Here is a 57,671-nt window from a genome sequence, read left to right as displayed (position 1 = left end):
GAGTCCGGCGTCCCGTCACGACGTGAGCGGTGACGGGTCTGCGGGGCTACGGGGGCGCGGGGGCCGGTCGCACGGTTCCCGCGCCCCTCGCGCGTCGAGGCACCCTCAGCTGAGCGGAGGACCTGGTTCCGGGTTGGGGACCGGTTCCGGTCCCGGGGGGATCGGCGACGGACCGGGCTCGGGCACCGGGCCGGGGGCCGGGGGCGCCGGTGTCGGGGGCGCCGGCGGTGTCGGGGTGGGGGGTGGCGGCGGGGCCGGCGGAGGCTCCGGGGCGGGTACCGGGCCAGGAGGTGGCTCCGGGTGCTGCGGATCGGGGCCCTGCGGATCGGGGCCGGGCGTGGGGCCCGGCTGCACCGGGTCGGGGTACGGGTCGGTCATGGTGTCCTCCAGCCAGTGGTCGGCAGTGGCTTTGGACTACTCCCCCGGCTACCCGCCCGGCGCGCGCACAGTCACCCGGCGGCACGGACCGTCACCGTCCGCTTGGCGCAACGAGGGGCACGTGGGTCGTCCGACGGCGTCGGGCGGGCAGAGGAGCACGGGCACCCAGCTGGCGGCGGGCCCTGCCACGCGCGGGGCTGTCCGGTCGCCGAAGGCCGACGGCACCGTCCCGCCGACGCGATGTTCCGCCAGGGCCGGGGGACGCCGTGGGAAGGCGCACGCGGTGCGTCAGAAGCGGCCCGGGTGGGCCGCCAGCCAGTCCTTCGCCGCGCGCAGCAGGGCGGGGTCGGCGACCGGCGCCTCCTCCGGGTGACGCGCGGCCCACTTCATGACGTACGGGCACAGCGGGGCGACGGCGCTGCCCTCACGGGCGGCGACGCGGTACAGCGCACGGGCCAGGGACCCGGCGATGCCCTTCCCCTCGTGCGCGGGCTCCACGATCGTGTGCACCGGGACCAGCGCCGACGCCGGTGACTCCAGCGTGAAGTACTCGATGCGGCCCACGACCTCACCGCCGTCTCCGAGGGCCTCCAACCGCCCGTCGGCCCGGTCGTCACGGATCTCGATGTCGGTCATGGGCGCGCTCCTCGTCGGCTGGTCAGGCCCGTACGGCCTGTGGGCTGCGCTCCTGGTCGGAGCCCGGCACCGGCTCCGAGGGGTCGGCCCCCAACGACACGATCCGGTTGTCCGCGTCCACATGCACGACCTGGGGCCGCAACGCCCGCGCCTCGGCGTCGGTGACCTGAGCGTAGCTGATGATGATCACCAGGTCGCCGGGGTGCACGAGATGGGCCGCGGCCCCGTTGATCCCGACCACACCGGAGCCACGCTCACCCTCGATGACGTACGTCTCCAGCCGGGCCCCGTTGGTGATGTCCACGATGTGCACCAGCTCACCGGGCAACAGATCGGCGGCGTCGAGCAGATCGGCGTCGATCGTCACGGATCCCACGTAGTGCAGGTCGGCCTGGGTGACGGTGGCGCGGTGGATCTTGGACTTGAACATGGTGCGCAGCATGTTGAACTCCTGGAAGACGGCTCCCTGCCAGCTTTCTGCAGGTCAAGGGCGATATCACCCTACAACTGGCACGCACCTGAGTCGAAGATTGTGAGGAACATCGCTTCACTTCGGTGAGCCGGCTCCCTGCCTGGGCTTCCGTACGAACCAGGCTGTTGTGGCTCGTCGAACTGAACCGCCCCGGGTTCGGTAGAGATCTCAGTTAGTGGTTGTGACCTGGCGTTTCGTGGCTGTCAGGTAGTAGCTGGTCTCGTATTCGACGGGTGGGACGTGGCCTATCTCACCGTGCAGGCGTCGGTGGCAGTACCAGTCGACCCACTCGGCGGTGGCCAGTTCGACCTGGGAGAGGGTCTTCCAGGGGCGCTGCGGCTTGATCAACTCGGTTTTGATCAGGCCGATCGTGCTCTCCATCAGGGCGTTGTCGTAGGCGTCGCCGACGGAACCGATCGAGGCCGCGATGCCGGCCGTGTCCAGGTGCTCGGCCAGCTTGAAACTGGTGTACTGGCTGCCCGCATCGCTGTGACGTATCAACTCGCCCCGGACGTAGGGGAGTTCATCGCGATCGCGCTGCCACAGCGCCATCTCCAGAGCGTCCAGGACGAGCCGGGTCTCCTTTGATGTCGCGGCGGACCAGCCGACGATCCGGCGGGAGAAGGTGTCCACGACGAAGGCGACGTAGACCACTGCGGACCAGGTTCGCCACGTGCGTGAAATCCGCAACCCAGCAGCGGTTCGGCGCGCTGGCGACGAAGTCGCGCTCGACGCGGTCGGGCGCCCGCTCGACTTGCTGGTCGGGGATCGTGGTGATGACCTCCTTGCCACGGACGGCGCCGGTGATGCCCATCTCGCGCATCAGCCGTTCGACGGTGCAGCGGGCCACCGTGCGGCCCCGCCGGTTCAGCTCCCGCCAGATCTTCCGAGCCCCGTAGACACGGTAGTTGTCGGTGTGGACCTGCCGGATCAGCTCCTTGAGTTCCGTGTCCCGCACGGTACGGGCGGACGGAGCGGCCAGGCGTTTCTTGTGGGCGTAATAGGTGGAAGGGGCGATCTTGCAGTCGTGCTCGGTGAGCGACCTGCAGATCGGCTCGACCCCGCCGAAGCGGTCCCGGTGCTCGTCGATGAACGCTACGAGCGCGTGTGTGGCCGGTCGAGCTCGGCCGCGAAGAAACTCGCCGCTGCCTTGAGGATCTCGTTGGCCCGCTTCAGCTCGGCGTTCCCCTTCTTCAGCGCCTTGAGCTGGGCAGACTCCTCCGTCGTCGTCCCCGGACGCGTCCCCGCGTCGGCCTCGTGCTGCTTCACCCAGTTCCGCGGCGTCTCCCGCGAGCCGATGCCGAGCTTGTCGGCCACCGCCTGCAGAGCGGCCGTCTCGTTCGGGCAATCGTCGCGGACCTCGGCGACCATGCGCACCGCACGGCGGCGCAGCTCAAGCTGGTAACGGGAGGGTCGTGCCATGACTCGATGCTTTCACGAAATCGAGTCTCCATCCGAGCCGGGGCGGTTCAAGGATTACGCCTGGGCTTTCGCAACGCGCCGGTGCCTGTTCGGGCAATTGTCCGGGAGAGCCCAGCGACTCATGCTGGCCGGATGCTGACTTGCCTGATGAACCATTAAAGGTGCGGGAGACCACTCTGCACACGGACAACGTGCGTCCACGCACCGACCTGTCGGGCACCGACATCGCTCTAGTCCGTGGGAAACGGTCCCCTTTGGTAATCGCCCGGTCGGCGCTCGACCGCCCGGAAACCGGCTCGCTGCCTGCCGCCCGCCCGAGGCCCTCGGCAGCGTGGAACTCGCGAGCGAGGCGGGGTCGAGGCGCTGACACCGACCGCCCGGGCCGAAGTCCAGCTCACGCGCCCCTGCGCACTTGCGTGCGCCGCTCCTCCCTTCCGTACGGTCCAGCCGATGGCTGAACCGCCCACGCACACCGTGAAGGAGAGCCGTTGAAGCCGACCGAGGAAGTGCTCCAGGACCTGACCCGGCCCTCGAACGTCTCCGTCCACTCCGACGACGCGCTCGTCGGGAAGGTGAAGGCCGCCATCACGGCGGACGACGAGAAGCGGAAGGAGAACGAGGACGAGCCGCTCCGCCGGAAGCCCGCCCTCGTCCCGATCCTGCCGACAGAGCTGCCCCGGCAGTTCGAAGTGACCCTCTGGGACGTGCTCCACACCCTCGCCCGGGCCACTGCCCTGTCGTGGCGCGGTGCGGGCCGGGGACTGGCGGAGCACTGGGGCGCACTCAAGTACACCCAGGCCCTGGCCGGCGGTCGTGACTCCTTCCTCGGCCTCACCGACGAACATCGACCTCACACTCCTCGCCGGTGTCCGGATCGATGACGAGGAACCGGCCGCTGAGCGGATCAGTCTGGACGTGCGTGGTCCGGCATCCGCGCGCGGAGGCCGGCTGTGAGTGAGGCGACGATCTCCTGCATCGGAGCGGGGTTCTCGGTGGCGACGTCGAGGTCACGACTGAAGCGTTCGACCAGGCCGTGAGCCTGCACGGCGTATCCGCCGGTGAGGACCAGAGGGTAGGGGGAGCCGAGGTCGAGGATGTCGGCGAGGAGACGCTCGTGGAGCGGAGTGAGCTTCATGCGGCGGTCGTGTCGGCCGGAGCGGTGCGGAGCAGCTCGGGGAAGGCGTCCTCCCAGACCTCGCGGATGTAGGGGCTGATCAAGCGCCGCAGCACGGGCCACTGATCGGCGAGCAGCCGGTGGTGCAGGAGGGTCACCAGGTCCTGGCGCAGTCCTTCGGCGAGGACGGTCCGGTAGAGCGTCATGCGGGACTTCGGACGGTCCAGGCTGTAGCTCGTCCGCCCGGACCAGACGATGTGGAGCGGCAGGTCCACGTTGCCCTCGATGGGGCCGGCCAGCTCCTGCAAGCGCTCGGGCAGTCGGCTGCGATAGCGGTCCCGCAGCACCTCGGCGCGGGGCGCGGTGGTCGTCGTGTCCATGCATCCAGCATCACTGCTGGGAGGCGGCGGCACGGCGGATTCGGGGTCCCCTGTGGTACGTACATCGGGCGGGCGCCCGCCCTTCCCTCGGACGTCTCACCCAGTGGGCGCTTAGAACTCCTAACGAAATGATCTTCGAGGTGGTTGGATCACTCCGGAACCGATGATCTGGGGGTGCGGGGTGGCTCGTCCGAAGCCGTGGGAAGTCGACGACGAGCTGTGGGCAGTGATCGAGCCGCTGCTGCCCAAGGTTGAGCGCCGGACCCTGCACCCTGGGCGCAAGCGGCATCCGGACCGGCTGGTGTTCCAGGGCATCCTGTTCGTGCTGCACACCGGGATCTCTTGGGAACACCTGCCGCAGGAACTCGGCTTCGGGTCGGGCATGACCTGCTGGCGGCGCCTGGCCGAGTGGACCGAGGCCGGCGTGCGGTCCCGGCTGCACTAGGTCCTCCTCGCCAAGCTCCGCAGCGCGGACGCCTTTGACTTCTCCCGGGCGGCCGTCGACGGCTCCCACATCCGCGCGTTAAAGGGGGCTCCAAGACCGGACGAAGCCCTGTCGACCGGGGCAGGACGGGCAGCAAGCACCACCTGATCACCGACGCCACCGAGATCCCGCTCGCCGCCACCCTGACCGGCGGCAACCGCAACGACGTCACCCAGATGATCCCGCTGCTCCAGGCCGTGCCGCCAGTGCGGGGCAAGCGCGGCCGGCCCCGGCGCCGCCCGGACGTGGTCCTCGCGGACCGTGGCTACGACCACGACAAGTACCGCCGTCTTGTCTGGGACCTCGGCGTGAAGCCACTGATCGCCCGCCGTGGCACCGAACACGGCTCCGGTCTGGGCACTCAACGCTGGGTCGTGGAGCGCGCGTTCGCCCATCTGCACTGGTTCCGCCGCCTGCGGATCCGTTGGGAGATACGAGATGACATCCACGAAGCCTTCCTCACCCTGGGATGCGCACTCATCTGCTGGCGACGCCTGAACTCACTGCCAGTAGCCCCTTGACCGAGGCGTCGTCACCACCTCGTTCGGCCACGTCTGCCGGACCCGTCCGAGCTGCTCACGCAGTTCGTCCACCCAGTTGTCCCCCGGATCCAGGACAACGCGGACCGAAACCCCGGACTCGCCACCGTCGTCCACCGTGACGACGGGACGGGGCACCGAGAATTGCCTGTCGATCTCAATCCGGATCTCGGCGTCGCTCATGGCCGTCCAGCGGATGCCCTGCCTGTCGGAGAGCTCGTTCAGGGCCGTTGACCAGTCGTCCATGACTTCCGGTGACAAGCACAGCCCAAGGCGCCCGCCGACGAAGGCGCTCGTGATGACGAGCTCGGCATCAAGGTAGTCGTTGTACGGCGTGTCCCCGGGCCTGTTCCGCCCCAGAATGCGTACCCGGACGCTGCTGTCCGGGTCGATCAGGCAGATCAGGTCCACCCCCTCCTCATCCACGCGCCCTCCCGAACCCCAACGTCTTCCCGATCATCATGCCCGAGTCGCGAACTGGCCCCGGTCGGTATTTCGTCAGGAGTTTTCAGCGCATCATCGCCTACCCGTGCAGGCCCCCAGATGGCGTGGCAACCGGCTGCCCTACAGACCCGGGAGCAGCCCCGCTCGCGGGCGCGGGTGATCATGACGCAGGAGGTTACGCGGAGGGCCGCCGCAGTGGAGTCGGCTGTGGCTTCGGTCTCGGTGTCAGAAATGACGACCTTGCCGCGGGAGCCAGGCACCTGTGCCCAGGTCCTCCGTCATGGCGGCCATCGGTCAGCAAGCAGGGACGCTCCGCGACCGATGCTGACCGTTTGCTGACCTGGAGGCAGCGATCAGGGCGCTGACCTGCCACAATACCCAAACGCTAGATCTTGGACTTGAACATGGTGCGCAGCATGTTGAACTCCTGGAAGTCGGCTCCCTGCCTGCTTTGTGCAGGTCAAGGGCGCTCTCGACTTTACACGGGCACACGAAGCCGATGATTGTGAGGAACATCGCTTTCAACGGGGAGAGGGCTCCCTGCCTGGGCTTCCCTGACGCTGCGGCTTGAGGGCACACACGGGTGTGGCCCCCGAGCACCTCGTCACACACTCCGTTCCGGGATCGCCGGAAGAACCTTCTCGGCGATGTCGAGGAGAGCGCTGTCGTCCGGGAGGGCTCCGGATGCGCTCCACACGGTGATGTCGTAGTAGCCGCCCAGGTCCTTGCCGTCGAGGGCCACGGTCAGCGTTCTGGCCTGTGGGCCTCGCTCGACGGGTCCGCCGGATCCGCCGCTCCCGAGATCGATCTCGATCTTCATGGTGTGATCCGAGAAGAGGACCGCGGGTCGGCCGAGGACCGAGAGCGTCCTGATGTCCGTCTCCTCCCCGAACGCCATCAGTTTCACGTACTGGGCGACCGACAGCTCGTTGTACGTGGCCGAGACGTTCACGGTGTAGGTGTCGAACTGGACCTCAGCCTCCGGCTGGGCGACCTTCCCGTCGGTCAGGGGAGCGGTGTTGCTGGTGCCGGAGGCCACCGCCGCGGTCTCCGTGGGCGTTCCGAGGAGTTGGGCCAGGTCGGGCCTGTTGAGCGCCTTGCACAGCTCGCCGCCGGTGACAGCCCGGGCCGTGTGTTCGTAGGCGCTCGGCAGCTCCTCGTCCTCCCCGCTCGAACATGAGGCGGCCGGGGGCGCGTTGTCGATGTCGGAAGGTAGGAGATGCGGTCCGAGCCACAGTGCGGCCCCGAGTGCCGCGACCACGGCCACGGCGGCGACTGCCTGGCCCCACGCGTTGGGCTCCTTCTCGGTAGCGGCCGGAGTCGGCCGCTGCCCCGCCGGAGCCTGGGACTGGGACTGGGACTGGGGCTGGGGCTGGGGCTGGGGCTGGGCGGCAACGTCGGACACCGCCCTGCCCGCGGAGGCCGCCGTGCTCGGGTTCCGGCGCGCACGCAGGGCCCGGACGACCATGTGGACGCGCACCGCGGTGAAGACAAGGAACGCCACGCCGATCGCGGCTGCCGCCCCTTCCTCGTCGCGCAGGGCCAGATACATGATGCGTACGCCGAAAACAGACCCGACCACGATGAGCAAGGGCTCCCGGATCCAGAAGGGCAGGAGACGGAGGAAGAAACCGAGCATCTGGCGATCACACCAGGGCAAGATCGCGCCGGCTGTGATGGAAGCCATAATTCCGGCTCAGGACCCAACCGTGACCGCAGAGAAGGCATGGCTGCCCCCGAGCCCCGGCGGGCCGGGGCTCTCCCTTCACCGGCGCACCTCGGCTACCGCCTCGACCGCTGCGAGAACCTCACGCGAGGAGGAGCCACTCGACAGGCTCGGCGCCCAGCGCGGGTCCGGGGCTCACCAGCGGGTGAGAGCGGCGAACGCGGGCCGACAGAAGGTGGCGGCCATCGCGAGTCCGGCCGGCGCCTCGATGAGCGTGTTGCGCGCGTACTGGTACGCCGGCGTGCCCTCCTCCAGCTCTCCGAGCCGACGGAACCCGGCTGAGGAAGACCGGGACGGCGGGGGCCGGGGCCACGATCAGCAGGCTGATGACGCCGAGCACCGTGCCGGCGGTCGTCACGGCGCGGGGGCCGCGACGGCCGAGGAGGCGGCCGACACGGATTCCGGCAAGGGCGGAGACGCGAGAGCCTGGGAGAACACCGCGGTGGCCGCCCCGGTCGGCCAACCGGTCGCGGCGGTGATCTGGGGGGTGAGGACGGGGGAAGGCTCTGCCCGCCCTCCCGCCACGCAAATCCTGACCTGGGGCCTCGTCCACGCACTCTGCGGAGGGCCGCGACCCGTCGTCCCCTGTTCCGGTCGCAGCCCCGCCGTCGCGGGTGTCCAGGCCGGTCATGAACCGCAGCAGCCGCCCGCCGGGGCCTGCTGGGCAGGCGTCCCGAGCGTGGCGGGGGCGCCGAGCTGGACGAGCGGCGCGGTGGGCGCGCAGCAGCCGCCGCCGTCGGCCTGCTGGGCGTCGGGAGCGTCGAACAGGCCGGCGCCGCCGCAGACTCCGGTCTCGGGAAGGGTGAGTTCGACGCGGTCGGCTGACTCGAGGTCGCCCGCGAGCGCGGCGGCGACGGAGCGGACCTGCTCGTAGCCGGTCATCGCCAGGAAGGTCGGGGCGCGACCGTAGGACTTCATGCCGACCAGGTACACCCCGGGTTCGGGGTGGGAGAGCTCGCGGTGGCCGTGGGGGTGGACGGTGCCGCAGGAGTGCTGGTTCGGGTCGATCAGCGGAGCCAGTTCGGCCGGCGCCTGGAGGCGCTCGTCGAGGCCCAGACGCAGCTCGCCCAGGAAGGAGAGGTCGGGGCGGAAGCCCGTCAGGACGATCACCTCGTCGACAGGGGCCAGGCGGCGCCCGTCCTCGCCGACCAGGGTCAGGCGGCCGTCGTCCGCCCGCTCGATCGCCTCGGTGCGGAAGCCGGTGACCGCGTCGGCGTGGCCCTCGTCGACGGCGGCCTTCGCCGTCAGGCCCAGCGCGCCGCGCGCCGGAAGCTGGTCGGCTTGCCCGCCACCGAAGGTGGAGCCGGAGATGCCCCGGCGCAGGATCCACACCCCCTTCGTTCCCGCGCCGTCGTCGGACTTGGCCAGGTCGGCCAGGTAGGCGAGGGCGGTGAAGGCCGAGGCTCCGGAGCCGATCACGGCAGTGCGCTTGCCCGCGTACCGGGCCCGGACGGCGGGGTCCTTCAGGTCCGGGACACGGTAGGTGATCCGATTCGCGGCGGCCTTCTCACCGAGCGCGGGCAGGCCGCTGCCGCCGGCCGGGGACGGTGTGGCCCAGGTACCGGAGGCGTCGATGACGGCATGGGCGAGGACGCGCTCGTCACGGCCCTCGGCATCGGTGATGTGAACGACGAACGGCTGCTGCTCGCGGTCGGCGTCCACGAGCCGGTCCCGGCCCGCCCGGGAGACACCGGTGACGGTGACGCCGGTACGTACCCGCTCGCCGAGGACGTCGGCGAGCGGCCGCAGGTAGAGGTCCGCCCAGTCGCCGCCGGAGGGGTAGGCGGCCGGGTCGGGTCGGGTCCAGCCGGTGGGAGCGAGGAGCTTCTCGGCGGCCGGGTCGACGACTTCGCCCCAGGTGGAGAACAGCCGCACGTGGCTCCACTCGCGCACCGCGAAGGCGGCGGCCGGTCCCGCTTCCAGGACCAGTGGCTCGATGCCGCGCTCGACGAGGTGGGCGGCAGCGGCCAGGCCCGTGGGGCCGGCTCCGATGACGACGACGGGGAGCTGCTGGGTGCTCATGGTGCTCGGGCTCCTTGAGAGGTGGAGGAGGCTCAGCGCGCGTGGGTGAGGGCGATCGGCTGGTTGTGCCGGCGGAACCGGCCGCTCGGGCAGGGCGCCACTGGCCTGGGCGCGGCTGTCGCAGAAACCGACGCCGGCCGGATGGCGGGCGGTGCGGCGTTCCAGGGTCACCGCAAGCACGGTGTGGACGGCGGTAGCCACGACGACTCCTTGTTTCGATATCTGTCGATGACTGCCGACACCTCGGAGCTTGCCAGCTGTTTCGACGAACGTCAACATAGACGCATATCGAAATTCGGGGGGTCTTCGGACCGGGGCGACACCAGGGTCTCCCGTCAGGTCGCCGCACGCGGTCGACCACCGCGGCCCCGAGCCCTTCACCGGCCGACGTGTCGGCGTCGTGGGCGGCGCCAACCCCGCTGTGCGGGTCGCCGCCGCACTCGCGCGCGGTCGCCGTGAGGGCGGTGGCCGTCCGCCGGCCGATCAGCTCGACGCGACAGGGCCCGCCAGGCCGCGTCTGGCAAGTACTGCGTGAGTGAGAGGGCTCTGTTGTGTCGGATGTGCGCTGGACCCGTCGCGTGAGGGCGGGCGTGCGCCGCTTTCGACGCGAGGCGGCCGGTCTAGAAGACGTGCACCATCGGCACGATGCTGAGGGCAACTCCCAGCAGGCCCGCCATGTCGTAGTGCTTCCAGAACGGTTTGCGGGAAGCGAGTGCCGTCTCCGCGCGCCCAGGGGACATCGGGTCGTAGAGGACTGCGACGGTGGCCCCCTCTCGGGTGCCGGCGGGGACGTGGCCTTCATCTGCACTGTGTGTCCGCTTGACGCCGTCTGGCGTCGTATAGCTCAGAAGGAACCGCGGGCCGCCCTTCCCACGCCAATCACGATCGATGCACCGAGCGGCGACCTCGACGCCCCAGGAACGAAGCGTCAGCCGCCGCCACATCTGCCAGACCACTGTGAGCAGCAGGAAGACTGCAACACTGTCGCAAGCGATCATGTCCTGCACCCTCAAGGCTCCCCCATTTCCGCGGCGGCACTGATGAGCATTCAGCCAGCCGTCGAGGCCCTCCGGTGCTGCGTTACCGGCTCGCGAAGCCAGAGGACGAGTGGGGCGAGGCCCGACCGGGCAGCGAGGAGTGTTCCGCCGGGGAGAAGAGACGCAGCGAGTCCCACATGTGCTGCCAGGCCCCGCCCGGCGCGGACGCGGCATCGAGGATCGTGAAGTCCAGTCCCCGGCAGACGCAGGTGGCGGCCGGCGGCCAGCCCCGCTTGGCCGGCGCCGACCACCACCACGTCCACGTGCCGCGTCATGAACCCGGCCGGTCGGCCGTGAACCTTCGCCGCCAGGCCAGCGACACGTACACCAGCGCCACGAGGACCGGGACCTCGATGAGCGGGCCGACCACGCCCGAGAGAGCCTGGCCGGAGGTGACACCGAAGGTCGCGATGGCGACCGCGATGGCCAGCTCGAAGTTGTTGCCGGCGGCCGTGAAGGCGAGAGTGGCGGTGCGGTCGTAGGCGAGACCGATCGCCTTGCCGAGCGCGAAGGTGCCGAACCACATCACCGCGAAGTACACGAGCAGCGGCAGGGCGATACGGGCCACGTCCAGCGGCTGCGAGGTGATGGTTCTGCCCTGCAGGGCGAAGAGGACGACGATCGTGAACAGCAGCCCGTACAGCGCCCACGGTCCGATCTTCGGCAGGAACTTCTGCTCGTAGTTCTCGCGGCCCGTCTTTCGTTCGCCGATCCGGCGGGTCAGGAAGCCGGCCAGCAGCGGGACGCCCAGGAAGATCACCACGTTCAGGGCGATCTTCCACATGGAGATGTCCAGGTGCTCGCCGTCGCCGAGGCCCAGCCAGCCGGGCAGCAGGTCGAGGTAGAACCAGCCGAGCAGGCCGAACGCCAGGACCTGGAAGACCGAGTTCAGCGCGACAAGGACGGCGGCTGCCTCGCGGTCCCCGCAGGCGAGGTCGTTCCAGATGATCACCATGGCGATGCAGCGGGCCAGGCCGACGATGATCAGGCCGGTGCGGTACTCGGGCAGGTCCGGCAGGAAGATCCATGCCAGGGCGAACATCACCGCGGGGCCGAGGATCCAGTTGATGACCAAGGAGGGGATCATCAGCTTGCGGTCGCCGGTGACGGCGTCGAGCTTGTCGTAGCGGACCTTGGCCAGGACCGGGTACATCATGATCAGCAGGCCGAGGGCGATCGGCAGGGAGATCCCGCCGATCTCCACCTTCGCCAGCGCGTCGTCCAGTCCGGGGATCAGCCGCCCGAGCCCGAGGCCGACTGCCATGGCGATGAGGATCCACACGGCGAGGTAGCGGTCGAGTGTGGAGAGCTTGGCGACGACGGATGCTTCCTGGTTCGTCGCGGGCGCCTCGGTGCGGGTCACGGGCAGGCCCTCTTGTTGTGGGCGGCAGCACGGGCCTGCTCGGCGAGGTCGGCGAACTGCCCGGCGAGCTGGGCGACGACGTCGGGGCGCAGCTTGTAGTAGGTGAAGCGTCCGCACGGTTCGGTCTCGACGACCCCCGCCTCGCGCAGAACTCTCAGGTGGTTGGAGAGGTTGGTCTGCCTGGCACCGGTCTCCTCGACGAGGTGGGTGGTGCACAGCGTCTCGCGGGCGAGCAAGGTCACGATCCGGAGCCTGAGCGGGTCGGCCAGCACCCGGAGCAGGTCAGTGTCGACTGACGTCATCATGGGCTGATAATGTCACATCAGCCGAAGGTGATACCAGCCTGGACTGACCTATTAGCACGCCGAACGGGTCCCTCGACGGCGCCCAGACCGCGCCCCGACCGCGGTCACCCGCCACATCCGCAGCGGCATCGACCGCCGCACCACCGACTTGCCCGCCGGCCGGCCGGGCATCCGAGCCCCCGCGCCGCCTGCCCCTCCCCTCGACAAGGAAGAACACATGCCCTCCGCCCCGCTCGCCTCCGTGCTGTTCGTCTGCGTGCACAACGCCGGCCGCTCGCAGATGGCCGCCGGTTTCCTCTCCCACCTCGCGGGCGACCGCGTCGAGGTCCGCTCCGCCGGCTCCCTCCCCGGCGACCAGGTGAACCCCGCGGCGGTCGAGGCGATGAAGGAAGTCGGCATCGACATCTCCGCCGCCGAGCCGAAGGTCCTCACCACCGAGGCCGTCCAGGCGTCGGACTACGTGATCACGATGGGGTGCGGCGACGCCTGCCCGGTCTTCCCCGGCAAGAAGTACCTCGACTGGGCTCTCGAGGACCCCGCCGGCAAGGGCGTCGCGTCCGTACGCCCCATCCGCGACGAGATCAGGACCCGCGTCGAGGCCCTGATCGCCGAGATCGACGCCGAGCCGCATGCGGGGACCCCGTGAGACACGGCCGCGGGGCGGCTCCGCGGTTGGCCGGACGCGGAGCCGCCCCAGCAGCGGGGACGGCCCGCCCCGGTGCGGTTCGTCAGCCGGCGTTCGCCGGGTGGGAGAGGTTGGAGCCGGTCCTCGGGTCGAACACATGGGCCTTGCTCATGTCGACCCGCATCTCCAGCGGCCGGCCCTCCCGCGCACGCGTGGCGGCGTCCAGGCGGGCGACGACCTGCTGGACGTCGCCGGCCCCGGTGTCCCTGAGACCCGAGTCGGTCGCGAGCTCCTCCAGTTCGGCGCTCCGCGCGGGGCCGCCCTCCTGGGTGAAGTAGACGTACACGTCGGAGCCCAGGGACTCCAGCACGTCGATGGTGGCGGTGATGACCGGGCCGTGGGCGTCGTGCGCCAGGGCCGCGTCCTCGAAGGCCTCGGGACGCAGGCCGACGATGACCTCGCGGGGTGCGTTCTGCCGCTCCAGTGCCTGCCTGGTCCGGTCGTCCAGAGGGAGTTCCCCTAGGGCGGAGCGCAGGGTGCTCCCCTCGAAGGTCGCGTTGAGGAAGTTCATCGCCGGGGAGCCGATGAAGCCGGCGACGAAGAGGTTGCGCGGGAGGTCGTAGAGCTGTGCGGGCGTTCCCACCTGCTGGACGACTCCCAGCCTCATGACGACGACGCGGTCGCCGAGGGTCATCGCCTCGGTCTGGTCGTGGGTGACGTACACGGTGGTGGTCCCCAGGCGCCGTTGCAGGCGGGCGATCTGGGTGCGCATCTGGACGCGGAGCTTGGCGTCCAGGTTGGACAGCGGCTCGTCCATCAGGAACGCCTTCGGGTCGCGGACGATCGCCCGCCCCATCGCCACGCGCTGCCGCTGGCCGCCGGACAGGGCGGCCGGCCTGCGGTCGAGGAACTCGCTCAGGTCCAGGACCCGCGCGGCCTCCTCGACCTTGCGGTTGATGGTCGCCTTGTCCACCTTGGCCAGCCGCAGCGGGAAGCCCATGTTCTCTCGGACGCTCAGGTGCGGGTACAGGGCGTAGCTCTGGAACACCATCGCCACGTCGCGGTCCTTCGGCGGAAGGTCGTTCACCACCCGGTCGCCGATTCTCAGGGTGCCGTCGGTGATGTCCTCCAGGCCCGCGATCATGTTCAGGGTGGTGGACTTGCCGCATCCGGACGGACCGACCAGGATCACGAACTCGCCGTCGGCGATGTCGAGGTCCACGTCCTGCACGGCGAGGGATCCGTCGGGAAAACGCTTGGTGACTCCCGAGAGGACGATCTCGGCCATGGGTGGTGCCTCCTTGTCTTCACAGCTTCCGGTTCAGGGGTGCGCCATCGGGGGTGGCGGGTCCACGGCGGGCCCGCCGCCCGGGGGCCGGTCACCCCTTGACCGCCCCGGAGGTCAGTCCGGCGACGATCCGCCGCTGGAAGAACAGGACGAAGATGATGATCGGAACGGTGATCACCACGGCGGCCGCGGCGATCGACCCCGTGGGTTGCTCGAACTGCGAACTGCCGGTGAAGAACGCGATCGCGGCCGGCACGGTCCGGGCGCGGTTGGTGGAGGTCAGCGAGATCGCGAAGAGGAAGTCGTTCCAGCAGAAGATGAACACCAGGATGGCCGTGGTGAACACGCCTGGCGCCGCCAGCGGGGCGATGACCAGCCGGAACGCCTGCGCCGGGGTGGCCCCGTCGACCTTGGCGGCCTTCTCCAGGTCCCAGGGGATCTCCCGGAAGAACGCCGACAGGGTGTAGATGGCCAGCGGCAGCGAGAAGGTCATGTAGGGGATGATCAGGCCGATCCAGGTGTCGAAGATCCCCAGGATGCGCTCGATGTTGAACAGCGGCGAGACCAGGGAGATCGGCGGGAACATGGCGATCAGCAGCGACATGCCGATGAGGAGCCCCTTGCCGGGGAACCTGAGCCTGGCGACCGCGTAGGCGGCCATGGTGCCCAGCACGACGGCGATCGTCGTGGAGATCAGGGCGATACCGATCGAGTTGATCAGCGCGCGGGTGAACTCGCTGGTCTGGAAGATGCCCCGGTAGTTCTCCCAGGTCCACTGCCTGGGGATGTAGTACCCGTCGGTGAGCGTGCTCGGGTCCTTGAAGGAAAGGGCGATGATCCACCACACCGGGAACAGGGCGTACAGCACCACCGCGACGTTCAGGACGCCCCATCGGACGGCGTGCGTCCTTCCGACGGCTGCCATCAGCGCTTCACCTCCGCGCCGGGTGCCGCCGCACCGAACAGTTTGACGAACGCGAACGCGATGATCGCGACGCAGATGAAGATCAGCACCGAGATCGTCGATCCGATGCCCAGGTTCAGGGCGGTGAACAGGTTGTCGTAGCCGAGGATCGACACGGACCCGGTGCCGTGCGCGCCCGAGGTGAGGATGTAGATGTTGTCGAAGATCCGGAACGCGTCGAGCGTACGGAAGAGCAGTGCCACCAGGATCGCCGGTTTCATCAGGGGCAGCATCACCTTGGTGAAGCGCTGCCAGGGGGAGGCGCCGTCCACCATGGCCGCCCGCAGGGTCTCCTCGGGCACCAGGGCGAGGCCCGCGAGGAGCAGCAGCGCCATGAACGGCGTGGTCTTCCACACCTCGGCGAGGACGATCAGCCACAGGGCGGGCCACTGCTCGGTCAGCGGGGCGCTGCCGCTGGGCAGCAGCCCGGCGAGATAGCCGAGTTGGGGGGTCCAGGCGTACTGCCAGGAGTATGCGGCGACCACCGTGACGATTCCGTACGGGATGAGCACCGAGGTGCGGACGGCGCCGCGCCAGAAGATCGTCCGGTGCATGACGAGGGCGAGCCCCATACCGAGGACCAGTTCGACGGCGACGGAGACGCCCGTGATGAACACCGTCACCCAGAAGGCGTCCCACCAGTACGGGGAGGACAGCACGATGCCGTAGTTGCTCAGCCCGACGAACTCCGCCTGCCCCGGGAAGCGCAGGTCGTAGCGCTGGAGGGAGAGGTAGACGGCGTACCCGATGGGGTAGGCGGTCACCGCGAGCATGACGATCACGGCCGGGGCGCAGAGCAGCCAGCCGAGCCGCCGCTCCTGCCGGGCGCCCTCCGACAGGGCCTTGCGGTCCTCCCCCTGCTGCTGCTCGGCGGGCGGTGGGCCCGCTTCCGACGGGGCTTGCGTGCTCATCTCGGACCACCTCGGTGCGGGCGTGGCGCACGAGGGTTCCGGCCGGCGGCGGATCGGGGACGGTGGCGGTTCACGGGATCACACCCTTGGATTGCAGGGCATCGTCGATCTGGCTGCTGATGGTGGCGACCGTGCTCTTCGGTTTGATCGCGGAGGGTGGGGAGAGCGCGTGGGAGATCACGATCGACACGTTCTGGTAGGCCGGGGTGATCGGGCGGACACTCGCCGACTGCAGGGCGTCGAGCACCTCTTGGGCGAACGGGTACTCCTTGACGAACGACGCTTCGTCGTACAGGGCCCGCAAGGTCGGCGGCAGACCGCCCTCCAGTGCCGCGGTGAGCTGGTTCTGCCGGTCGCGCAGGCACAGGGCTGCTTCGAAGGACAGGTCGGGGTGGCGCGAGTAGGCGCTGACCGCCAGGTCGATGCCGCCGATGGTGGGCCGTGACGGCCGGTCGGCGTCGACGCGGGGGTAGGGGGCCCAGGCGAAGTTCTTGAACAGCTGCGGGTTGTTCGCCTTCATCGACGGATAGACGAACGGGTAGTTGAGTTCGAACGCCGCCACGCCCGACTCCATGGCCAGCCGGTTCTGGTCCTCCATCTGGTTGGACAGGGAGGGGTCGGCGGCCGGGGAGTTCGCCATGTCGCGCATGACGGAGGCGGCCCGTACGGCGGGCGGGCCGAGGGAGGGCTCGGTGGCGCTCGGGTTGAGGATGGATCCGCCCGCGCTGCTGACCATCGTGTTGAACCAGACGGTGAGCCCCTCGTACTGGGCGCCCTGGATCTCCACGTAGTGGGGCTTGCCCTGCTGGGCCAGCCGGCGGGCCGTGTCCAGCATCTCCGCCCAGGTCCTGGGCGGAGTGGGCACCAGGTCCTTGCGGTACCACAGCAGCTGCGTGTTGGTGTTGTACGGGACGGCGTAGAGCTTGCCCTCCCAGGTCGCCGTCTGGAGGGGGACGCGCAAGGTGCCCTCGGTGGCCTGCTGCTTGTTGCGGCCCGTCCACTCGCGGATCCAGCGTGCCTCGGCGAACTCGGCGGGCCAGGTGACGTCGAGGCCGAGGACGTCCATCGAGTCGTCCTCGGCGGCGAGCCGGCGGACGAGTTGCTGGCGCTGGCCGTCGGCGGCGCGCGGAAGCTTGTGGTAGACGATCCGGTAGCGCCCGCCGGACTGCTGACCGCACCGGTCGGCCGCCTTCTGCAGGGCGCCGGAGTCGTCGGGGAAGTTGTACCAGTTGACGGTGACCGGGCCGGAGCCCTCACCGCCGCCGCACGCGGCGAGCGGGGACGCCAGCAGCGGCAGTGCGGCAAGAGCCCTGAGCCACCGCTGCCGCGCGGTACGCACGTTCCTGCCCGGAGCCCGCTGGATTCCACACCCGCGCACGCGGCGACACCTCGAATCCGGGTTGGTGGCACGGGACTGGGCCCGGCGCGCTTCTCTTCCGCGACCACGCTAAGCCCCCAGAACGCCACATGACGTCACAAGAGCCAGAAATAGCCCATATCGCCCAATAGAATGCGACACTCGTGTTCGTCCGCTCCGGCGGCCCTCGCCCCGCGCTCTGGCCGGCCGCGACGAGGGGACGACGGGGCGGGCGGGCACGCCGGGGGCGCGCGCCGCACGGTTTCGCGCCTCCTGCGGGCGGGCTCTGCCCTCACGCACGCGGGTACGCCCGCCGCGAGGAGGGGCGGGCTTCGCTCCACAGTCGGCGGGCGGGCGGCTCGAAGAGCGGGGAGAAGGCGACTCGAAGAGCGGGAAGAACGTCGCTCCGCCCCGGCGAGCGGGCTCCCCGGCCACCACGGGCGGCCCGCACGAACCGCCCGCCCAGCGCATCGCCCCGAGGGCTCGCGCCCGTGGACGCCGGTCCGGCCGCCCCGGGGGCGACCGGATACAGTGCCCGCAACGGCAGACCGGCCGGGGAGGGGAGAACGTGACCGCCACCAGCAACACCCGGACCGCCGAGGGTGAGGCGCGGACGCCGCGGCGCAGCAGGCTGCTCCGCCTGCTGCGCTACCTCCCCCTGATCGCCCCCGTCCTGCTGTGGGCCACGCCGTGCTGGGTGCTCCTGTACGGCGGCCAGCACTGGCCGCTGCCCGTCACACTGACCGGCACCCTCCTGTTCGTCGTCGGCCTCGTCGGTATGCCGCTGGCGATGGCGCGCGGCCACGGCCGGCGCCAGCGGGACCGGGCGGCGATCGTCGGTGGCACCCTGCTGGGCACCAGCTGGGTCCTGTTCACCTGGTCCGTTCTGCTCGGCGTGCTCGTGCGGCTCGTCCTGACCGCGGCCGGCGTCGGCGAGAGCCAGGACCGGGCCCGCATCGTCACCTGGGCCGTACTCGGTACCACCGCCGTGCTGCTCGCCTGGGGGTACGCCGAGGCCCGCCGCGTGCCACGCGTGCGCCGACTCGACGTGCCGCTCCCCCGGCTGGGTGCCGGGCTCGACGGCACCCGCGTCGTCCTCATCACCGACACCCACTACGGCCCGATCGACCGGGCCCGCTGGTCGGCACGGGTGTGCGAGACGGTGAACACCCTGGAGGCCGACCTGGTCTGCCACACCGGGGACATCGCGGACGGCACGGCCGAACGCCGACGGGCCCAGGCGGCACCGCTCGGTACCGTGCGGGCCACCCGGGCCCGTGTGTACGTCACCGGCAACCACGAGTACTACAGCGAGGCCCAGGGCTGGGTCGACCTGATGGACGAGCTGGGCTGGGAGCCGCTGCGCAACCGCCACCTGCTGCTGGAACGCGGAGGCGACACCCTCGTGGTCGCCGGCGTGGACGACGTCACCGCCGAGTCCTCCGGACTGGCCGGCCACCGCGCCCACCTCGCCGGAGCCCTGAACGGCGCCGACCCCGACCTGCCCGTCCTGCTCCTGGCGCACCAGCCCAAGTTCGTCGACCGGGCGGCGGCCGCCGGCATCGACCTCCAGCTCTCCGGCCACACCCACGGCGGCCAGATCTGGCCCTTCCACCACCTCGTCCGCATCGACCAGCCGGCCCTGGCCGGCCTCAGCCACCACGGCACCCGCACCCTCCTCTACACGAGCCGCGGCACCGGCTTCTGGGGCCCGCCGTTCCGTGTCTTCGCCCCCAGCGAGATCACCCTGCTCGTGCTCCGCAGCCCGCATCCGCCCACCTCGCCGTAGCAGGGGCCACCGCTGAGGAGCAGCCGGTCGGTGCGGCAGGGCGGATACGGGGCTCGGGTTCACCTGGCGCATGTGCGGTTCGGGCGTCGCCCGCCCCTCGGACCTCGCACCGGCGGGCCCTCGGCGTGTCATGGCCGGCCCGTGGGCCCCGTACAGGTGGCGCGGCAGCTCATGAGCAGCCGCTCGCGGGTGCGGTGGTGCGGCCCGGATCAGCCGGGCCGCACGCCCGCCGTTCAGAAGGCGGAGTTGGCGAACCAGTGGGTCAGCAGGTGCTCGTCGCCCTCGTGGGCCAGGGGCTCGGCGCGGTGAGGAAGGCGGCCGTAGACGAGCAGGAGCAGATCGGCCGCGGTGCCCCGGACGGTCGCGTCAGCGGTGTCCGCGGTCGCGTCGGCCGAATCCAGGCCGAAGCCGTCGGGCCGCAGGCGAACGAGCCAGGTGTCGTCGCCGTCGGTCGTGCTGAAGCGGATGGTCCTGTCGGGGCCGCGCAGCTCGGCCACCTTGGGAGCGAAGAAGGTGGCGAAGGGCAGGTTGACGAGGAACTCGTCGATCCCGTCGACGGCGAGGGAACGGTCGATGGCGGGCCGCAGGCCGAGGGCGAGTTCGGCGTCGGCCCGGTGCAGCAGCGTCTCGAAGAGCATGCGGCGGGCCCAGAATCGGGCGTGCTGGTCCACGCCCCACGCCCACATCGGCAGGTCAGGGTCGGTGGCCGCGAAGGCCTCGGCGGCCACGAGCGCGCTCTCGGCCAGCCAGTCGGCGTATCCGTCCTCCCCCTGGGGAAGCCGCAGGTCCACCTCACGCGTGCGCGGGGGTTCCTGGATGCGCGTGCGCAGCAGCACCGAGAACCAGCGCTGGACACTGCCCGTGTGCTTCACCAGGTCGGCCAGGGTCCAGCCGGGGCAGTGGGGCACCGCGGTGGCCAGGTCGGCGTCCCTGACCGTGGCGACGAGCCGTGCGGTCTGAGCCGCGACCGCCGCGCGGTGATCCACCGGCGGGACGGCGGAGGCGTGGTGGGTGGGGTCGGAGGTGTTCATCGTGACATGCCTTTCCGCGAAGGGTGCGAGGTCAGCCGGACGGCTGGTCGAGGACGGCCCGGGAACGGCCACGGCCGGGCAGCTCACCTGAGAGCGTGAGCCGCCCGGCACCATGGGGCACGTCGTCGGGATGTACGACGCTCAGACGCCGGCGGGCCTGCCCGGACCGGGCACGTTGCGGAACCGGAACGGCTCCGGGTCGCGACCGGGCTGGATGAACCAGCACTCCCCCGTGCCCTCCCCGGTGGCGATCCGCAGCACCGTGTCCGCCACGAGTTCGGCCGGGATGACCGGCAGCCCCTGCTCGGAGAGCATGCCGCGCAGGTGGTCGATGATGCGCGACTCGGCGAACCCCGGGCAGACCGCGTTGAAACGCACGTTGTCCGGGGCGAGGGCCGGGCCCAGGGAGCGGGCGAGGCCCACGACCGCGTGCTTGTTGGCCGCGTACAGGGGATCGAGCGGCACCGCCGCCAGACCGGCCAGGGAGGCGGTCGCCACGATCGAGCCTCCGCCGCGTGCCCGCAGGGCGGGCAGCACCGCGTGCGTACCGAAGACCACGCCGTCCAGATTGGCGCCCATCGCCCGCCGGTAGCGTGCCGGGTCGAAGTCGTCGCCGATGCCGCATCCGGTGGCCACGCCGGCGTTGAGGAACGCGATGTCGACACCGCCGTAGCGTTCCTGGGCGAAGTCCACCAGCGCGCGGTTGGCGTCGAGGTCGGAGACGTCGCAGGCACGGAAGTGGCCGTCGATCGTCTCGGCCACCTCGCGGCCGCCCTGCGCATCGAGGTCCGCGACCACGACCCGCGCCCCCGCCTTCGCCAGCGCCAGCGCCGTGGCCCGGCCCAGCCCGCTGGCGCCGCCGGTGACGATCGCCACCTTGCCGCGGAGCCCGGCCCCGCCGCCGACGGCCGTCACGCCAGCTCCAGGACGAGCTTGCCGACGTTCTCACCGCGGAAGAGCATCTGCAGCGTCTCGGGGAAGTCGTCCACCGTGCCCCGCACCACGTGCTCCTTGACCTTGACGCGGCCGGCGCCGATCCAGCCGGAGATCTCCTTCGCGGCCTCCGCGTAGCGCTTGGCGTAGTCGAAGACGACGAAGCCCTCCATGCGGGCGCGGCGCACCAGCAGCGAGAGATAGTTGGCGGGTCCCTTGACCGGGGAGGCGTTGTTGTACTGGCTGATCGCGCCGCAGACCACGACGCGCGCGTGCATGGCCAGCCGGGTCAGGGCGGCGTCGAGGATGTCGCCGCCCACGTTGTCGAAGTAGACGTCGATGCCGTCGGGAGCGTGCTGCCGCAGCGCCTTCCTGACATCCTCGGCACGGTAGTCGACCGCCGCGTCGAAGCCCAGTTCACCGGTGAGCAGGGCGCACTTCTCCGGCCCGCCGGCGATGCCGACGACCCGGCAGCCCCTGGCCTTCGCGATCTGACCCGCGATGCTGCCGACCGCTCCGGCCGCCCCCGACACCACGACCGTCTCACCGTCGCGCAGTGCCCCGACGTCCAGCAGGCCGAAGTAGGCGGTCATGCCGGGCATGCCCAGCGCGCCGAGATAGGTCGAGGGCGGAGCGAGGGAGGTGTCGATCTTCATCGCGCCCCGACCGTCGGAGACCACGTACTCCTGGACACCGAAGGTGCCGACCACGTGGTCGCCCGGCTGGAAGTCGGGGTGGTCGGATGCCGTGACCTCGACGACCGATCCGGCGCGCATGACCTCACCGATGCCCACCGGGGGCAGGTAGGAGGGACGGTCGTCCAGCCAGCCCCGCATGGCCGGGTCCAGGGAGATGACGCGGGTCCGGCCCGCGAAGTGGCCCGGGCCCGGTTCGTCCACGGGCCCCTCGGTGTGCTCCCAGTCCTCGGGTTTCACCTGGCCCACGGGGCGGGCTGCCAGACGGATCTGGCGGTTGGTGGCAGACATGGCGCCTCCTGTCGTCGCGGCTCCCTGCGACCATACCGACCAGTAGGTACGTCAGTTGTGGTGATATTCGCCACAGACCGCTCCGGCCGCCGCACGCCTATGGTTCGGAGGCCCTCGGACCGCCGGCCACCCCCGCCGTCCGAATGCGGTCTCGAGTTCGAAACGTGACGCTCGACTGGCTTACCAGGCATTCCAACCGGTCGGTATCGTGCGCCGCCACGTTCCCCCAAGCCCCCACGGTCCCCGCAGCATCGGAAGGCCTCGCGATGACATATCCCGAAGACGGGTGGTACCCGCAGCCGGCATCGCCGGAACGGACACAGCCGCGGACCGGGCCGTCCGGCCATGTCCCTCGGCACGAGTCGTACGGGCGGCTCCCGGGGCGGCAGCCCTCCGCGTCCGGATACGGCACCCCTGCGCTGCGCGACGACGGTGACGGGCACGGCGACTCCCCGTACGGCAGGTACGGAACGGCCGCCCCGCAGGAGCCGTACGCCCACGAGCGGCACGGCGGCGACCTGGTCGCCCTCCGCTCGGCCTACCGTGTGCTCCGCCGCGTCTCCACGTTCACCGCGCTCGGCTCGTTCGTGGTCTACGTGGTGCTGTCCTGCTGCGCGCCGGGCCTGATGGGATCCAGGATCGCCGGGGAGCTGAGCCTGGGGATGGCCCTGGGGGTCCTGCAGCTCGTCGTCACCTTCTGGGCGGTCCTCTGGTACGGGCGCAGTGCTCGGCGCTCGGTGGATCCGTTGGCCGCCTTGGTCAGGGAGCGGCCGGGCGGCCGGGTCGCGGGCGTGGCGAGATGAACACCGTCGACTCCGGGACCCAGGCCACCGTCCTCGTCCTGTTCACCGCGCTGGTCACCGTCACGCTGCTGATCTGCGTGGTGGCGGGACCGGAGCGCGACGACCTGACGAACTTCTATACCGGCTACCTCTCGCTCACCCCGGTCAAGAACGGCCTGGCCATCGCCGGCGACTACATCTCCGCGGCCACGGTGCTGAGCACCACCGGCATCATCGCGCTCACCGGATACGACGGTTATGTCCTAGCGGTCAGCACGGCGCTCTCCCTGGTGCTGCTGATGTTCCTGCTGGCGGAACCCCTGCGCAACGCCGGCCGGTTCACCATGGGCGACGTCCTGGTCCGCACCCTGCCCGGGCGTGACCGGGCCGTGCGCGTCGCCGCCTGCCTGGTGACGCTTTCGGCGACCGTGCCCTTCCTGGTCGTCCAGCTCTCCGGGGCCGGGTCGCTGCTCACCTTCATCCTGGACATCCCGCACGGGGAGGGTGCCCGGACCGCGTGCATCGTCATCGTGGGCAGCCTGATGATCATTTACGCGGCGCTGGGCGGCATGCGAGGCACCGCCCTCCTGCAGATGATCAAGATCGTCATTCTCCTCGGCGTCAGCGTCGTCGTCGCCGCGCTGGTCCTGAACCGCTTCGACTGGAACCCCGGGGAGGTGCTCAGGGCCGCCCAACACGGCAGCGGCGCGGGCCCCGCCTTCCTCCAGCAGGGACTTCAGCTGGGCACCTCGGCCGTGGACCGGCTGGACTTCGTCGGTCTGCAGATCACCGTGGTCCTCGGCGTGGCCTGCCTGCCGCACATCACCATGCGTCTGTACTCCGCGCAGGACGTGCCGGCCGTGCGTCGCTCGATGTCGTGGGCGGTCGGCACGGTCACCACCTTCTGCCTCCTCGTGATCATCGTGGGGACCGGCGCGGCGGCGCTCGTGGGATCGCGGTCCATCACCGCGGCCGACCCGCACGGCAGGACCGCGCTGCTCATGCTGTCGCAGGTGCTTGGCGGGGCACCCGACTCCGCGGGCGTGACGATTCTCTACTCGGCCGTGGCGGGGATGGTGTTCATCACCCTGCTGTCCTCGGTCGCGGGCATGACCCTGGCCGCGGCCTCGTCGCTCGCCCACGACCTGTTCGCCCACGCGGTGCGGCGGGGGCAGGGGAAGCCGCGTACGGAGATGACGGTGGCGGCGTGGACGAGCGTGGCCGTGGGAACGGTGGCCATCGGGCTCTCGACCATGGTCCAGGACTGGGACGTCGGCGTGCTGACCACGCTGGCCGTCTGCATCGGGGCGTCCGCGGTGGCTCCCGCGCTGACCTACTCCTTGTTCTGGAAGGGCTTCACGCGTACGGGCCTGCTCGCTTCCCTCTACGGTGGTACGGCCTGCGCGGTGGTGCTGATGGTCTTCTCCAAGGCCGTCTCGGGCACGCCGTCCGCGGTCTTCCCGCACTCCGACTTCCACTGGTTCCCCATGCAGTCCACCGGACTGGTCTCGATCCCGTTCGGCTACCTGGCGGGCTGGCTCGGCAGCCGTCTGGACCACCGGCGCCGCGCCGCGGGCAGCCGGCAGACCCGGCAGCTCTACGAGGAGAGCGAGGCCCGGCTGCTCGCCGCCGCCGAGTGACCCGGCACCGCGCGGCGTCCCGGCTCTCGCGAGGCGGCCCGGCGGGACCCGCCGCCGTCCTCGCCGCGTAGGCGGCGCTCACCGCCCCCACAGCCGGAGCCGCCGCGTCCGCGGCGTTCATGGTGGACCCCGTGTCCGACGGGACCGACGCGGACCGTCGGACGGCCGGTGCCGCACCGCGTCGGGCACGTGCAGTCCGCGCGCGGCGGTGACGTCCCCCAACCGCCGCCCGGGCGGCACCGTCACGCCGCCCGGCCGCTACCGGCCGACCGTCCCACCCGGCTCCGCCTCATCGTGTGTGGTGCCGTGCTCCTCCTCGGGGCTGGCGGTCTTCCCGTGGTCGCCACGATGCGTCAGGGGCGGTCGGCCACGGCCGCCTCGACCGCCGCCCGCACGGTGGGATAGACGCGCATCAGCTCCGCCCTGGCCGCGGCGGTGCGCAGGACGTCCCGCACCTGGCCCACGTCGCGGGCGAGCAGGAGCCGGGTTCCGCGGGCCTCGAGTTCCTCGGCCAGGTCGTCGAGCATCCGCACGGCGCTCACGTCGACGAAGGGAACTGTCTCCGCGTCGATCACGACGGCCGTCACCTCCTCGTGTGCGGCGGCCGCCCGAACCCTGGACTCGATCCGTTCGGCGTTGGCGAAGTAGATACCGGACTCGACCCGCAGCACGATCACCCCCGGGACCCGGCGGCTCTCGGCGTGCCTGTCGAGCGCCGCGAAGTGTCCGTCGCCGGGCAGCTGCCCCAGCTCGCTCACGACCGGGCGCGAGGAGCGGTACAGGAGCAGGAGCAACGAGGCGCCGATGCCGATGAAGAGCCCGGGCAGCGTGTCGAAGGCCATCACTCCGAGCATCGCGGCGACCGCGGCGAGGAAGTCGGGCCGCGCGGCGACGCCGTACGCCTGGCCGAGCCTGCGGGTGAAGACGTGGTGGAGGGCGACCAGCGAGGGGATGTCGACCAGTTCGACGACCGCCGCGATCACCACCGCCGCGAGCACGGCCTCGGGGAGCTGTTCGAACAGGCCGGTGAGGAAGAGGAGCGTGATCAGGGTCAGGGCGGCGACGACGATCCCGGAGAGCTGGGTGCGCGCGCCCGCCGACCAGTTGACGGCCGTCTTGGAGAGGCTCCCGTTGACGACCATACCGCTGGACAGACCGGCGCCCAGACCGGCGGCCCCCAGTCCGATCAACTCGCGGTCGGCGTCGATCTGGTAGTGGTCCCGGGCGGAGTAGGTCTTCGCCGCCCCGAGTCCCTCGGCGAAGGCGACGAGCAGCACGCCGACGGTTCCGGCGGCGAGGGCACCGAGGTCGTCGAGCGAGACGTCGGGGAAGCCGTAGGACGGCAGGCCCGCCTCGATGCCGCCGACCACGTCGACGCGATGGTCCTCCAGGTCGAAGGCCGTTGCCGCCGCGACCCCCAGCACCACCGCGATCAGCGAGCCGGGCACCGCCGGGGCGAGCCGCTTGAGGACGAGGATCAGCAGCAGGCTCAGGGCACCGACCAGGAAGGTGGAGACGCTGGTGCCGCCGAGGTCCGCGATCAGGCCCCAGAGCCTCTCGAAGAAGTTTCCCGAGTCGCCCTCGACGCCGAACAGCTTCGGCAGCTGGCCCGCGATGATCGTCAGGGCCAGGCCCACGATGAAGCCCTTCAGCACGGGCTCCGAGATGAAGCCGGCGAGGAAGCCGAGGCGCAGCAGCCCGGCGAGGAGCGCCGCGACGCCCACCGTGAGGGCCAGTGCCGCGGTCAGCGCCGAGAAGCTCGCGCTCGAACCGCCCGCGGCCTCACCGACGATGGCCGCCGAGAGTGCCGCGGTCGCCGCCATCGGCCCGACGATCAGGTGCCTGGAGCTGCCGAACGCGGCGTAGAGGATCAGGGCCGCGGGCGCGGCGTAGAGGCCGACGACGGGTGAGACGCCGGCGATCGTCGCGTAGGCGAGCGCCTCGGGCACGAGCACCGCCCATCCCGTCGCCCCGGCCAGCGCGTCCCGCCCCAGCCACTGTCGCCGGTACCCTCGCAGCGACGGGAACAGTCCACCCATGTCCGCCCTCCCGCCTTCAGGACGACAGGTCGCTGACGGCCTGGCCGATCAGCTTCGCGGCGAGGATCAGGCAGAGCACGGCCATGATGGCCGAGTTGTTCTTCTCCATCCAGGACTTGAGGCCGTCGAGGATGTGTTTCGAGCGCTCCTTGAGGGCGAAGTAGAGCACGACCGGTGTGCCCGTCCCGAGCGCCCCGATGACCACGAAGACCGCGAGTGCCACGGCCTGCGCGCCCGCGGAGGCGCCCGAGCGCGCGATCGCCGTCGCCGCGGCGATCGTGAGCAGCAGGTTCTTGGGGTTGACGGCCGACAGCGCCAGCCCGAGTGCTCCCGCCTTGGCCGGGGAGAAGGAGTCGACTGTCTTCATCCACTTCGGCAGCGCCACCTCCTCGTCGCCGCGCGGCCGGTCGCGCCACTCCTTCACCGCCACCCACAGCAGCAGCACGCCGATCGCCAGGTCGAGTGCGCTCACCCAGTCGGCGGGCTGCCCCTGGTCGCTCGGGTCCGCGCCGCCGGAGACCAGCAGCACGATCGTGCCGACCAGGGCCAGACCCAGCACCCAGCCCAGCAGCAGCGCCGGTCCGTTGATGCGCCCCCGGGGCGTGGCGAGCATCAGGATCACGCCGATGATCGGGAACGGGCTCAGCGCCACGCCGACGCCGTAGGACAGAATCTGACCGATCGCCTCGCCCACGGTCGTCTACCTCACGCCGGTTCGATCTCGCCCGGTCGCCAGCTCTTGTCGAACCAGCTGTCGAGCGGACCGTAGAGCCGGAGGATCATGAACCATCCCTTGCCGGGGACCGTCTGGACCCAGTTGCCCTCCTTGCCCTGCGGCGCCGTCGGGCCGAAGTGGATGACCGTGTCGCCGTTGTCCTCGGGCCGGACGTCGTCCGAGAGGCTGTTCACGCTCGGGTACGGATGGTCGGTGCGCAGCATCGAACGCGTCTGCGTGTCATAGACGTTGACGGCCCAGAAGTCCTTCACCGGGATGCCGCTCGGCAGTCTGAGCGTGTAGGAGCGCCCGCCGTCGAGCCAGGCGCCGGTGGAGTCCTCGGCCGTGTAGGCGTACTGCGATCCGGTCCCGAGGGCCGCCGCCGCCATCGCCGGGGAGGTGCCCGCCCCGACGTAGTAGAACACCGCCCGGGCGTCCAGCAGCCGGGCGCCCTCCGCCGACTGGAACTCGTAGCTGCGCGACGGCCACGGGGTCTTCCACGAACTGCCGGGGTAGTAGTAGAAGTTCGGGTCGCGCGGCTTGAAGGCCAGCGTCCGCACCATGCTCGATGCGATCCGCGCGGCGGTGTCGAGGATCGAGCGCATCCGGTCGTCCGGCCGGAAAGGCTTGCCGGGCACGATGCCGATCGCGGCGAGCTGTCCGGCCCGCTCGGGATCGAGGGCCTCGGGCGGCTCCGCCTGAACGAGGGTGTCGATCTCCTCGAAGAAGGAGAAGTCGTTCGCGTGGACGGCGTTGAAGTCGGATTCCGCCCAGTTGACGAAGCGCTGCTCGGGCGGGTCCGCCGCGGCCGACAGCGGGTAGATCCGTGTCCGGAGCAGGCTCTCCTCGCCGCCCAGCGCACGCAGCAGTACCCAGGAGGAGTAGGTCTTCTGCCGCGTGACGAGGTAGCCGTCGGGGACCTCGCCGTCGTAACCCGGCGGCAGGAAGAGGTACTTGCCTCCCTCTCCCTTGTCGCGTCCGGCCATGCCCATGTCGGTGACGAAGCGCTGCCACAGGTCGTTGACGAAGCACAGCGACTTCGGCGGTACCTCGATCACGGTGGGTCCGTCCCGGTCGAGCGCCAGGTAGGTCATCCCGTAGGTCGTCTCCGTGTTCGCCGTGAGCACCAGCGGTGCCGAACTGCAGCGCGGGGAGGCGAAGCCGATGGTGTGGGAGTCGATGCCGAGGCCGGCGAGGCCGCGCCGCATGGCCACCATCGAGGCTCCGGGCACGCAGTTGAGGAAGACCTCGATCCCGCGCAGCAGGTCCAGCGCGTCGTAGCTGCGGGTGACCGTGTCGGGCAGGGGCAGGCCGTCGAAGAACTCCAGCGGGCCGAAGACCGTCTCCACCCGGTCCGGCACACTGATCGAGGCCAGGGTCTCGGCCGACGTGCCGGGGCTGGCGCCGTCGCTCACTTGGGGCATGGTGTCCCTCCTAGTCGTGCCGTTCCGTCAGGACGGTCTTCCGGTCTTCACGGTCTTCCGGTCGTCACGGTCTTCCGGTCGTCACGGTCTTCCAGTCGTTCTTCACGCTGACCGTCGTCCAGCCGGACCGCTCGGCCTCAGCGCGGGCCCGCAGCGCGCTGTCCTGGTACGCGTACTCCCGTTCGTCGTCGTCGTGCACGACGAGCAGGGCGAATCGTGCGGACCGGAGCAACTCGACGTCCACGTCGTCGTTTCCGGCCGCGAAGCCCGGCAGCCGGCCGGTGCGGGCGAGGACGTCCTCCGGTTTGCCGGGTCCGAGCGCGATCGGTCCGTGCGGGACTGCCTGGCGGATCAGTTCGCCGTCCCGGTAGGCGAACTCCGGGGCCGAGCCGATCACGTTCTCCCGAGGCAGGCCCCAGGTGCCCTCGCAGATCACCCGCATGAAGTCGCGTCCGCCACCCGAGCAGACGAAGAGGCGCCAGCCGTGTGCGCGGAGGTAGTCGAACAGTTCCAGCATCGGGCGGTAGACCAGGCCGGTGGCGGGCAGGCCGAAGCGTTCGTGGCGCCAGGACGCCAGGTAGCGGGTGGCCTCTGCCTCGAACTCCCCGAACGGGGTGCCCTCCCAGGCCGAGCCGACGGCCTCGACCATCGACGTCACGGCGTCGGGGTCCTGGTCGTTCAGCGCGCGGAGGTACGACTCGTCCCGCTCGGCGAGCGCCCGGTAGGGCTGCTCATCGGCCAGCGACGGGTCGGTCTCAAGCCGCGCGGCCAGTTTTCCCAGGACGAAGGGCATCTGCACCGGCGCCGGCTTCTCGACCCACAGGGTTCCGTCGTTGTCGAACACGGCGATCCGGTCCATCGGTGCGACGAAGCCCGGCGTCCCTTCCGTCGCCGCGGACGTCACGAACTCGACGATCGCGCGCTTCGCGGCGCCGTCGTTCCAGCTCCCCAAGGGGGTCGTGCTCATGGCTACCTCATCGTCCGGGCCGGCGTGTCCTCGTGGCACCGTCGCACCAGGTCAGTCCACTGCCTCGATCTCGCCCGGCCGCCAGGTCTTGTCGAAGAACGGCCGCAGGGGGTGTAGAAGCGCAGGACCGCGAACCACCCGCGGCCCGGTGTGGTCTGGATCCAGTTGCCCTCCGGCACGCCCTCGGGCCGGTCGGGCCCGAAGTGCACCGTGGTCGTACCGTCCGCGTCGGCGACCGCCGCCGGGGTCGGATAGTCCTGGCTGCCTGCCCGGGGAAAGCGCTGCGGGGTGTCGAGCATCGAGCGCGTCTGGTTGTCGTAGACGGTGACCGACCAGAACCGGCCGGCGGGGATGTCCGGCGGGAGCACCAGCCGGTAGCGCTCGCCGCCGTCGAGCGTGCGGTCCTCCCGGTCGGCGAACGCGAACAGGTACTGCGAGCCGATGCCGGGCAGCGGCGCCGTGAACGCCGGGCTGATGCCCACGCCCAGGTACGACCACCAGGACCGCAGGTTGAGTTTCCGGGCGCCGTCGTCCGGGCGGGGCTCGACGCCGCTGTCGGTGATGTCCGCGGGCGGTGTCATGAAGTCGTAGCCGGACACGAGCAGGCCGTTGACCCACTGGGGGGACGTCCCGTAGTAGTGCGCCCCCTCGGCCGGGCGCGGGCGGCACGCGAGGGTACGGGCCGTCGCGTTGCCCACCGCGGCCGCCTCGGTGAGGATCTCCCGCATCCGCGGGTCGGGCTGGAAGGGCCGGCCCTTGACGATCCCGATCGCCGCCAGAGAACCGGCGATCTCGGGATCGAGCGCCTCGGCCGGCTGATCGTGCACGAGTTCGCTCGCGAGGTCGAAGTACGTCGCGTCCGCGGGCGGAACCGTGTTGACGGCCAGGCCGGAGCCGTCGACGAAGCGCGGCGGGTCGGGCCTGCGGAGCGCGGCGGTCCACGTCTCGGCGGTCCAGGGCAGCGGCGGGGCCGTGCCTCCCGTGACGATCTCCCCGATGCTGGTTCCGTAGAACCCGGGGACGTAGCGGTGGATGCGCAAGCCTTCCTTGATCCGCTCGGCCGCCGGCTTCGGGTCGCCGTTCTCCAGGAACGCCCGTCCGCCCAGGAGGAGCCGTGTGGTGCGGATCCGCTGGGTGAAGAAGCCTCCCTCCGGGAGAGGCCCGTCGTAGGCGGGCGGTACGAAGAGGTATCTGCCGCCCTCCCCGCGATCCGGTCCGGCCATGCCGGGATCCGCGACCCAGCGGTACCACATGTCGTTGACGAAGCAGAGGGAGAGGGGCGGCATGTCCACCACCAGCGGGCCCTCGGTCAGGTCGAGGAAGGTCACGAAGTAGACGGTGTCCGCGTTCCCCGTCAGCACGAGCGTGTGGGGATCCATGAACTCCGAGAAGAGCAGGGATGTCGTGGTCCCTGATCCCCGCTTCGAGGAAGCCCTTGCGGCTCGCCCACATGCTGACGCCGCAGTACGCGTCGAGGAACCCGCGGACGGCGTGCACATGGTCCAGACGGTCGTAGACGCGGTCGACGGTCTCCGAGGTGGGCATGCCCAGCGGGAACTCAAGAGGGCCGAGGTGCGTGTCGACCCGTTCCGGCGTCGAGAGCGCCTCCATGGCCTGAGGGGAGATGCGCGCTGCTTGCTGCAAGGAACTGCTCCGTTCTCGGGAAGGGCCGCGCTCTCGACACTGGGCGGCACCTGCGCCGGCCACCACCGCGCGTAAGCCGTTGGAGGGCCGTCGTGGGGCCATTGGAGGGCCGTCGGAGGCCGTCGGAGGCCGTCGGAGATGAGCGGCGTGTGGGGGGTAGGGCTCCCGGCGTGGGTGAGGGCCTGAGACGCCGAAGGGCGCACCGGCCGGCGCGGCACAGACACCGCGAGGGACGGCCCGGTCCGTCGCACCCGTCGTCCGCTTGGACGGCCGTCAGCTGAACGTCACCGTCGCCGACCGTCCCGGGCACCGGCGCACATCGCCCCGGACGGGACGCGTTCCACCCAGCTGTGCGCCGCGGGGGCACGGCGGGACGACCGCCGGGACACCCGGGCCCCGGAGAGGGACCTCCGGAGCCCGGCACACGAGTGCGCCCCTGGACGAGAGCCCCGATGTCGCGGCAGCATGCCAGCCCCGACCTCAACAGTCAACAGAAAGCAACATAGGGTTCGTTTCTTTTTGTTCGCAACCCTCATTCGCCGCCACCCACCGCCCTCACGCCCGCGCCGGCGCCACGCCGGCCCGGACCCACCCGACGCGACCGTTCGACCAGGCCGACCGGCCTGCGCGTCGGCGCGGGACTCGCCGCCCCCGATTCGCGACGGCATCCCCCCAAGTGGCCTTCGGAATCGGGGACGCGGGGAAATCGATTCGCAGAAGCACATTAACGGAAGTGCCTTCTGACAACGTTCGACAATCCCGTCCCGCAGTCGGCAAGGTCACCGACCCCAGGTCAGCGGGCCGGATACGCAGGCGAACAACGTCGATAACGGTTCGCGTTTGATTCCGTGATTTCCCGGGGGACTGTGTTGACTTTGCCGCCAGCTAACGGTCAGGGTATGCCCACGCCGCCCCTCCGAGGGACGTAGCAGGGCGGCACACACCTGAGGAGACGCCATGTCACTGCGGACGCAACGCCCCACGCTGCGCAGAGCCCTGGTGGCTCTCGCCGTGCTTCCCGTACTCGCCACCGCGGCGGCGTGCGGCGGATCGGACGACGCCGACGCCTCGGGCGAGGCGGCGAAGTGCGAGAAGAGCGAGGGCAAGGTCGAGCTGTCGTACTGGTCGTGGATCCCTGGCGTCGACAAGGCCGTGGCGGAGTGGAACCGCCAGAACCCCGACATCCAGGTGACCGTCAAGTCCACGCCCGCCGGCAATGCCGGCACCTACCAGAACATGTCGAACGCGCTGAAGGCGGGCAACGCTCCCGACCTCGGCCAGATCGAGTACGACTCGCTGGCGAGTTTCCGCCTCCAGGACGGTCTGACCGACATCGCCTCGTGCGCGGGCGTCAAGGAGGCCAAGGCCGACTTCGCCGACTGGACGTGGTCCCAGGTGACCTTCGGTGCCGACGGCAAGGACGGCGTCTGGGCGGTGCCGCAGGACACGGGTCCGATGGCCCTGTTCTACCGCAAGGACCTGTTCGAGAAGTACGGCATAGCCGTGCCGAAGACCTGGGACGAGTACTACGAAGCGGCCAAGAAGCTGAAGAAGGCCGACAGCAAGGCCTATATCACGCATTTCTCACAGACCGACCCGAACTGGTTCACCGGACTGCTGTGGCAGAAGGGCGCGAACATGTTCGCGCAGGACGGTGACACCTGGCGGGTCGACGTCGACAGCCCGGCCGGCCAGGAAGTGGCCGACTACTGGCAGAAGATGATCGACGAGAAGCTGGTCACCACCAACCTCCAGGGCTTCTCACCCGCGCTGTACAAGGCGTGGAACAGCGGCGAGGTCGCGACCTGGGTGAGCGCCGCCTGGGGCTACAGCACCATCCGCGACAACGCCAAGGCCACCGCCGGCAAGTGGGGCGTCGCGCCCATGCCCCAGTGGTCCGCGGGCGAGAACAAGGCCGGAAACTGGGGCGGCTCGACGACTGCGGTGCTCGGCAAGAGCAAGCACCCCTACGAGGCCGCGAAGTTCGCGCTGTGGCTCAACACGGATCCCAAGGCGCTGGAGATCCTCAACCGTGAGGGCGGCCTCTACCCGGCGGCCACCTCCGGTCTGCGGATGAACGCCCTGCAGCAGCCCGTGGCGTTCTACGGCGGCCAGAAAATCTTCGACACCTTCGCCGAGGCCGCCGAGAACGTGAACACGGACTGGACCTTCGGTCCGACGATGACCGACACCTACCGCTTCATGGGGGACGGCATAGCCGGAGCCCTGGGAGGCAAGGGCACGCTGAAGGACGCACTGAAGCAGGCGGACACCAAGACGGTGGACTCCCTGGAGAAGCAGTCCCTCAAGGTCGCCAAGTAACAGCCCGGGGCCGACGGCAGGGCGGGACAGCCCGCCGTCGGCCCCCGCGTCCCTCGCCAAGGAAGCCCAGGAAGTAGCCACGACATGACCGCCGATCAGACAGCGGCGACAGCCGCGCCACCCTCCGCAGCCACCCCGGCACCGATGCCCCGACGCCGCAGGCGCAACTGGGCGCCCGCCGTGTTCCTGCTGCCGTTCTTCGTGCCGTTCGTGCTGTTCACCCTGGTGCCCGTCGGCTACGCGTTCTACCAGAGCCTGCTGCGGACCGAGCGGACCGGAGGCACCTTCGGTCACAAGACGACGGTGTTCGCCGGTCTCGACCAGTACGCCGAGGTTCTCGGCGACGCGGAGTTCCTCGACAGCGTGGGCCGCGTGCTGCTCTTCGGGCTGGTCCAGATCCCGGTGATGCTGCTGCTGGCCCTGGTGCTCGCGCTGCTGCTGGACTCGACCGTGGCCCGGCTCAAGCGGTTCTTCCGGATCGCCTACTTCGTTCCTTACGGCATCCCCGGTGTGATCGCCGCCCTCATGTGGGCCTTCCTCTACGACCCGCGGCTGTCTCCCGTCGTCGAGCTGCTCAACGACGTCGGGGCGGAGCCCGACCTCCTCGGCTCGGGGATGATCCTCTGGTCCATCGGCAACATCGTCACCTGGACGTACACCGGCTACAACATGCTGATCATCTACGCCGCTCTCCAGGCCATCCCCTCCGACATCTACGAGGCGGCCCGGATGGACGGGGCGAGCGAGGCGAAAATCGCGTGGCGGATCAAGGTGCCGATCCTGCGCCCGGCCCTCATCCTGACCGGTGTCTTCTCGATCATCGGCACGCTTCAGCTGTTCACCGAACCTCAGGTGCTGCGCTCCATCTCCACCAGCGTCACCAGCACCTACACGCCGAACCTGACCGCCTACTCGCTCGCCTCGGCGAACAACTACAGCGAGGCCGCGGCCATGTCGGTGACACTGGCCCTGGCCACGTTCGTCCTGTCCTTCGGATTCCTCAAGCTCACGGGTCGAAAGGCTGAATCATGAGCCTCCTCACCGACACCGCCGGCGCCCACGCGCCCCGACAGGCCACGGAGGGGAAGGCCCGAGGCCCCCGGGAGAGCCGCCTCTCGGTCGTCCTCGCGACCACGTTCCTGGCGGTGATCGCCGTCTACATGCTGCTCCCCGTGTTCTGGCTCGTCGTCTCGGCCACCAAGAGCCAGGGCGACCTGGTCGACTCGTTCGGCCTGTGGTTCTCGGACTTCCACCTGATCGACAACCTCAAGGCGCTGTTCGACAAGCAGGACGGGATCTACCTGCCCTGGCTGTTCAACAGCCTCCTCTACGCGGGGGCGGGCGCGGCCGTCGGCACCCTGCTGTCCGCCATGGCCGGCTACGCGCTGGCCAAGTACCGCTTCCGCGGGCGGGAGTTCCTGTTCTCCGTCGTGCTCGGCGGTGTCCTGGTCCCGGCGACGGCGCTCGCCCTGCCGCTGTTCCTGCTGTTCGCCGAGGTCGGCGGCACCAACACGTTCTGGTCGGTCTTCCTGCCCAGCATCGTCAGTCCGTTCGGGGTGTATCTCTCGCGCATCTTCGCCGCCGCGTCCGTGCCCGACGAACTGCTGGAGGCCGCCCGGATCGACGGATCCGGCGAGCTGCGGACCTTCTTCACCATGGCCCTGCGGCTGATGTCGCCCGCCATGGTCACCATCTTCCTGTTCCAGTTCGTCGTCATCTGGAACAACTTCCTGCTGCCGCTGGTGATGCTCCAGGACGACCGTCTCTACCCGGTCACCCTCGGCCTGTTCACCTGGCAGTCCCAGGTCAGCCGCGACCCGTCCCTGCAGATCCTCAGCCTCACCGGCTCGCTGGTCTCGGTCGTACCGATCGTCATCACCTTCCTGGTACTGCAGCGCTACTGGAAGGCCGGCCTCGCGGCGGGAGCGGTGAAGTCGTGAACGACGCGCTCAAGCAGCTCTCCGACCGGCTGGGCGGCATCGCCTACGGCGGGGACTACAACCCCGAGCAGTGGCCGCGCGACGTGTGGGACGAGGACGTCCGCCTCATGCGGGAGGCCGGCGTCAACCTCGTCACCGTCGGTGTCTTCTCGTGGGCGTTCCTCGAACCCCGCCCGGGAGAGTACGAGTTCGGGCTCTTCGACGAGGTCATGGACCTGCTGCACGCCGGCGGCATCGCGGTCGACCTCGCCACCGCCACCGCGTCTCCGCCGCCCTGGTTCTCGTTGCGGCACCCGGAAGCCCTCCCCATGACCGCCGACGGCGTCCGGCTGTGGCACGGCTCACGGCAGACGTTCTGTCCCAGCAGTCCGGCGTACGCGCAAGCCGCTGGGCGACTCGTCGAACGGCTGGTGGACCGCTACCGCGACCATCCCGCGCTCGCGTTGTGGCACCTCCACAACGAGTGGGGCAACCACAACGCGCACTGCTTCTGCGACACCAGCGCGCAGGCGTTCCGGGTCTGGCTCCGGGAGCGCTACGGAGATCTGGACGGACTGAACAGGGCATGGGGCACGGCGTTCTGGAGCCAGCGGTACGGCGACTGGGCGGAGGTGATGCCGCCCCGTGCCACCACCGCCGTCGCCAATCCGACCCAGCGGCTCGACTACTGGCGGTTCTCCTCCGACGCGCTCCTGGCACTGCACCGGCGGGAGGCCGAGATCGTGCGCCGTCTGGCGCCCGGCACCCCGCTCACCACGAACCTGCTGGTGACGCTGGAGAAGAAGGTGGACGGGTTCGCACTCGCCGACGCGTGCGACTTCGTGTCGGTGGACCAGTACCTCACCGCCGCGGACCCGGAGGCACACATCGGTCTGTCCCTCGACGCCGACCTCGCGCGCGGCATGGGGGCGGGCGCACCGTGGCTACTCATGGAGCACTCCACGTCGGCGGTCAACTGGCAGCCCCGCAACATCGCCAAGACGCCGGGACAGATGCGGCGCAACAGCCTCGCGCATCTGGCGCGTGGCGCGGACGGCATCATGTACTTCCAGTGGCGCCAGTCGACGGCCGGCGCCGAGAAGTGGCATTCGGCGATGCTCCCCCACGGCGGCACGGACACCACGACGTGGCGCGAGGTCACCGGCCTCGGCCGGGACCTCGCGGCGCTGGCCGAGGTACGGGGCAGCCGCGTCGAGTCGGACGTGGCCCTCCTCTTCGACTGGAACGCGTGGTGGGCGCTGGAGATGGACGCCACCCCCTCGCGCGACGTGCGCTACCTCGACCTGGTCCGCCACTGGTACGAGGCGCTGTGGTCGCTGGGTATCACCTGCGACCTCGTCCATCCCGGAAGCGAGCTGAGCGGCCGCCGGCTGGTGCTGGTCCCCAGCCTCTGTCTGACGACGGACTCGGACGCGGAATCTCTGGGAACCTTCGTCAGGGACGGCGGGCACGCTGCCGTCGGCTTCTTCAGCGGTGTCACCGACGAGAACGACCATGTCCGGGCCGGCGGGTATCCCGGTGCCTACCGGGACATGCTCGGTGTGCGAGTGGACGGGTTCTTCCCGCTGCGTGAGGCGGAGGCGGTCCGGCTCGGCGACGGCTCGACGGCCACGGTGTGGAGCGAACTCGTCGAACCCCGCGGGGCCGAGACACTCCTGTCGTTCGCCGACGACCCGACGTGCGGCGGTCCCGTCGCCGGACACCCGGCGATCACCCGACACTCCTACGGCGACGGCGTGTCCTGGTACGTGGCGACCCGCCCGGACGCGGACGGCCTGCGCGAGTTCCTGGCCCGGGTCTGCGAGGAGGCCGGGGTCACCGCCGCGGCGGAGGTCCCGGCCGGGGTCGAGGCGGTGCGCAGGCGGGGGCCCGACGCCTCGTACCTGTTCGTGATCAACCACACCGCGCGCGACGTGTCCGTTCCCGCGGCGGGCGTGGACCTGCTGAGCGGTACGGCCGTCGACGGCAAGGCCGAGGTACGCGCGGGCGAGGTCCTGGTGGTCCGGGAACACGCCGGTACGTCGCCGGAGGTATGACGGCGTGCTGGCCAGGCAGAGGCAGGAGAAGATCGCCGAGTTGGTCCGGCAGCACGGCGCGGTGCGGGTGAGCGCGCTCACGGGCCACTTCGACGTGTCCGACGTGACGATCCGCCGAGACCTGGAGGCACTCGCCCGCCAGGGTCACCTGGAGAAGGTCCACGGCGGGGCGACGACACCGGAGTACGGCGGTTCCGTGGAGCCGGAGTTCGCGGAGAAGCAGTCCCGGGAGACCGCGGCCAAGGAGGCGATCGCGGCCGCGGCCGCCCGGCTGGCCGTGCCGGGCGCGGCGGTCGGCCTGACCGCGGGCACCACGACCTGGACCCTCGCCCAGCGGCTCGTCGACGTCCCGGACCTCACCGTCGTGACCAACAGCGTCCAGGTCGCGGAGACTCTGTGCGCCCACCGGAGGACGGAGCAGACGGTCGTCCTCACCGGGGGCGCCCGGACGCCTTCCGACGCCCTGGTGGGTCCGCTCGCCGTCGCCGCGCTGAGCTCCCTCCACGTCGACGTGCTGTTCATGGGCGTGCACGGCATGAGCGCCGCCGCCGGCTTCAGCACGCCGAACCTGGAGGAGGCGATCACGAACCGGGCGATGTGCCGGTCGGCCAGGCGTGTCGCGGTGCTCGCCGACCACACGAAGTGGAACGTGGTCGGACTGGCGCGCATCGCTCCGCTGGAGGCGGCCGACGTTCTGATCACCGACTCCGGAATCGACACCGGGTGCCGGGAGCTGATCGAACGCCGGGTCGGGGAACTGACCGTCGTCGAGCCCGCCTGACCGCCGGCTCCCGGTGAACCGCCGCGCGGAAGATCCACAAGAAGACCGAACGAACGAAGGCCTCTCCACGTGACCACCGACCGTTCTTCCGACCTGCTGCACTTCCGTGCCGCGGGCACCAGCCTCGTCCTGGACTGCACGGGGCCTCGGCTCCCCCGGATCCTGCACTGGGGAGCCGATCTCGGCGACCGGCCGGGCGGAGCCGAGGACAGCGGCGGGGACGGCCTTGCCGCACTCGCCCGGGTGAGCCTCGCCCAACTGGTCACCAGCGTCCCCGACGTGCCGGTGCCCGTGAGCGTGCTGCCCGAGCAGAGCGCCGGCTGGCTGGGCACCCCCGGTCTGTCCGGCCACCGCGAGGGCACCGGCTTCTCTCCCGCGTTCACGGTCCGGGAACTGCACGCCCCGGGCCCTCGGTGCCTGACCGTCACGGCCACCGACGACCCGTCCGGTCTCGCCCTGCGGATCGATCTGGAGCTCACCTCCTCCGGTCTCGTACGGCAGCGGGCCGCACTCACCAACCAGGGCGAACGCCCCTACACGCTCGACGCGCTCCTGCTCACGCTGCCGGTGCCGGCCCACGCCACGGAACTGCTCGACCTCACCGGCCGTCACCTGCGTGAACGGTCGCCGCAGCGGCATGAGTTCACCCTCGGAACGCACCTGCGGGAGAACCGGCGCGGGCGCACCGGCGCCGACGCCGCACTCGTCCACGCGGCGGGCGAGCGCGGCTTCGGTTTCCGCGACGGAGAGGTGTGGGGCCTGCACGTCGCCTGGAGCGGGAACCACCGTACGTTCGCCGAGCGCACCAATTCGGGGGTCTCGCTGCTCGGCGGCGGCGAACTCCTGCTCCCCGGCGAGGTGCGGCTGGAGCCCGGCGCCACCTACGACACCCCCTGGCTGCTCGGCTCGTACGGCCGGGGCCTGGACGCCATGGCGGCGCGCTTCCACACCTTCCTGCGGGACCGCCCGCACCACCCGAAGGGGCCCCGCCCGGTCACCCTCAACACCTGGGAGGCCGTCTACTTCCAGCAGGACCTGGGCAAGCTCACCGCCCTGGCGGACGCGGCGGCGGAGGTCGGGGCGGAGCGCTTCGTCCTCGACGACGGCTGGTTCCGCGGACGCCGCGACGACCGCGCGGGGCTGGGCGACTGGTACGTCGACCCGCAGGTGTGGCCCGCCGGCCTGCACCCGCTCGTCAGCCACGTCCGTTCCCTGGGGCTGCAGTTCGGCCTCTGGGTCGAACCCGAGATGATCAACCTGGACTCGGACCTGGCCCGGGCGCACCCGGACTGGATCCTGTCCGTGGCCGGGCGCCTGCCTCCCGAGGCACGGCACCAGCACGTCCTGGACCTCGGTCGGCCGGACGCCTACGCCTACGTACTGGAGCGGCTGGACGCCCTGGTCACCGAGTACGCGGTCGACTACCTGAAGTGGGACCACAACCGCGACCTGATCGACGCGGGCAGCGGCCCGTACGGCGTCGGCGGCGTGCACGCCCAGACCGCCGCGGTGTACGCGCTGCTCGACGAGGTGCGCCGACGGCACCCGGAGCTGGAGATCGAGTCCTGCTCCTCGGGCGGCGCCCGCGTGGACCTCGGGATCCTCGACCGCACCGACCGGGTCTGGACCAGCGACTGCATCGACGCCCTGGAGCGCCAGCAGATCCAGTGCTGGACGGGGCTCCTGCTCCCCCCGGAGCTGATGGGCGCCCATGTCGGCGCACCCACCTCGCACACCACGGGCCGTACGCACGGCCTCGACTTCCGCGCCGGCACCGCGCTGTTCGGCCACATGGGAATCGAGTGGGACCTCACCCGGGCGACCGCCGGGGAACGCCGCAGGCTGGCCGAATGGATCGCCGCGCACAAGCGGCTGCGGCCGTTGCTGCACAGCGGGTCGGTCGTCCACGCCGACCACCCCGATCCGGCGCTGCTGGTGCACGGCGTCGTCGCGCCCGACCGGTCCCGTGCCGTGTACGCCCTGGTACAGACGGCCACGAGTGTCCAGGCGCCCGCGGGCAGGGTGCGTCTTCCCGGTCTGGCGGAGGACGCCCACTACAGGGTCGCTCCGCTCGCGCCGGGCGACGAGTTCCACGGTCCGACGACGAGCGGGCTGCCGTGGTGGACGCCGGAGGGCGTCGAGTTGTCGGGGCGTGCCCTGGCGGTGCTGGGTGTCCAGGCCCCGACCCTGCACCCGGAGAGCCTGGTACTCGTCGAGGCCCGACGGCTGGGCCGCTGACCGGCCCGCTCTCCGAACACCGGCGATCCCCGGACCGTCCGCGAGCGCCGGGGCTTCGGTCCGGGGTGGACCGGGTACGGCCGCCCGCGAGCTGCCCGGTATTGCGCCGGCCATCCGAAGTGATGGCCGATGCCCGTCCCGGCGCCGTCGGGCGGGCTGTGGACGTGGCGAGGTCACCTCCCCCGTAGCCTCTGTCCCATGCCCGCCTCACGCCTGCATCGTGTCGCCGTCCTCGTGCTCGAAGGTGCGAAGCCGCTCGACGTCGGCATTCCGGCGCAGGTTTTCACCACCCGCGCGAGCATGCCGTACGAAGTGCGGGTGTGCGGGGCGCAGCCGGGTCTCGTGACCGGCGGCGACGGCCTCTCCTACTCCGTCGCCCACGGCCTCGACGCGCTCGCGTGGGCGGACATCGTCTTCGTCCCCGGCTACCGGCACCCGGACCGCGAGGATCCGCCGCGGCCGGTCGTCGACGCGCTGATCGCCGCCCACGCCCGCGGCGCACGCCTCGCCGCCATCTCCACGGGCGCGTTCGCGCTCGCCGCCACGGGCCTGCTCGACGGCAGGCGCGCCACGACGCACTGGCACTACACGCGGCAGCTCATGGCCAGGCATCCGCTCGTGCGGGTGGACGAGAACGTGCTGTTCGTCGACGAGGGCAGCGTGCTCACCTCGGCCGGCGCCGCCTCCGGCATCGACCTGTGCCTGCACATCCTGCGCGGCGACCTCGGGGTGGCCGCGTCCAACCACGCGGCCCGTCGCCTGGTCGCCGCCCCCTACCGCAGCGGGGGCCAGGCCCAGTACGTGCCGCGCAGCGTCCCCGAGCCGCTCGGCGAGCGCTTCGCCGCCACCCGCGAGTGGGCGCTGCACCGGCTCGGTGAGCCCCTCACCCTGGACACGCTGGCGCGGCAGGCCGAGGTGTCGCCGCGCACGTTCTCCCGGCGGTTCGTCGAGGAGACCGGCTACACGCCGATGCAGTGGGTGATGCGTGCCCGCGTCGACGTGGCCCGCGAGCTGCTGGAGCGCTCCGAGCGCAGCGTCGAACAGATCGCGGCCGACGTCGGCCTCGGCACCGGCGCGAACCTGCGGCTGCACTTCCAGCGCATCCTCGGCACCACCCCGAGCGAGTACCGGCGCACGTTCACCCGGGGCGAGTGACGCCCGGGGCGGGACCCGGCGGCTGGCGCGATCCTTTTGAACCGTGGCACTCCCGCCACTGTCGGCGGCGTGCGCCACGGGCGAGCCTGGTGGCGAAGGGAAGGGACACCACTCATGACTCGCATCGCCATCAACGGATTCGGCCGCATCGGGCGCAACGTGCTGCGCGCCCTGCTGGAGCGCGACAGCGCCCTCGAGATCGTCGCGGTCAACGACCTCACCGAGCCCGCCACGCTCGCCCGCCTGCTCGCCTACGACAGCACGGCCGGCCGGCTCGGGCGCCCGGTGTCCGTCGACGGGGACGCCCTCGTCGTCGACGGACACCGGATCACGGTGCTGGCCGAGCGGGAACCGGCGCAGCTGCCGTGGGCCGACCTCGGCGTCGACATCGTGCTGGAGGCCACCGGGCGTTTCACCTCCGCCAAGGCCGCCCGTGCCCATCTCGACGCCGGCGCCAAGAAGGTGCTCGTCAGCGCGCCCTCCGACGGCGCCGACGTCACCCTCGCGTTCGGGGTCAACACCGACGCCTACGACCCGGCCCTGCACACGATCGTGTCGAACGCCTCCTGCACCACCAACGCGCTCGCGCCGCTGGCGGCCGTCCTCGACGAACTCGCCGGGATCGAGCACGGCTTCATGACGACGGTGCACGCCTACACGCAGGAGCAGAACCTGCAGGACGGTCCGCACCGCGACGCCCGTCGCGCCCGGGCCGCCGGTGTCAACATCGTGCCGACCACGACCGGCGCCGCCAAGGCGATCGGCCTGGTGCTGCCGAACCTCGACGGCAAGCTGTCGGGCGACTCGATCCGGGTGCCGGTGCCGGTGGGTTCGATCGTGGAGCTCAACACGGCCGTCGCCCGCGACGTGACGCGCGACGAGGTGCTGGCGGCGTACCGCGCCGCGGCGCAGGGGCCGCTCGCCGGTGTCCTGGAGTACTCGGAGGACCCGCTGGTCTCCTCCGACATCACCGGCAATCCCGCCTCGTCGATCTTCGACTCGGCCCTCACCCGCGTCGACGGCCGCCACATCAAGGTGGTCGCCTGGTACGACAACGAGTGGGGCTTCTCCAACCGCGTGATCGACACGCTGGAACTCCTCGCCGGACGCTGAGCCGCCGCCGGGCGTGCGGCAGGGGTGGTACGCCGCCCGCGCCGCACGCCACCTGACCGTGATCGCGTCACCCGACAGTGACCGCGGCAGCCTGGAGGAGCACACACGGTGGCCGATGCGCGGCACGGTCGGCGATGCGCCAGGTCATCAAGGTCCGTAGGGTGTAAGCCAGTTCGACGACCCCGACCGCAGGAGCCGCCGGCCGTGACCGACCACGTCCGTCTCACCTCTCCGCCCAGCGTCCCGATGGCCGACGCCGCTGCCTGGCACCGCGTCGTCGCCGCCTCGATGGCCCACGATCTCCCCGGGGTCCCCGCACCCGCGCCCGAGCAGATCCAGGCCCAGCTCGCCACGCCCGGCCTGGACAGCCGACGGCTCACCTGGCTGGCCACCGCTTCCGATGACGTCGTGACCGGGGTCGCGGCCCTGCGTCTGTTCAGCTCGCCCGGCCGGGACCACCTGGCCGAACTCCAACTCCACGTCGACCCCGCGCACCGCCTCCGCGGAACCGGCTCCCTGCTCCTGTCGGCGGTCCTGGACGCGTGCCGGGCCGACAACCGGCGCAGCCTGATCACCGAGACGGCCGCCGACAGCCCGGGCGAGGCGTTCTGCGAGCGGTCGGGGTTCTCCCGCGCCCTCACGCTGAACCACCTGGTCCTGAGCCTCGCCGACGTGGACTGGACCGAGGTCGACGAGCTCGCCGACGCCGAGCGCCCGGGGTACCGGCTGGCCGGCTGGACCGGCACCGTCCCCGACGTCCTCGCCGACGCCTTCGCCGCCGCCAAGAACGCGATGAACGACATGCCCGTCGGTGACCTGGACTACGGCACATCGCAGTGGGACGCCGACCGGGTGCGCTCCATGGCCGAGGTGGTGTCCGGGCGGGGGGACACCCTGCTGACCGTCGCGGCGGTCCATGAGGACGGCAGCATGGCCGGTTACACCGAGATCGTGCTGCCCCGGGGCGGAACCGCACGGGCCGAGCAGTACGACACGGCGGTCGTCCCCGCCCACCGCGGCCACGGGCTGGGCCTGTGGGTCAAGGCCGCCATGTTGCGGCGGCTGCGCGCCGAACACCCCGCCGTCACGGCCGTCAGGACCGACAACGCCGAGGACAACGTCCACATGATCGACGTCAACCGTCGGCTGGGCTTCGGCACGGAGCGCCGCACGCACGAGTACCAGCTCGATCTGCCCACCCGGCCGAAGCCGACCCCGCTCACCAGGTGACCCCGCCTGCCCGGGCCACGCCGTCGGCCCGCCCCGCCGGGGCGTTCGCGCCGGTCGGCTCACGCGGCGGGCGGCGGGGGAACCGGCTGCCGGGCGACGTCCTCGGTCGCCGCGTGGACCGCCTGCGGCGGGAAGAGCGACATGACGGAGGCTGCCCGATGACGAACACCGACATTTCCGCTGGAAGCACCGACTGTCACAACCCGGCGATACCATCGGATCCATGGCGTCGAACACCCAGCGGCGGGACATGACCCGGGACCGCATCGTGAAGGCCGCTGCCGGTCTGCTGCGCGAGCAGGGGCCGGCCGCGGTGACCACCCGCCGCGTGGCCCAGGAGGCCGGGCTTCAGCCCCCGGCTCTCTACCGCTTGTTCCAGGACAAGGACGACCTGCTGGACGCCGCGGCGGAGCACGTCTTCGCCGAGCACGTCGCGGGCAAGCAGGCCACCGCGGTCTCGGACGACCCCGTGGCGGACCTGCGCGCCGGGTGGCACGCCCAGATCGACTTCGGCCTGGCCAACCCCTTTGTCTACGGCCTGCTGCTGGACCCGGTCCGAGCCCGCGACACCCCCGCTCAGACCGCGGGGGTGCGGATCCTCGCCGAGCGGGTGCGCAGGGTCGCCGCCGCGGGGCGGCTCACGGTGAGCGAGGAGCGGGCGGTCAACCTGATCCGCGCGGCGGGGGTCGGCACCGTCCACACCCTGCTGACCCTGCCGCCGGAGCGGAACGACCCGGGCCTGGCCGACGCCGCCTTCGACGCGGTGGCGCGCGCCGTCCTCGCGGACGAACCCGCCGTCGCCGTCCAGGACCGGACGGCGGTGGTCGCCGCCTTCCGCACCCTCGTGCCCGACCTGCCCGGGCTCAGCACGACCGAGGCGGCGCTCCTCGACGAGTGGCTGCGCCGCTGACCTGACCGCACCGCCCGGGCCCGGAACCGAAACCGCTACGCCACGGTCTGCACCGTGGTCGGCTCCTCGAACTGGGTGCGGTACAACTCGGCGTAACGGCCCGCGGCGGCGAGAAGCTCGTCGTGCGTGCCCTGTTCGACGATGCGGCCGGCCTCCACGACCAGGATCCGGTCGGCGGCGCGGACCGTGGAGAGCCGGTGGGCGATGACCACGGCCGTACGGCCCGACAGCGCCTCGGTGAGGGCCTCCTGCACCGCGGCCTCGGAGGTGTTGTCGAGGTGCGCGGTCGCCTCGTCGAGGATGACGACCCGCTGGCGGGCGAGCAGCAGCCGCGCGATGGTCATGCGCTGGCGCTCACCGCCGGACAGCCGGTAGCCGCGCTCCCCCACCACCGTGTCCAGACCGTCGGGCAGTGACCGGACCAGCTCGTCGAGGCGGGAGCGGCGCAGCGCGTCCCACAGCTCCTCCTCGTCGGCGCCCGGCCGGGCCAGCAGCAGGTTGGCGCGGACGGTGTCGTGGAAGAGATGGCCGTCCTGGGTGACCATGCCGAGGGTGGCCCGCAGAGAGCGGGAGCCGAGTTCGCGCACGTCCACGCCGCCGATGCGGACGGCACCCGAATCGACGTCGTACAGACGCGGAAGCAACTGGGCGATGGTCGACTTGCCGGCACCGGAGGAGCCCACGAGGGCGATGGTCTGCCCGGGTTCGGCGCGGAAGGACACACCGTGCAGCACGTCCTCGCCGCCGCGGGTGTCGAGGGCGGCGACCTCCTCCAGGGAGGCGAGGGAGACCTTGTCGGCGGACGGGTAGGCGAAGCGGACGTCGTCGAACTCGACGGACACCGGCCCGTCGGGCACCTCCCGGGCGTCCGGACGGTCGTCGATCAGCGGATCCAGGTCTAGCACCTCGAAGACCCGCTCGAAGCTCACCAGCGCGCTCATCACCTCGACGCGCGCTCCGGCGAGCGCCGTCAGCGGCGCGTACAGGCGGGTCAGCAGCAGCGCCAACGCGACCACGGCGCCGGGGTCGAGGGTGCCCTCCAGGGCGAGGTGGCCGCCGAGCCCGTAGACCAGGGCGAGGGCCAGCGCGGAGACCAGGGTGAGGGAGGTGATGAAGACGGACTGTGCGGTCGCGGTGCGGATCCCGATGTCGCGGACGCGCGCCGCGCGCTCGGCGAACTCCGCGGACTCCTCCTCCGGGCGGCCGAAGAGCTTCACCAGAGTCGCCCCGGGCGCGGAGAACCGCTCGGTCATCCGGGTTCCCATCGCGGCGTTGAGGGCGGCCGCCTCCCGCTGCATGGCGGCCATCCGGCGGCCCATGCGGCGGGCGGGCACCACGAACACCGGCAGCAGGACCAGCGCGATCAGCGTGACCTGCCAGGACAGGGTGAGCATGACGACCAGGGTGAGCAGCAGGGTGACGAAGTTGCTCACCACTCCGGACAGGGTGTTGCTGAACGCCCGCTGGGCCCCGATGACGTCGTTGTTGAGCCGGGAGACGAGCGCGCCCGTACGAGTACGTGTGAAGAACGCGACCGGCATGCGCTGCACATGATCGAACACAGCCGTCCGCAGATCGAGGATGAGTCCCTCACCGAGCGTCGCCGACAGCCTCCGGGCGAGGATGCCCAGCCCGGCCTCCAGGACCGCGATGACCGCGATGAGCAGGGCGAGCCCGACGACGGTGCCGTCCTCGCCGTGCGTCACGATCGCGTCGACGACCCGCCCGGCCAGCAGGGGGGTGGCCACGGCGAACAGTGCGGTCACCACCCCGAGCACGACGAAGAGCGCGATCCGGCGGCGGTGCGGGCGGGCGAACGCGGCGATGCGGCGCAGCGTGTCTCGGTCGAAGGGGCGGCGGTCCTGCTGGGCGTTCAGGACGCTGTGCAGCTGCATCCACGCCGTGGTCTCCATGCTCATGGCCGAGAACCTAGAACCTCGACCGGCATTGAGGTCAAGACCGGGCCGCCGGGACGCGGCCCGGTGCCCCGGTCGGCGAGCGGACCGAAGCCCCGATCGGAGCGGGGACCGGCATCCCGATCGGAGCGGGGACCGGCATCCGGACCGGAGCGGGGACCGGCGTCCGGACCGGTGTCCGCGTGTAAGCCGGGGGTCGTGGCGCGGCCATCCCCCGTTGGGGTGGCGCGGGCAGGATCTGCGGACGTGACCGTGGCAGAGCTTCACCAGGGTGTGCCGCGCCGTCCGGGGCGCGTTCCGGTCCGCCGGCTGCTGTGCCTGCTGCCGCCGGCTCTCGTCGGCGTGGTGGCGGTGCGGCATCGGCAGGTGCTCGTCGAGGGGTTCGGGCAGGTGCGGCGGGCCGAGTGGCCGTGGCTGATGGCGGCCGTCGGGGTGACCTGCCTGACCTGGGTGGCCGCCGCCGTCACCCGGCAGGGCGCGGTGGTCTTGCGGCTGCCCCGGCGGCGGTTGCTCGCCACCCAGTTCGCCGCCGGCGCGGCCAACCATCTGATGCCCACCGGGCTCGGCGCGGGCGCCGTCAATCTGCGGTTCATGACGGTGTGCGGCGTGCCGCCGGCCCGCGCGGCGGCGGCGCTCGCGCTGTACCTGCTGGCCGAGGGGGTGGGCCGGGTCGGGCTGCTGGTGATGCTTGCGCTGGCGTTCCCGCAGGCCCTGCGGCTCGGCCCACTGCTGCCGCGGGGGGCGCTCTGGCCGATGCTGGCGGTGCTCGGCGGCGTGCTGCTGGTGGCGGTGGCCGCACTGGTCCTCGTACGGCGGCTGCGCACGATGGTGTCCGCCTTCCTGCGGACGGCGCTCGCCGAGGCGCGCTCGGTGCACACCCTGCCGGGGCGGGCGCTGGCACTGTGGGGCGGGTCCCTGGCGTTCCCGGCGCTGCAGTCGGCCGCGCTGGTGCTGGTGGCGCGGGCGCTCGGGCTGGCGGTGCCGCCCGGGCACGTCATGGTGGCCTATCTCGCGGCGACGGTCGCGGTGGCGCTGGTACCGACCCCGGGCGGCATCGGCTCGGTTGAGGCGGCGCTGGTCGTGGCACTGGTGGCGGCCGGCGGCCCGGTCGCCGCGGCCACGGCGGTGGTGCTCGCCTACCGGATCATCACGGTGTGGCTGCCGTTGGTGCCGGGGGCGCTGACGCTGGGGGCGCTGGTGCGGTGGAAGGTGCTGTGAGAAGCGCGGCCGGGGCGCGCGTCGGGGACGGTTGGCGGGCCGCTCGGGCTCGGGAACGGCAGGCAGGGCAGGCACGGCCAAGTCTCTGACTGGGGCTGGGGCTCGGGTCGGAACTCGGGCACGGGTCGGAACTCGGGCACGGCCTCGGTAGCGATCGCGCGGGCGACCAGAGGCCCCGCTGACGGATGGATCCCCGTCCCCCCGGCCCGGCCGCCCCGGCCCCGAGTGCGGAACGGCTCAGCCCGGATGAGGGGGCCCGGTTACGTCATGCGGCGGCCCGGGTACGCCGACCGCCGTCGGCCCGGCCGGTCATGCGGCTGCACCGGTCCGGGCCGGTCCGCTCCCCGCCGTGCGCGAACTGGCGTTCAGAATGCGGCAAGATGAGCGCTCACGCGGTCGGTGGAGTCGCCCGGCGCGCGTGATCGCACTTCCCGCAAACGAGCAGGTGGACAACGTGACGCGTTCTCACATCCGACCGTCGGCGGCCTCGTCGGCCGTGGAGCGTACCTTCGGAGGTGCCCGGTGATGACCCGCTCGCTGACGGCGCACGACCTCGTCTTCTCCGGTGTGGCCGTGGCCGCCGGGCTCCTCGCGGCGTTCCTGTCCCGCGCATTGCTGCGCTGGCTGGGCAAGCACGCCAAGCGGACCAAGTGGAGCGGCGACGACGTGATCGTGGACGCGCTGCGCACGGTGGTGCCGTGGGCGGCGATCGCGGGCGGGGCGGCGGCCGCGGGCGCGGTGCTGCCGCTGACGCGGGCCGTGCAGCACACCGTGAACCAGTGTCTGACGGTGCTGCTCATCGTCGTCGCGACCATGTCGGCGGCACGGGTGGTCGCCGGGCTGGTGAGCAGTGTCACCCAGTCCCGCTCCGGTGTCGCCGGGTCGGCCACGATCTTCGTGAACATCAGCCGGATCCTGGTACTGGCCATCGGCTTCCTGGTGGTGCTGCAGACGCTCGGGATCTCCATAGCCCCGCTGCTCACCGCCCTCGGCGTCGGCGGTCTGGCGGTGGCCCTCGCGCTGCAGGACACGCTGGCCAATCTCTTCGCCGGTGTCCACATCCTCGCCTCGAAGACGGTCCAGCCCGGTGACTACATCAAGCTGAGCAGTGGCGAGGAGGGCTACGTCGAGGACATCAACTGGCGTCAGACGACCGTGCGGGCGCTGTCCAACAACCTGATCGTGATTCCCAACGGCCAGCTGGCCAAGGCCAACATGACCAACTTCATGCGGCCCGAGCACCAGCTGACGATCCTCGTGCAGGCCGGCGTCGCCTACGACAGCGATCTGGACCGGGTGGAGAAGGTGACCATGGAGGTCGTCTCGGAGGTGATGACCGGGATCACCGGGGCGGTGCCCGACCACGAGCCCGCGGTGCGCTTCCACACCTTCGGTGACTCGCGGATCGGCTTCACCGTGATCCTCGGCGTCGGGGAGTTCAGCGACCAGTACCGGATCAAGCACGAGTTCATCAAGCGGCTGCACCGGCGGTTCCGCGCGGAGGGCATCCGGATCCCGGCGCCCGCCCGCGACGTCAATCTGCTCGGCCCGGGGGCGATCCCGCAGCAGCGTGGCGCGCAGAACGCCGAGCCGGGCGGACTGCCCGTCGTCCGGCTCGACTGACACCTCCCCCGGCTCGGCCGACGCCTCCCCCGCTCGGCCGACGCCTCCCCGGCTCGGCCGACGCCTCCCGGCGCGGCGCACGCGCGTCGCGGCCCTGCCGGCGCGCGTCCCGCCGGCTCGACGGACACACGTACCGGTCCGGCCGGCCTTCTCACGTCCCGACCGGGCGCCGCGCCGGGGAGCCGACCGGCCCGGGCGCCGGTCGCCTCCCCGGGCCGCCGCCGTTGTGGCCACCCCTGTCGAGCCGGACCCGCTCACGAGATATCTTGATGTCGAGCAATGTTGCAGACGTGGAGCGGAGCACCCGGTGACTGACTCGACCATCATCTATACGCACACTGACGAGGCCCCGGCCCTGGCGACGTATTCCTTCCTGCCGGTGGTCCAGGCTTACGCCTCGCAGGCGGGTGTCACTGTGGAGACCCGTGACATCTCCCTGGCCGGACGCATCATCGCGGTGTTCCCGGAGTACCTCACCGAGGACCAGCGCATCCCGGACGCCCTGTCCGAGCTGGGCGAGCTGGCCAAGACGCCGGCGGCCAACATCATCAAGCTGCCGAACATCTCGGCGTCGATCCCGCAGCTCAAGGCCGCGGTCGCCGAGCTGCAGGCGCAGGGCTACGCGCTGCCGAACTACCCGGACGACCCCAAGACCGACGAGGAGCGGGAGATCAAGGCCCGCTACGACAAGATCAAGGGCTCCGCCGTGAACCCGGTCCTGCGCGAGGGCAACTCCGACCGCCGTGCCCCGGCCTCGGTGAAGAACTACGCCAAGACCCACCCGCACCGCATGGGCGCCTGGACCCCCGAGTCCCGGACCAACGTGGCGACCATGGGCGAGAACGACTTCCGGTCCACCGAGAAGTCCGCCGTCGTCGCCGAGGACGGCACGCTGCGGATCGAGCTGGCGGCCGAGGACGGCACCACCACGGTGCTGCGCGAGTCCGTACCGGTCCTCGCCGGTGAGGTCGTCGACGCCTCCGTGATGCGCGTCGCCGAGCTGCGCGAGTTCCTCACCGCCCAGGTCGCCCGCGCCAAGGCCGAGGGCGTGCTGTTCTCGGTGCACCTGAAGGCCACCATGATGAAGGTCTCCGACCCGATCATCTTCGGCCACGTCGTCCGCGCCTTCTTCCCGAAGACGTTCGAGCGGTACGGCGCCGCGCTGGCCGCCGCCGGGCTCTCCCCGAACGACGGCCTCGGCGGCATCCTCAAGGGGCTTCAGGCGCTGCCCGAGGGCGACGCGATCAAGGCGTCCTTCGAGGCGGAGATCGCCGAGGGCCCGGCCCTGGCGATGGTCGACTCCGACAAGGGCATCACCAACCTGCACGTCCCCTCGGACGTGATCGTCGACGCCTCCATGCCGGCCATGATCCGCACCTCCGGCCACATGTGGGGCCCGGACGGCCAGGAGGCCGACACCCTCGCGGTCCTGCCGGACTCCTCGTACTCCGGCGTCTACCAGGCCGTGATCGACGACTGCCGCGCCAACGGCGCCTACGACCCGGCCACCATGGGCTCCGTCCCGAACGTCGGCCTGATGGCGCAGAAGGCCGAGGAGTACGGCTCGCACGACAAGACCTTCGAGATCCCGGCGGCGGGCACCGTCCGCCTGGTCGACCAGGCCGGCAACGTGGTCCTGGAGCAGCCGGTCGCCGCGGGCGACATCTTCCGCGCCTGCCAGACCAAGGACGCGCCGATCAGGGACTGGGTGAAGCTGGCCGTCACCCGCGCCCGCGCCACGGGCGACCCGGCCGTCTTCTGGCTGGACGAGACCCGCGCCCACGACGCGCGGCTGATCGAGAAGGTCGAGGCGTACCTGCCGGAGCACGACACCGAGGGTCTGGACATCCGGATCCTGGCGCCGGTCGAGGCCACCAAGCTGTCGATCGAGCGCATCCGCCGCGGCGAGAACACCATCTCCGTCACCGGCAACGTGCTGCGCGACTACCTGACCGACCTGTTCCCCATCCTGGAGCTGGGCACCAGCGCCAAGATGCTGTCGGTCGTCCCGCTGATGGCGGGCGGCGGCCTGTTCGAGACGGGCGCCGGCGGCTCCGCGCCGAAGCACGTCCAGCAGCTGGTCAAGGAGAACTACCTGCGCTGGGACTCCCTCGGTGAGTTCTTCGCCCTGGTGCCCTCCCTGGAGCAGTGCGCCACCGCCACCGGGAACGCCCGCGCCAAGGTGCTGGCCGACGCCCTCGACCGCGCCACGGCGACCTTCCTCAACGAGGACAAGTCCCCGACCCGTCGCGTCGGCGGCATCGACAACCGCGGCAGCCACTTCTACCTGTCCCTGTACTGGGCTCAGGAGCTGGCGCGGCAGACGGAGGACGCCGAGCTCGCCAAGGCGTTCGCGCCGCTCGCCGAGACGCTCGCCGCGAACGAGCAGAAGATCGTCGACGAGCTGAACGCGGTCCAGGGCCGGCCGGCCGAGATCGGCGGCTACTACCAGCCCGACCCGGCCAAGGCCGCCGCGGTGATGCGTCCGTCGGCGACCTGGAACGAGGCGCTGGCGTCGCTGAGCTGACCTCGTAACGCCCCGCCGCCGCGCCCCGCCCGGGACCGTCCCCGGGCGGGGCGCGGTCATGCCGCCCGTGCGCACCGCGGTGACTTAGGTGACCGCGGGGACTCCGGCCCGCGGCTGGTCCGGCGACCGGGCCCGTGCACCCGTTGTCAGACCCGTATGGCACCTTGATCCTTCCGGCGCCGGTTTCCGGGCGCCGGTCCCGCCGTACGTCGTCGAACCGCCCCGGAGCCGCCCAGTGTCCCGTCCCGCGCCGCCCCTGACTTGCGAACTGCTGCCGGGTGCCGACGACTCCCCCGTGATCCTGCACGTGCCGCACTCCGCCCGGGAGATCCCGGCCGGTGTGCGGGCCGGGATCCTGCTGGACGACGGGGAGCTGGAGCGGGAACTGGACCTCATCACCGACGCGCACACCGCGGAGCTGGCCGAGGAGGCCGCCCGGCTGGCCGCCGTGACGCCGTGGCGGTTCGTGAACCGGCTGTCGCGGCTGGTGGTGGATCCGGAGCGGTTCCCGGACGAACGGGAGGAGATGCGCGCCGTCGGGATGGGGGCCGTGTACACACGGACCACGCACCAGGAGGTGCTGCGGGCCGGGGACGGTGATCCCGAGCCGCTGGTCGAGCGGTACTTCCGGCCGTACGCGCGGGCGATGACGCGGGCCGTCGCCGGGCGGCTGGCGGCCACCGGCCGGGCCGTGATCGTCGACGTGCACTCCTACCCGGCCGTCCGGCTGCCCTACGAGCTGCACGGCGACGGCCCGCGCCCGCCGGTCTGCCTGGGCACCGACTCCTTCCACACCCCGCCCTGGCTGGCGGCGGCGGCCCGGGAGGCGTTCGCGGAGTGCGGGGGAACCGGCTTCGACAGCCCGTTCGCCGGTACGTACGTGCCGCTGGAGTTCTACGGGACCGTGCCCCGGGTGAGTGCGCTGATGGTCGAGATCCGCCGGGACACGTACATGAGCGAGCCGGGCGGTCCCGCCGGGCCGGGGTTGTCCCGGCTCGCCTCGGCGCTGGCGCGGCTCGTCGACGCGCTGCCCGGGTGACCTCCGGCTGGAGCACTCCGGGGCGACAGCCGGGCGGACGGCGGTCAGGGTGGGGGCATGACAGAGGAGACCACCACGCTCACCGAACCCCCGGTGAGGGACTGGCCGACGCCGGATCTGGACGGCACCGACTTCGACCCGGTGCTCGCCGACCTGATGCGCGAGGGGCCGCTCACCCGGATCCGGCTGCCGCACGGCGAGGGCTGGGCGTGGCTGGCCACCCGGTACGAGGACGTCCGGACCGTCACCAACGACCCTCGGTTCAGCCGGGCCGAGGTGACCAGGCGCCAGGTCACGCGGATGGCGCCGCACTTCAAGCCGATGCCGGGCTCGCTGGCGTGGGCCGACCAGCCGGACCACAACCGGCTGCGCAAGGTGGTCGCGAGCGCGTTCACCGTCAGCGCGATGAAGCGGCTGCGGCCCCGGGCCCAGAGGATCCTCGACGGGCTGCTGGACGGCGTCGTGGCGGACGGGCCGCCCGCGGACCTGGTGGAACGGGTGCTGGAGCCGTTTCCGCCGGCCGTGGTCAGCGAGGTGATGGGGGTACCGGCGGACCAGCGGGAGCGGGTGCACTCCTGGACCCGGCAGATCATCTCCACGTCCGGTGGCGCCGAGGCGGCCGAGCGGGCCAAGAAGGGCCTCTACGGGTGGATCACCGAGACGGTACGGGCGCGCTCCGACGGCCGCGGCGAGGACGTCTACGCCATGCTGGGGGCCGCCGTGGCGCGCGGCGAGGTGGGCGAGGAGGAGGCGATCGGGCTCGCCGGGCCGCTGCAGATCGGCGGCGAGGCCGTCACCCACAACTGCGGGCAGATCCTGTACCTCCTGCTCACCCGGCCGGAGTTGATGACGCGCGTGCGGGAGCGGCCGGCGGAGCGCGGGCCGGTCCTCGACGAGCTGCTGCGTTTCGTTCCGCACCGCAGCAGCGTGGGCCTCGCCCGGATCGCCCTGGAGGACGTCGAGCTGTCCGGGCAGCGGATCTCCGCGGGAGAGCCGGTGTACGTGTCGTACCTGGCCGCCAACCGCGACCCGGAGGTGTTCCCGGACCCGGGCGCCATCGACCCCGACCGGGACCCCAACCCGCATCTGGCGTTCGGGAACGGGCCGCACCACTGCACGGGCGCGGTGCTGGCCCGGACGCAGATCGAGCTGCTGGTCGACACGGTGCTGGAGCGGCTGCCGGACCTGCGGCTGGCGGTCCCCGCCGAGGAGGTGGCCTGGCGCCGCAAGACGATGATCCGGGGGCCGCGGACCCTGCCGTGCACCTGGTGAGCGCTTCTGGTTCGTGCGCTCGGGGCTGCCTCGCGCCGGCCAGGGGCGCGGGCATCCCCCGGGCGCCGGGCCCGGGGTGTGGGCGCCGAGTTCCAGGCGCGTAGGCGCCGGACTCCGGGGCGTGGGCTCACTCGGCCGCAGCGATGGCGCGGCCGCGGCCGGTGACACGGACGCGCGGGTCCGACGGGTCGACGTCCACGAGGAGTTCGCTCGGCCGGCCCATGTCCTCGCCCTGCCGCACGGTGACCGTCACCGGCTCCCGCACCAGGCCGAGGGCGCGCAGATAGCCGCCGAGGGCGACCGCGGCCGCGCCCGTCGCCGGGTCCTCCACCACGCCGCCGACCGGGAACGGGTCCCGGGCGTGGAACAAGACGTCGGACGCGCGCCGGACCAGTTGCAGGGTCGTCCAGCCGTGGCGGCGCATCACGTCGGCGAGGGTGTCGAAGTCGTAGTCCAGCTCGGCCAGCCGGGCGCGGGAGGCGGCGGCCAGGACCAGGTGGTCGTTGCCCCCGAAGGCGACGTGGGGCGGCAGCTCCGGGTCCAGGTCGTCGCCGCTCCAGCCGAGGGCGGCCAGCGCGGCGTCCAGCTCCCGCGGGGTGGCCGGCCGGGAGCGGGTGGGCACGCTGGTCAGGGTGGCCCGGACGTCGCCGTCGGCGCCGGTGGTCGTCGTCACCGGGATCTCGCCCACCGGTGTGTCGAAGACGAACGCGCCCGGCCCGATCCGCTCCGCGAGGGCCACCGCCGTGGCCACGGTGGCGTGCCCGCAGAAGGGGACCTCGGCCAGCGGGCTGAAGTAGCGGAGGCGGAAGCGGCCCCGGGCGTCGTCCCGGGCCGTGACGAACGCCGTCTCCGAGTAGCCGAGGTCGGCGGCGACGGCGAGCATCGCCGCGTCGTCGAGACCGGCGGCGTCGAGGACCACGCCGGCCGGGTTCCCGCCGGCCGCCGTGGCGGGGACCGACGGATCGGCGGGGTCGGGGGTGAAGGCGGCGTAGCGGAGGATGTCGCGGCTGGTGTCGATGCTCATGCTCTTACGCTGCCACGCGCGAGCCATGCAGGGAAATGATGATCGATGAAGGTTCCCATCGGGATACTCGATGGCACTGCGGGGTGGCAGGACCTAGGGTCGCGGTGTGGACACCCGACTCCTGTGCACCTTCGCCACCCTCGCCCGCACCGGCAACTTCACCGCCACGGCCGCCGAGCTGCACCTCGCCCAGTCGACCGTCACCGTCCACATCCGGGCGCTGGAGAAGGAGCTGGGGGCGCGGCTGTTCGACCGGCTGCCGCGCGGCGCGGTGCTCACCGACACCGGCCGGCGGCTGCTCGCGGACGCCGAGGCCGTCCTGGAGGCGGAGGCGAGGCTGCGCGCCACCGCGGCGGCGCACGACGGCGGGCCGGTGACCGGCCGGGTGGTGCTCGGCGCGGGCGAGACGCTGTGCGCGGCCCGGCTGCCGGGGGTGGTCGCCGCGCTGAGCCGCGCCCAGCCCGAGCTGGAGATCGAGCTGCATCCCACGGGCACGGCGGACGCCGTCGACGGGCTGCGTGCCGGCCGGCTGGACCTCGCGCTGCTGCTGGAGGAACGGGCCGAGTACGCGGATCTCAGCGCCGAGCGGTTGGGTACCGAGCCGCTGGCCCTGGTCGCCGCCCCGGGGCACCCGCTGGCCTCGGCGGACGGCCCGCCCGCCGACTGGGCGGACCTCGCCCGGCAACACTTCTTCCTGCACGAACAGGGCTGTTCCTACAGCGACCGGCTGGCCCGGGACCTCCTCGCGGTGGCCGGCGCACGGCCCCGGCTGACCCGGTTCGGCAGCATCGAGGCGGCCCGCTCCTGCGTGACGGCCGGCCTCGGACTGACCCTGCTGCCCCGCGTCACCGTGGTGGAAGCACTGGGCGCGGGCCGGCTGGCCGAGGTGCCGGGTCCGGCCTTCCCCGACGTACCGGTGCAGCTCGTTCGGGCGCGCAGGAGGTGGCGGTCGCCCGCGGTCCGAGCCGTGACGGCGGAACTGGTGCGGCAGTTCGCCGCCGCCTGACCGGGTTACGGCGGTCGGCGGGGTCCGGGCCGAGGCCGGCGACGGCGTCGCCCCCGGCTCACTGGCGACCAGGCCCGGCGGCCTTCCCGGCGGTAGGGCCGCGCCGTCGAGTCGGGGACCCGGTGGAGGTGATCGCGGTCCAGCGACCACCGCCCCCTCATCGTCGAGCCCGACTAAAGTATGGTGTGTGGACGGCGCGTTGATGACAAAGGGCGCGCGGGAGAGGATCTCCTCACAGACAGCCGCACAACCCGCTGCGAACACAAGGGGATCACCACCGATGCGCACCCTGATCAGCACCGCGTTCATCTCGCTCGACGGCGTCGTGGAGGCCCCGGGCGGCGAGCCCGGCTACCGGAACGCGGGCTGGACCTTCAAGGACATCGAGTTCCTGCCCGAGGCGTTCGAGATCAAGGGCCGGGAACAGCAGGAGGCCACCGCGATGCTGCTGGGCCGGGCCAGCTACGAGGCGTTCAGCCCCGTGTGGCCGGACATGGCGGACTTCGCCGACTACAAGGTGATGCCGAAGTACGTCGTCTCCACCACCCTGACCGAGGGCGACCTGGTGTCGAACTGGGGGGACACCACGATCCTGCGCTCACTCGACGAGGTCGCCGCGCTCAAGGAGGGCGAGGGCGGTCCCGTCATCGTCCACGGCAGCGCGTCGCTGAACCGGAGCCTCTCCGACGCCGGCCTGATCGACCGTTACCACCTGCTGGTCTTCCCGCTGCTGCTCGGCGCCGGCAAGCGCCTGTTCAGCGACGCGGACATGGACACCCGGAAGCTGCGGCTCGTCGAGCACGAGGCGTACGCCAACGGCATCCAGAAGAACGTCTTCGACGTCGTCCGGTGACCGCCGCTTCGGCGCGCCCGGCCCCCGCCCCGGCCGCGCCGAAGAGGCCGG

General features: G+C 71.5%; 45 protein-coding genes and 5 pseudogenes. 23 read left to right on the top strand and 27 right to left on the bottom strand.

Annotated features, from left to right (window positions below; translation table 11 throughout):
* Positions 1 to 666: 666 nt before the first annotated feature.
* The 3 genes and pseudogenes from AC3ET3_RS28475 to AC3ET3_RS28465 all read right to left on the bottom strand — a co-directional run bounded on the left by AC3ET3_RS28475 (position 667) and on the right by AC3ET3_RS28465 (position 2,908).
* Positions 667 to 1,014 carry a GNAT family N-acetyltransferase gene (locus AC3ET3_RS28475; protein ID WP_432136763.1) on the bottom strand — a complete coding sequence of 116 codons (348 nt, stop codon included), beginning with the start codon at positions 1,012 to 1,014 and terminating at the stop codon, positions 667 to 669.
* Between the two features lie 22 nt (positions 1,015 to 1,036).
* A complete protein-coding gene (panD, locus tag AC3ET3_RS28470) occupies positions 1,037 to 1,456 on the bottom strand; it encodes an aspartate 1-decarboxylase (protein WP_432155351.1) in 420 nt (139 codons plus the stop codon).
* A gap of 198 nt (positions 1,457 to 1,654) precedes the next feature.
* Positions 1,655 to 2,908, bottom strand: a pseudogene (locus AC3ET3_RS28465) (IS3 family transposase).
* 488 nt (positions 2,909 to 3,396) lie between these two features.
* Between AC3ET3_RS28465 and AC3ET3_RS28460 the strand changes: the two are divergent.
* Positions 3,397 to 3,789: a hypothetical protein gene (locus AC3ET3_RS28460; RefSeq protein ID WP_432136778.1), complete on the top strand. Its 393-nt coding sequence runs from the start codon at positions 3,397 to 3,399 to the stop codon at positions 3,787 to 3,789.
* On the opposite strand, the pseudogene AC3ET3_RS28455 reads toward AC3ET3_RS28460, so the two are convergent.
* Positions 3,749 to 4,043, bottom strand: a pseudogene (locus AC3ET3_RS28455) (nucleotidyl transferase AbiEii/AbiGii toxin family protein); the annotation flags it as partial. The gene AC3ET3_RS28460 and the pseudogene AC3ET3_RS28455 overlap by 41 nt on opposite strands.
* Positions 4,040 to 4,402: a hypothetical protein gene (locus AC3ET3_RS28450; protein WP_358419508.1), complete on the bottom strand. Its 363-nt coding sequence runs from the start codon at positions 4,400 to 4,402 to the stop codon at positions 4,040 to 4,042. The gene AC3ET3_RS28450 and the pseudogene AC3ET3_RS28455, both read right to left, overlap by 4 nt.
* 163 nt (positions 4,403 to 4,565) lie before the next feature.
* Between AC3ET3_RS28450 and AC3ET3_RS28445 the strand changes: the two are divergent.
* A pseudogene (locus tag AC3ET3_RS28445) lies at positions 4,566 to 5,407 on the top strand (IS5 family transposase).
* Here the strand turns inward: AC3ET3_RS28445 and AC3ET3_RS28440 are convergent.
* The 8 genes and pseudogenes from AC3ET3_RS28440 to AC3ET3_RS28405 form a co-directional block, all read right to left on the bottom strand.
* A complete protein-coding gene (locus AC3ET3_RS28440) occupies positions 5,387 to 5,851 on the bottom strand; it encodes a DUF5959 family protein (RefSeq protein ID WP_432136779.1) in 465 nt (154 codons plus the stop codon). The pseudogene AC3ET3_RS28445 and the gene AC3ET3_RS28440 overlap by 21 nt on opposite strands.
* Before the next feature lie 622 nt (positions 5,852 to 6,473).
* Positions 6,474 to 7,508 carry a DUF6215 domain-containing protein gene (locus AC3ET3_RS28435; protein ID WP_435613126.1) on the bottom strand — a complete coding sequence of 345 codons (1,035 nt, stop codon included), beginning with the start codon at positions 7,506 to 7,508 and terminating at the stop codon, positions 6,474 to 6,476.
* Positions 7,509 to 7,772: 264 nt separating this feature from the next.
* Positions 7,773 to 7,868: pseudogene (locus AC3ET3_RS28430) on the bottom strand (RNA polymerase sigma factor SigF); the annotation flags it as partial.
* A 354-nt stretch (positions 7,869 to 8,222) separates the two neighbouring features.
* Complete coding sequence (locus AC3ET3_RS28425; protein ID WP_435613125.1) at positions 8,223 to 9,617, bottom strand: NAD(P)-binding domain-containing protein; 1,395 nt, start codon at positions 9,615 to 9,617, stop codon at positions 8,223 to 8,225.
* Between the two features lie 620 nt (positions 9,618 to 10,237).
* Entirely contained in the window at positions 10,238 to 10,624 is a 387-nt protein-coding gene (locus tag AC3ET3_RS28420) for a DUF3592 domain-containing protein (RefSeq protein ID WP_435613124.1), read from the bottom strand.
* A 103-nt stretch (positions 10,625 to 10,727) separates the two neighbouring features.
* A pseudogene (locus AC3ET3_RS28415) lies at positions 10,728 to 10,929 on the bottom strand (FAD-dependent oxidoreductase); the annotation flags it as partial.
* Positions 10,926 to 12,017 carry an ACR3 family arsenite efflux transporter gene (gene arsB / locus AC3ET3_RS28410; RefSeq protein ID WP_432136783.1) on the bottom strand — a complete coding sequence of 364 codons (1,092 nt, stop codon included), beginning with the start codon at positions 12,015 to 12,017 and terminating at the stop codon, positions 10,926 to 10,928. The gene arsB and the pseudogene AC3ET3_RS28415, both read right to left, overlap by 4 nt.
* Entirely contained in the window at positions 12,014 to 12,322 is a 309-nt protein-coding gene (locus AC3ET3_RS28405) for an ArsR/SmtB family transcription factor (protein ID WP_432136784.1), read from the bottom strand. Before AC3ET3_RS28405 ends, arsB begins: the two co-directional genes overlap by 4 nt.
* Positions 12,323 to 12,539: 217 nt before the next feature.
* Between AC3ET3_RS28405 and AC3ET3_RS28400 the strand changes: the two genes are divergently transcribed.
* Positions 12,540 to 12,968, top strand: a complete 429-nt coding sequence (locus AC3ET3_RS28400) for an arsenate reductase ArsC (RefSeq protein WP_432136785.1) — start codon at positions 12,540 to 12,542, stop codon at positions 12,966 to 12,968.
* Between the two features lie 82 nt (positions 12,969 to 13,050).
* Here the strand turns inward: AC3ET3_RS28400 and AC3ET3_RS28395 are convergent, their stop codons facing one another.
* The 4 genes from AC3ET3_RS28395 to AC3ET3_RS28380 all read right to left on the bottom strand — a co-directional run bounded on the left by AC3ET3_RS28395 (position 13,051) and on the right by AC3ET3_RS28380 (position 17,449).
* Entirely contained in the window at positions 13,051 to 14,235 is a 1,185-nt protein-coding gene (locus AC3ET3_RS28395) for an ABC transporter ATP-binding protein (protein WP_432155358.1), read from the bottom strand.
* A gap of 91 nt (positions 14,236 to 14,326) precedes the next feature.
* Positions 14,327 to 15,160: a carbohydrate ABC transporter permease gene (locus tag AC3ET3_RS28390; protein WP_432136787.1), complete on the bottom strand. Its 834-nt coding sequence runs from the start codon at positions 15,158 to 15,160 to the stop codon at positions 14,327 to 14,329.
* Complete coding sequence (locus AC3ET3_RS28385) at positions 15,160 to 16,110, bottom strand: carbohydrate ABC transporter permease (RefSeq protein ID WP_432136788.1); 951 nt, start codon at positions 16,108 to 16,110, stop codon at positions 15,160 to 15,162. The genes AC3ET3_RS28390 and AC3ET3_RS28385 overlap by 1 nt, the downstream gene beginning before the upstream one ends.
* Positions 16,111 to 16,180: 70 nt before the next feature.
* Complete coding sequence (locus AC3ET3_RS28380) at positions 16,181 to 17,449, bottom strand: ABC transporter substrate-binding protein (RefSeq protein ID WP_432136789.1); 1,269 nt, start codon at positions 17,447 to 17,449, stop codon at positions 16,181 to 16,183.
* A gap of 586 nt (positions 17,450 to 18,035) precedes the next feature.
* On the opposite strand from AC3ET3_RS28380, the gene AC3ET3_RS28375 reads away from it, so the two are divergent.
* The gene (locus tag AC3ET3_RS28375) at positions 18,036 to 19,256 is read left to right on the top strand and encodes a metallophosphoesterase (RefSeq protein ID WP_435613123.1); all 1,221 of its coding nucleotides are present in this window, start codon (positions 18,036 to 18,038) and stop codon (positions 19,254 to 19,256) included.
* A 233-nt stretch (positions 19,257 to 19,489) separates the two neighbouring features.
* Here the strand turns inward: AC3ET3_RS28375 and AC3ET3_RS28370 are convergent, their stop codons facing one another.
* From AC3ET3_RS28370 to AC3ET3_RS28360, 3 genes are all read right to left on the bottom strand, one after another.
* Positions 19,490 to 20,287, bottom strand: coding sequence for a maleylpyruvate isomerase family mycothiol-dependent enzyme (locus tag AC3ET3_RS28370; protein WP_435613122.1), 798 nt, complete (start codon positions 20,285 to 20,287; stop codon positions 19,490 to 19,492).
* A 141-nt stretch (positions 20,288 to 20,428) separates the two neighbouring features.
* A complete protein-coding gene (locus AC3ET3_RS28365; protein ID WP_432140105.1) occupies positions 20,429 to 21,202 on the bottom strand; it encodes an SDR family NAD(P)-dependent oxidoreductase in 774 nt (257 codons plus the stop codon).
* Positions 21,199 to 22,206, bottom strand: coding sequence for an NADP-dependent oxidoreductase (locus AC3ET3_RS28360; protein ID WP_432140104.1), 1,008 nt, complete (start codon positions 22,204 to 22,206; stop codon positions 21,199 to 21,201). Before AC3ET3_RS28360 ends, AC3ET3_RS28365 begins: the two co-directional genes overlap by 4 nt.
* Before the next feature lie 266 nt (positions 22,207 to 22,472).
* Here AC3ET3_RS28360 and AC3ET3_RS28355 point away from each other — a divergent pair, with 266 nt between their 5' ends.
* Positions 22,473 to 23,009, top strand: coding sequence for a DUF485 domain-containing protein (locus tag AC3ET3_RS28355; protein ID WP_432140103.1), 537 nt, complete (start codon positions 22,473 to 22,475; stop codon positions 23,007 to 23,009).
* Complete coding sequence (locus AC3ET3_RS28350; protein WP_432140102.1) at positions 23,006 to 24,628, top strand: sodium/solute symporter; 1,623 nt, start codon at positions 23,006 to 23,008, stop codon at positions 24,626 to 24,628. Before AC3ET3_RS28355 ends, AC3ET3_RS28350 begins: the two co-directional genes overlap by 4 nt.
* Positions 24,629 to 24,981: 353 nt before the next feature.
* On the opposite strand, the gene AC3ET3_RS28345 is transcribed toward AC3ET3_RS28350, so the two are convergent.
* The 5 genes from AC3ET3_RS28345 to AC3ET3_RS28325 all read right to left on the bottom strand — a co-directional run bounded on the left by AC3ET3_RS28345 (position 24,982) and on the right by AC3ET3_RS28325 (position 31,152).
* The gene (locus AC3ET3_RS28345; RefSeq protein ID WP_435613121.1) at positions 24,982 to 26,667 is read right to left on the bottom strand and encodes a SulP family inorganic anion transporter; all 1,686 of its coding nucleotides are present in this window, start codon (positions 26,665 to 26,667) and stop codon (positions 24,982 to 24,984) included.
* Positions 26,668 to 26,683: 16 nt separating this feature from the next.
* Positions 26,684 to 27,361 carry a GAP family protein gene (locus AC3ET3_RS28340; protein WP_435613120.1) on the bottom strand — a complete coding sequence of 226 codons (678 nt, stop codon included), beginning with the start codon at positions 27,359 to 27,361 and terminating at the stop codon, positions 26,684 to 26,686.
* Positions 27,362 to 27,372: 11 nt separating this feature from the next.
* A complete protein-coding gene (locus AC3ET3_RS28335; RefSeq protein WP_435613119.1) occupies positions 27,373 to 28,806 on the bottom strand; it encodes a DUF1254 domain-containing protein in 1,434 nt (477 codons plus the stop codon).
* 64 nt (positions 28,807 to 28,870) lie between these two features.
* Positions 28,871 to 29,773 (bottom strand): HAD family hydrolase, encoded by a 903-nt coding sequence (locus AC3ET3_RS28330; protein ID WP_435613118.1) that lies wholly within the window; start codon positions 29,771 to 29,773, stop codon positions 28,871 to 28,873.
* A gap of 2 nt (positions 29,774 to 29,775) precedes the next feature.
* A complete protein-coding gene (locus AC3ET3_RS28325; RefSeq protein ID WP_435613117.1) occupies positions 29,776 to 31,152 on the bottom strand; it encodes a DUF1214 domain-containing protein in 1,377 nt (458 codons plus the stop codon).
* 1,222 nt (positions 31,153 to 32,374) lie between these two features.
* Here AC3ET3_RS28325 and AC3ET3_RS28320 point away from each other — a divergent pair.
* The 10 genes from AC3ET3_RS28320 to AC3ET3_RS28275 all read left to right on the top strand — a co-directional run bounded on the left by AC3ET3_RS28320 (position 32,375) and on the right by AC3ET3_RS28275 (position 45,142).
* The gene (locus AC3ET3_RS28320; RefSeq protein WP_432136231.1) at positions 32,375 to 33,739 is read left to right on the top strand and encodes an ABC transporter substrate-binding protein; all 1,365 of its coding nucleotides are present in this window, start codon (positions 32,375 to 32,377) and stop codon (positions 33,737 to 33,739) included.
* An 84-nt stretch (positions 33,740 to 33,823) separates the two neighbouring features.
* On the top strand, positions 33,824 to 34,771 hold the full coding sequence (locus AC3ET3_RS28315) for a carbohydrate ABC transporter permease (RefSeq protein ID WP_432136230.1): 948 nt from the start codon (positions 33,824 to 33,826) through the stop codon (positions 34,769 to 34,771).
* The gene (locus tag AC3ET3_RS28310; protein WP_435613116.1) at positions 34,768 to 35,679 is read left to right on the top strand and encodes a carbohydrate ABC transporter permease; all 912 of its coding nucleotides are present in this window, start codon (positions 34,768 to 34,770) and stop codon (positions 35,677 to 35,679) included. Before AC3ET3_RS28315 ends, AC3ET3_RS28310 begins: the two co-directional genes overlap by 4 nt.
* Positions 35,676 to 37,715 (top strand): beta-galactosidase, encoded by a 2,040-nt coding sequence (locus AC3ET3_RS28305; RefSeq protein WP_435613115.1) that lies wholly within the window; start codon positions 35,676 to 35,678, stop codon positions 37,713 to 37,715. The genes AC3ET3_RS28310 and AC3ET3_RS28305 overlap by 4 nt, the downstream gene beginning before the upstream one ends.
* Before the next feature lie 4 nt (positions 37,716 to 37,719).
* A complete protein-coding gene (locus tag AC3ET3_RS28300; RefSeq protein ID WP_432136227.1) occupies positions 37,720 to 38,496 on the top strand; it encodes a DeoR/GlpR family DNA-binding transcription regulator in 777 nt (258 codons plus the stop codon).
* A 69-nt stretch (positions 38,497 to 38,565) separates the two neighbouring features.
* Entirely contained in the window at positions 38,566 to 40,734 is a 2,169-nt protein-coding gene (locus AC3ET3_RS28295) for an alpha-galactosidase (protein WP_435613114.1), read from the top strand.
* A gap of 198 nt (positions 40,735 to 40,932) precedes the next feature.
* Complete coding sequence (locus AC3ET3_RS28290; protein WP_432136225.1) at positions 40,933 to 41,889, top strand: GlxA family transcriptional regulator; 957 nt, start codon at positions 40,933 to 40,935, stop codon at positions 41,887 to 41,889.
* Positions 41,890 to 42,003: 114 nt separating this feature from the next.
* On the top strand, positions 42,004 to 43,002 hold the full coding sequence (gene gap / locus AC3ET3_RS28285; RefSeq protein WP_432158780.1) for a type I glyceraldehyde-3-phosphate dehydrogenase: 999 nt from the start codon (positions 42,004 to 42,006) through the stop codon (positions 43,000 to 43,002).
* Between the two features lie 204 nt (positions 43,003 to 43,206).
* Positions 43,207 to 44,232 carry a GNAT family N-acetyltransferase gene (locus AC3ET3_RS28280; protein WP_435613113.1) on the top strand — a complete coding sequence of 342 codons (1,026 nt, stop codon included), beginning with the start codon at positions 43,207 to 43,209 and terminating at the stop codon, positions 44,230 to 44,232.
* A gap of 223 nt (positions 44,233 to 44,455) precedes the next feature.
* Positions 44,456 to 45,142 (top strand): TetR/AcrR family transcriptional regulator, encoded by a 687-nt coding sequence (locus AC3ET3_RS28275; protein WP_432136222.1) that lies wholly within the window; start codon positions 44,456 to 44,458, stop codon positions 45,140 to 45,142.
* A 35-nt stretch (positions 45,143 to 45,177) separates the two neighbouring features.
* Here AC3ET3_RS28275 and AC3ET3_RS28270 read toward each other — a convergent pair whose 3' ends face one another.
* Positions 45,178 to 47,061 carry an ABC transporter ATP-binding protein gene (locus AC3ET3_RS28270; RefSeq protein WP_432136221.1) on the bottom strand — a complete coding sequence of 628 codons (1,884 nt, stop codon included), beginning with the start codon at positions 47,059 to 47,061 and terminating at the stop codon, positions 45,178 to 45,180.
* Positions 47,062 to 47,304: 243 nt separating this feature from the next.
* Here AC3ET3_RS28270 and AC3ET3_RS28265 point away from each other — a divergent pair, with 243 nt between their 5' ends.
* The 5 genes from AC3ET3_RS28265 to AC3ET3_RS28245 all read left to right on the top strand — a co-directional run bounded on the left by AC3ET3_RS28265 (position 47,305) and on the right by AC3ET3_RS28245 (position 54,737).
* Positions 47,305 to 48,276, top strand: a complete 972-nt coding sequence (locus AC3ET3_RS28265; RefSeq protein ID WP_435613112.1) for a lysylphosphatidylglycerol synthase transmembrane domain-containing protein — start codon at positions 47,305 to 47,307, stop codon at positions 48,274 to 48,276.
* A 525-nt stretch (positions 48,277 to 48,801) separates the two neighbouring features.
* Positions 48,802 to 49,899: a mechanosensitive ion channel family protein gene (locus AC3ET3_RS28260; protein ID WP_432136219.1), complete on the top strand. Its 1,098-nt coding sequence runs from the start codon at positions 48,802 to 48,804 to the stop codon at positions 49,897 to 49,899.
* Positions 49,900 to 50,206: 307 nt separating this feature from the next.
* Positions 50,207 to 52,426, top strand: a complete 2,220-nt coding sequence (locus AC3ET3_RS28255; protein ID WP_432158783.1) for an NADP-dependent isocitrate dehydrogenase — start codon at positions 50,207 to 50,209, stop codon at positions 52,424 to 52,426.
* Between the two features lie 235 nt (positions 52,427 to 52,661).
* On the top strand, positions 52,662 to 53,465 hold the full coding sequence (locus AC3ET3_RS28250; RefSeq protein ID WP_435613111.1) for an N-formylglutamate amidohydrolase: 804 nt from the start codon (positions 52,662 to 52,664) through the stop codon (positions 53,463 to 53,465).
* Between the two features lie 57 nt (positions 53,466 to 53,522).
* Positions 53,523 to 54,737, top strand: coding sequence for a cytochrome P450 (locus AC3ET3_RS28245; protein ID WP_435613110.1), 1,215 nt, complete (start codon positions 53,523 to 53,525; stop codon positions 54,735 to 54,737).
* A gap of 127 nt (positions 54,738 to 54,864) precedes the next feature.
* Here the strand turns inward: AC3ET3_RS28245 and AC3ET3_RS28240 are convergent, their stop codons facing one another.
* On the bottom strand, positions 54,865 to 55,761 hold the full coding sequence (locus AC3ET3_RS28240) for a PhzF family phenazine biosynthesis isomerase (RefSeq protein WP_432136215.1): 897 nt from the start codon (positions 55,759 to 55,761) through the stop codon (positions 54,865 to 54,867).
* A 106-nt stretch (positions 55,762 to 55,867) separates the two neighbouring features.
* Here AC3ET3_RS28240 and AC3ET3_RS28235 point away from each other — a divergent pair, with 106 nt between their 5' ends.
* Together AC3ET3_RS28235 and AC3ET3_RS28230 are read left to right on the top strand one after the other, a co-directional pair.
* Positions 55,868 to 56,767 (top strand): LysR family transcriptional regulator, encoded by a 900-nt coding sequence (locus AC3ET3_RS28235; protein ID WP_435613109.1) that lies wholly within the window; start codon positions 55,868 to 55,870, stop codon positions 56,765 to 56,767.
* Between the two features lie 280 nt (positions 56,768 to 57,047).
* Entirely contained in the window at positions 57,048 to 57,620 is a 573-nt protein-coding gene (locus AC3ET3_RS28230) for a dihydrofolate reductase family protein (protein WP_432136213.1), read from the top strand.
* The last annotated feature ends 51 nt before the right edge of the window (positions 57,621 to 57,671 follow it).

This window comes from Streptomyces sp. bgisy159, from assembly GCF_057707805.1.
This window is presented reverse-complemented; position numbering and strand designations above follow the sequence as displayed.

Bases quoted from the DNA above. Each gene is read 5' to 3' on its own strand.
- AC3ET3_RS28475 (WP_432136763.1), bottom strand. From the start codon at position 1,014: ATGACCGACATCGAGATCCGTGACGACCGGGCCGACGGGCGGTTGGAG.
- panD (WP_432155351.1), bottom strand. From the start codon at position 1,456: ATGCTGCGCACCATGTTCAAGTCCAAGATCCACCGCGCCACCGTCACC.
- AC3ET3_RS28450 (WP_358419508.1), bottom strand. From the start codon at position 4,402: ATGGACACGACGACCACCGCGCCCCGCGCCGAGGTGCTGCGGGACCGC.
- AC3ET3_RS28435 (WP_435613126.1), bottom strand. From the start codon at position 7,508: ATGCTCGGTTTCTTCCTCCGTCTCCTGCCCTTCTGGATCCGGGAGCCC.
- AC3ET3_RS28425 (WP_435613125.1), bottom strand. From the start codon at position 9,617: ATGAGCACCCAGCAGCTCCCCGTCGTCGTCATCGGAGCCGGCCCCACG.
- AC3ET3_RS28405 (WP_432136784.1), bottom strand. From the start codon at position 12,322: ATGATGACGTCAGTCGACACTGACCTGCTCCGGGTGCTGGCCGACCCG.
- AC3ET3_RS28400 (WP_432136785.1), top strand. From the start codon at position 12,540: ATGCCCTCCGCCCCGCTCGCCTCCGTGCTGTTCGTCTGCGTGCACAAC.
- AC3ET3_RS28395 (WP_432155358.1), bottom strand. From the start codon at position 14,235: ATGGCCGAGATCGTCCTCTCGGGAGTCACCAAGCGTTTTCCCGACGGA.
- AC3ET3_RS28390 (WP_432136787.1), bottom strand. From the start codon at position 15,160: ATGGCAGCCGTCGGAAGGACGCACGCCGTCCGATGGGGCGTCCTGAAC.
- AC3ET3_RS28385 (WP_432136788.1), bottom strand. From the start codon at position 16,110: ATGAGCACGCAAGCCCCGTCGGAAGCGGGCCCACCGCCCGCCGAGCAG.
- AC3ET3_RS28370 (WP_435613122.1), bottom strand. From the start codon at position 20,287: ATGAACACCTCCGACCCCACCCACCACGCCTCCGCCGTCCCGCCGGTG.
- AC3ET3_RS28360 (WP_432140104.1), bottom strand. From the start codon at position 22,206: ATGTCTGCCACCAACCGCCAGATCCGTCTGGCAGCCCGCCCCGTGGGC.
- AC3ET3_RS28355 (WP_432140103.1), top strand. From the start codon at position 22,473: ATGACATATCCCGAAGACGGGTGGTACCCGCAGCCGGCATCGCCGGAA.
- AC3ET3_RS28350 (WP_432140102.1), top strand. From the start codon at position 23,006: ATGAACACCGTCGACTCCGGGACCCAGGCCACCGTCCTCGTCCTGTTC.
- AC3ET3_RS28345 (WP_435613121.1), bottom strand. From the start codon at position 26,667: ATGGGTGGACTGTTCCCGTCGCTGCGAGGGTACCGGCGACAGTGGCTG.
- AC3ET3_RS28335 (WP_435613119.1), bottom strand. From the start codon at position 28,806: ATGCCCCAAGTGAGCGACGGCGCCAGCCCCGGCACGTCGGCCGAGACC.
- AC3ET3_RS28330 (WP_435613118.1), bottom strand. From the start codon at position 29,773: ATGAGCACGACCCCCTTGGGGAGCTGGAACGACGGCGCCGCGAAGCGC.
- AC3ET3_RS28325 (WP_435613117.1), bottom strand. From the start codon at position 31,152: ATGGATCCCCACACGCTCGTGCTGACGGGGAACGCGGACACCGTCTAC.
- AC3ET3_RS28320 (WP_432136231.1), top strand. From the start codon at position 32,375: ATGTCACTGCGGACGCAACGCCCCACGCTGCGCAGAGCCCTGGTGGCT.
- AC3ET3_RS28315 (WP_432136230.1), top strand. From the start codon at position 33,824: ATGACCGCCGATCAGACAGCGGCGACAGCCGCGCCACCCTCCGCAGCC.
- AC3ET3_RS28310 (WP_435613116.1), top strand. From the start codon at position 34,768: ATGAGCCTCCTCACCGACACCGCCGGCGCCCACGCGCCCCGACAGGCC.
- AC3ET3_RS28290 (WP_432136225.1), top strand. From the start codon at position 40,933: ATGCCCGCCTCACGCCTGCATCGTGTCGCCGTCCTCGTGCTCGAAGGT.
- gap (WP_432158780.1), top strand. From the start codon at position 42,004: ATGACTCGCATCGCCATCAACGGATTCGGCCGCATCGGGCGCAACGTG.
- AC3ET3_RS28275 (WP_432136222.1), top strand. From the start codon at position 44,456: ATGGCGTCGAACACCCAGCGGCGGGACATGACCCGGGACCGCATCGTG.
- AC3ET3_RS28270 (WP_432136221.1), bottom strand. From the start codon at position 47,061: ATGAGCATGGAGACCACGGCGTGGATGCAGCTGCACAGCGTCCTGAAC.
- AC3ET3_RS28260 (WP_432136219.1), top strand. From the start codon at position 48,802: ATGACCCGCTCGCTGACGGCGCACGACCTCGTCTTCTCCGGTGTGGCC.
- AC3ET3_RS28245 (WP_435613110.1), top strand. From the start codon at position 53,523: ATGACAGAGGAGACCACCACGCTCACCGAACCCCCGGTGAGGGACTGG.
- AC3ET3_RS28240 (WP_432136215.1), bottom strand. From the start codon at position 55,761: ATGAGCATCGACACCAGCCGCGACATCCTCCGCTACGCCGCCTTCACC.
- AC3ET3_RS28230 (WP_432136213.1), top strand. From the start codon at position 57,048: ATGCGCACCCTGATCAGCACCGCGTTCATCTCGCTCGACGGCGTCGTG.